Genomic DNA, 53,175 nt, shown 5'->3' with positions numbered 1-53,175 from the left:
GCGCCCGCGGTCCGCTCCAGGTACGCGGCGAGCAGGGGCGCATAGGGGCCGTCGTCGGCGGTGGGGCGACCGACGTTGGCGACGAACTCGCTGGCCACGGCCCCCGGCTCCACGATCACGACCCGCACGCCCAGCGCCGCGGCGACGGGCGCGAGGCTCTCGAGGAACCCCTCGACGGCGAACTTGGCGGCGCAGTACGCGTCGTTGAACGGCTGGCCGACGACGCCCCCGACGCTCGAGATCGTCAGCAGCCGCCCGCCCGACGCGCGCAGGTGCGGCAGCGCGGCCCGGGTCACGGCGACGACCCCGAAGAAGTTGAGCTCCATGCTCGCCCGGAACGCGTCCATCCCGAGGGTCTCGGCGGTGCCGACCTGCCCGGCGCCGGCGTTGTTGACCACCGCGTCCAGGGAGCCGTGGTCGGCGACGACGGACGCGACCACGGCGTCGACGGCGGCGTGGTCGGTCACGTCCAGCGCACGGAGGTCGAGCGGGAAGCCGGCGCCGCGCTCGCGGAGGACCGCCGCCTTGGAGAGGTCCCGCATCGTCGCGACGGTGGTCCAGCCGGCGTCCGCGGCGGCCAGCGCGGTCTCCAGCCCGATACCGGTGGAGGTGCCGGTGATGAGGACGGTGGGCATGAGGACCTCCGGGGGCGGCTCGGGTGGGCGCATCCATCCTCCGCCCGCCAGGAGCGGCGTGCCCGGGGGCCGTCGGCGACCGGAGGACGACGACGATCTCCGTCGCGTGGCTGAGGCGGCCGGATCGGGCGGCACGCGACGATGGCGCCGTGACGACGACAACCGGCGTACCGCCAGCCGAGACGACAGCCCGGACGCCGGGCGGTCCGACGCCGGCCCACTCGTGGCGCTGGTGGATCCCGTCGGGCGTGGTCGCACTGGTCGTCGCGGTGTTCCTGCTGGCCACCCCGGAGATGGGCAGGTTCCTGCTGTTCGACACCGGGCTGCTCCCGTCGGAGGGGTTGGTGTCCTTCGACCGGCTCGCCTTCCTCGGCGGAGTCGCCGTCGTCGTCGGGGTCGCGCTCGGTCGGCGCTGGCCGGTGTGGGCGACGCTGCTCACGCTGCTCCCGTTCCTGACCGTCCCGGCGTTCGGCGCGATCGTCTGGGGGTGGTGGCTGGGCATCGCGGCCGTCGCCGCACTGGCTGCGCTCGACGGGATCCGGCGGGCTGTGGTCCCGACCGTCGCCGCGCTGGTGGTCGCTGCGTGGTACTGCGGGACCTCGCTGCCGGCTTACCTGCCCGTCGGGGCGGTCACCGTCGGCGGGCGCGGGGGGTATGCGCGCGGGATCTTGACCCTGCACGTGGTGATCGTCCTCGCGGTGGTGACCATCGGGTCCGCCGTCGGGTCGCTGCGCCGGTCGCAGGGTCGCGTCGCCGATGCCCGCGCCACGGAGCGGCACGCCCTGCGGGTCGAGTCGCTCGCCGAGGAGCGTGCGCGCCTCGCGCGGGACCTGCACGACGTCGTCGCGCACCACGTGTCCCTGGTCGCGGTCCGCGCGGAGTCGGCGCCCTTCATCCATCCGGGCCTCAACGACGACGCCCGCGCCGTGCTGGCGGACATCGCCGCCGACGCCCGGGAGGCGCTCACCGAGCTGCGCCAGGTGCTGGTCGTGCTGCAGCGCACGTCGGACGAGGGTGAGCGCGCCCCGCAGCCGACGGCGTGCGACGTCGACGACCTGGTGGTGAGCGCGGTCGCGGCCGGTCAGCAGGTCGACGTGCACGGCGTGTGGCACGACGTCCCGCCCGCCACCGGGTACGTGCTCTACCGCGCGGTGCAGGAGGGCCTGACGAACGCCCGCCGGCACGCCGCGGGGACCATCACGATCCTGACGAGGACGCAGACGGACGACAAGGTCGGCTTCCGGATGAGCAACATCGCCCGTGCCGACGTGGAACCGGGGCGTGGTCTGGTCGGCATGCGCGAACGCGTCGAGGCGCTCGGTGGGACGATGACCGCCGTGGTCGTCGACGGGGTGTTCGTTCTCGAGATCGAGGTGCCCGCGTGACCCGGGTCGTCGTCGCCGACGACCAGCCGGTCGTGCTGCAGGGGTTCGCCGCGATCATCGGCGCGGCGCCGGACCTCGACGTGGTCGGAGCAGCCGCCGACGGGCGTGCCCTCCTCGATCTCGTGGCGCAGCACCAGCCCGACGTCGCGGTGGTCGACGTGCGGATGCCGGTCCTCGACGGAATCGCGGCGACGGCCCGGATCAGCGCGGAGCACCCGTCGACCCGCGTGCTGATCCTCACCACGTTCGACCTGGACGAGTACGTCTACGACGCCCTGCGCGCGGGGGCCAGCGGCTTCCTGCTCAAGGACGTGACGGCGGACCGGCTGGTCGAGGCGGTCCGGATGGTCGCGGAGGGCTCGATGCTGCTGGGCCCGACGGTGACCCGGCGGCTGGTCGAGGACTTCACGACGCGGTCGCCTGCACCCGTGCGGGCGAAGGGCCTCGACGACCTGACGCCACGGGAGCTGGAGATCCTGCGGGCGGTGGCTCGGGGGCTGTCGAACGCGGAGATCGGCGCCGAGCTCTGGATCGCCGAGCCGACCGTGAAGTCCCACGTCTCGGAGGCGCTGCGCAAGACGGGCTGCCGCGACCGGGTGCAGCTGGTGATCGCGGCCTACGAGTCGGGGCTCGTCGGCTCCTGACGACGCCGCCCGACGTACAGCAGGTGTCCGGCGGTGGCGAGCACACCCGGGTCCGACGCCGTCGCGACGAGCCGGTCGAGCAGCCGGGTGTACGCGGCCGGGTGCTCCACCCGGAGCGCCTCGAACCCGTGCTCGACGCCCGTGAGGAACCCGTGCGTGGAGGCCAGCGTGACCGTCGAGAAGCCGTGCGACTCGAAGAACGGCGCGACGCCCGCCGGCTCGACGCCGTAGACGTGCGTGAACCGGTCGGGGACGGCGTTCTCGAAGACCCCGTCGTCGAGCAGGCGGTCGAGGAACGCGGGATCGGCCAGCTGCCACCGCTCGTCGGGCAGCGAGAGGAGCCGGCGCACGGAGACGTACCGCGGCATGAGCGCGACGGCCACCAGCCCTCCGGGTCGCGTCACCCGCGCGAGCTCCCGGGCAGCGAGCGCGCGGTCGGGGGCCGTCGTCAGGTGGTACATCGGCCCGAGGCTCAGGACCGAGTCGAAGGTGGCGTCGCCCCAGCGTGAGAGGTCCCGGGCGTCGATCTGGACGACCTCGCGGACCGTGCCCGCGGGCAGCGAGGACTGGGCGATGGCGAGCAGCTCGGGGGAGAGGTCCGCGAGGGTCACGTCCCAGCCGAGCTCCGCGAGCCACACGGAGTACGGGCCGGTGCCGCCGCCCAGGTCGAGCGCGCGACCGGGTGCGCCCAGGTGGGGTTCCAGGAGCCGGGTGGTCAGCACGCGCTCGAGCAGGCCCTCCGCGGAGAGCAGCCGGTCGCGCTCGTGCTGGCTCTTCGCGGCGTAGTACGCCTGCACGGCCGTCGGGTCCATCAGGGTCGCCGCACCAGAGCGGGGACAGGGGACGGGTGGTGACGCGGGAGGTCCATGGGCCGGACGTTACGACCGGCACGGCACACGGGCGAGCAGATATGACCCGCGTCCGCGGTATCTCCTCCCGCAGAAGCCCCCTCGTTCCCGGTGACAGGACCGACGGCGAAGGGGGACGACGATGTCGTACGGCATCGGCACCGAGTGGATCAACGCGTACAACAACCTCAACGCGCTGACCCACGAGCACGAGGACGCAGGCGGGTTCTACGACGAGCTGCGCGTGCACGACGGGGCGACCGGCACGTTCAACTGGGGCGACGGCAACGCGTTCGAGGACGACTTCAAGGCGAACGCCCGCGGCGGGCACGCCGACCAGTGGGTGGAGCAGGCCGACCTGGTCTACTTCACCGGCCACGGCAGCCCCAGCGGCTTCTACTTCCGCAGCGACGTGCCCGACGACTCGCAGGTCCGGGGTGACTTCACCTCGACGTCCGCGGGCAACGACGGCGACCTGCGCCTGGGCCACGGCGACCTGGAGTGGCTGGGCCTGGAGGTGTGCAACACCCTGCAGATGGACGCGTTCCAGCAGGGGGCCAACCGCGACGTGTTCGACCGGTGGGCCGACGCGTTCGAGGGCCTGCACGCCCTGCTCAGCTTCACGACGACGAGCCTCGACCTGGCCAACCCGGGGCGGGCGTTCGCGTCCGCGCTCGACGGCCGGTGGATGACGGCGATGTACGGCATCCCCGAGTGGATCGTCGGACGCCACCCGATGCGCGTGATCGACGCGTGGTTCTGGATGGCGGAGTTCACGCAGCCCAGCTGGGTGGAGTCGGCGGTGCTGTACGCCAACAGCGCGGGCACCAACACCGGCGCGGACTTCCTGCACGACCACGGCTTCGTCAGCACCGACCCGCAGCGCGGCGGCTCCTGGTTCTCCTGGACCTGGATCCCGCACGCCTGCTGAGCGCCCGCACACTCCCGGAAGGAACAGTCATGACCACGATCTCGGTCGCCCGTGTGCGACCTGCTGCTCTCGACGACGACCGCCTGCGAGCGCTCGCGGAGTCGTTCCGCATCGACGGTGACGTCGTCCGCACCGAGGAGGCGTTCGCCCTCGTCGGCAAGGAGGCCACCCTCGTGCACGGCGGACCGGGCAACCGGCTCGCCGGCGTCACCACCCTGGTGGACACGGTCCGCGGCGTCGCCGCCGCCGACCCCGAGAAGGACCACCCCGAGCCGCTCCCCGTCGAGAAGGCGCTGGGCATCACCGCCGAGCTCACCGAACGCTTCGGGCTCGGCCCGACGGTCGCCCGGTTCGACGGCGTGCGCCTGGAGTCGAGCATCGACGCGAACGTGGTCCATGCCGTGCGGTTCGACGGCAAGGAGCGGACGCGATTCGCCGTGAAGACGGACGTGCGCAGCCGCGTGACGCTCGACGGCATCCCGGTGACGGGTCCGCGGGCGGGCGTGAACGCCACGTTCCTCGACGACGGCCGGCCGCTGCGTCTGATGGCGACCACCTGGGACGCGGTCGAGCTGCACCACGAGGCGGAGCTCGTCGAGGAGGGCGAGGCGCTGGAGCGCGTGCTCGAGGCGGCGCGCCACCGCAAGGTGCGCCGGGGCACCGACCTCACGGTCGTCTCGTCGGTGCTGGCCTACTGGGCCGCGCCGTACGCGGGCGGTGCCGACCTGCTGGAGCCCAGCTGGTTCATCGAGCTGGCGCACCCGGCCGACGAGTTCGGGAACGACGGCCCGAAGCAGCTGGTCCGGGTCGGCGCGACCCGCTGAAAACGACCGGCCGGCCTGCGCCCGGAGGGGAGCGCAGGCCGGCCGGTGCATGTCACATGTCGCGGTAGCGCACAGCCTTCGCCAGCGCGGCGCGCAGCCCGTCGGCGTCGAACCGCTGCACGTACGCCGCGGTGTCGCGCTGGTAGCGCCAGCCCTCCGCGAGCGGGCCGACGTCGACGGTGTCGAAGCCCAGCTCGTCGATGAGCTCCGCCACCGCGGCGCGGGCCTCGTCCGAGTCACCCGCGACGGCGAGCGCGCGCCGGTCCGGCGTGCCCGCGGGGGCGCCCTGCGTGGTGAGGTCGCCCGACGCGATGTGGTTGAACGCCTTGACCACGTGCGACTCGGGCAGGTGCGTCTGGAGGAGCTCCGAGACGGTGGTCGCCTCGTCGTCCAGGGCGGGGATCTGGCCGTCGCGCTGCGGGTAGTAGTTGTTGGTGTCGATGACGACCTTGCCGGCCAGGGGCTCGACGGGGACGTCCTTCACGTTCTTCGTCGGGATGGTCACGACGACCACGTCGCCCGCCGCGGCGGCCTCCGCGGACGTCGCGGCGCGCGCCCGGTCGCCCAGCTGGTCCACCAGGTCGGTCAGGGTCTCCGGACCGCGGGAGTTGCTGACGACGACGTCGTAGCCCTGGGCGATCGCGAGCTGCGCGAGGGCGCCACCGATGTGGCCGGCGCCGATGAATCCGATAGTGGTCATGGTGGTGGGCAACCTCCGCGTCGCGGCTGGTGTTCCCGCGTAGCCTCGACAGGTGACCCGCTCTGCCCCGCACCCGTGGCACGGCGCCGTCGAGCCCGGCACCCCGACCCTCGTCGTCGGGGTGCTGCCGAACCAGTCGCCGGCGGTCGTGCGTGGTGCCGCGTCGCTGGCACACGCGATGCGCGCGTCGTTGGTCTGCGTCTGGGCGGACCCGGCGCGGAGCTTCGTCACCGAGGAGCCCGACGGCACCCTCGTCACCACCCCGCTGGACCCTGACCACGCCGACAGCCAGGCGGGGGACGGCGTCGCCGAGACGGCGCTGAGCGAGCAGCTCGCGGTGGACCTCGCAGGCGTGGACGTCCCGTGGAGGTTCGTCTACACCGTCGGCGAGGCGTCACGGGCCCTGGCTCGGGTGGCGCGGGAGTCGGGCGCCCTGCTGATCGTCATCGGCAGTCGGCGCCCGGGGATCGGCGGCTGGATGAACCATCTGATCGGCGGCTCCACGGCAGGTCACCTAGCGCACACCCAGACCGTGCCCGTCACCATCGTCCCGCTCTCCGTGGAGGAGCACCCGTGACGCGGTCGCCGCACCCCGACCCGCGCCTGGTCGCGGTCGTCGCGGTCGGCGGTGCCGTGGGCACGGCCGCGCGCTGGTCCCTGACGCAGACGGTCGGCGCCTCGTCGAGCGGATGGCCGACGGCGACGTTCGTCGAGAACCTGCTGGGGTCCTTCCTTCTCGGGGCACTGCTGGAGGTCCTGCTGCGCCGAGGCGAGGAGTCCCGCCGTGGCCGCGTGATCCGACTGGGTGCGGGCACCGGCGTCCTCGGGGGGTTCACGACGTTCAGCAGCCTGGCCATCGAGATGGAGCGGCTGCTCGCGGGTGGTCAGGTGACCCTGGCGCTCGCGTACGGGGTGTCGAGCGTGGTGCTGGGGCTTCTCGCGTGCGTGGCCGGTGTCGCGCTCGCGGCCCGGCACCACCGGTGGCGCCACGAGCGTCTGCCGCTGCCGGACGAGGCGCCGTGACCCTGCTGCTGGTGGCCCTGCTCGGCGGGGTCGGTGCGGCGACGCGGTTCATGGTCGACGGTGCGGTGCGCTCCCGCTGGACGCGGGTCTTCCCGCTCGCCACCCTGGTGGTCAACGTCAGCGGCTCGCTCCTGATCGGCCTGCTGACCGGCGCGCACCTGTACCACGGCCTTGGTCCGCGCATGCTGCTGGTGGCCGCCACGGGCTTCTGCGGCGGGTACACCACGTTCTCGACCGCGATGGTGGAGACCGTGCGGCTGATCCAGGCGGGCGAGGCCCGGCGGGCGACCGCGAATGCGCTGGGGTCCTTGCTGTTGTGCCTCGCCGCAGCGGCACTCGGCGTCGGCGTCATGGCGATTTAACGCACGATCGTACTTTTCGTGATAGTCATGTCCCATGAGCAAAGGTGACGCCACCCGTCAGGCGGTGATCGACCAGGCGGTCGAGATCGCCGGGCGCCTCGGTGTCGCCGGTCTGACCATCGGCACCCTGGCCAGCGCGAGCGGCCTGTCGAAGAGCGGTCTCTACGCCCACTTCCGCTCCAAGGAGGCGCTCCAGCTCGCGGTGCTGGGCAGCGCGCGCGAGCACTTCGTCGACCAGGTGATCCGGCCGGCGCTCGCGGCTCCTCGCGGGGAGCCGCGCGTCCGCACCCTGTTCGAGCGGTGGCTGGTCACGTCGTTCTCGGGCTCGTCAGGCTGCCTGTTCGTCTCGGCGGCGACCGAGTTCGACGACCAGCCGGGGCCGGTCCGGGACCTGGTGGTCAAGGACCACTGGGACCTGCTCGACTCGCTCGCGCAGGTGTACCGCTCCGGGGCCAAGGACGGGGCGTTCCGCGACGACCTGGCACCTGAGCAGTTCGCGCACGACCTGCACGGGCTGATGCTCGCGCACTTCCACGCGTGCAGGCTCCTGCACGACCCGGCCGCCGAGGCCCACACCCGCTACACCTTCGAGCGGCTCCTGCAGTCGCTCCTGCGCTGACCCCATCTGGAGGAACCCGCCATGACCGCAGCATCGACCGAAAAAAGCACGACCGTTCGTACGCAACTGCCGCCGATCCCGCCCGTCGTCCGCTCCGTCGTCGGCGCCCTGGACCGCGTCGCCCCCGAGCTTGTCGCCCGCGGAGCGCTCCGGCTCTGGTGCACCCCCACCCGCACCAAGGACCGCACGACGATCCCCGGCGGTACCGCCTTCCGCACCGGACCGATCAGCGGCCAGACCTGGGGCGACGGCCCGACGGTCTACCTCGTGCACGGCTGGGGCGGGCACCGCGGGCAGCTGCGCTCGCTCGTCGAGCCCCTGGTCGCGGCCGGACTGCGGGTCGTCGCCTACGACGCCCCCGCGCACGGCGACTCCGGACCGGGTGCGCTCGGGGGCCGACGGACGACGCTGCCGGAGATGTCCACCGCGCTCGACACGATGATCGCCGCGCACGGCCCCGCCCGTGCCGTCGTCGGACACTCGATGGGTGCCGCCGCGAGCGCGCTCGCCGTGCTCGACGGCACCCCCACGGAACGCCTCGTCCTGGTCACCCCGCTGGCGGACCCGACCACCTACATCGAGGGCTTCGCGCACACCCTCGGGTTCAGCGAGCGGACCCGGCACCGGTTCGAGATCCGCATGCAGGTCCTCGCGGACCGCCGCCTGGCAGACCTCGACATCCCGCTGCGCGCCGCCAACACGCGACAGCCGCTGCCGGCCACGCTCGTGCTCAGCGACCGCGACGACAAGGAGGCCGACCACGCCGACGGCGCCCGCATCGCCCGCGCCTGGCCCGGGGCCGAGCTGGTGCTGAGCGACGGTCTCGGGCACCGCCGCATCCTTCGCGACGAGGAGACGATCAAGCGGATCGTCGCGCACGTGAGCTAGCTGTCGCAGGAGCAGACGAGGTTGCGTTCCAGCACCTGGTCACCGAGCTCCGGCCTCGCCCACGCCTCGGCGGCCGCGCGGTCTGCGAACGACCTCGGCGCGAGGCGACCGTTCGCCATCATCACGACGGCCTCGATCTGCTCGCGCGGGTCGGTCCAGGGGGTCTCGGTGGTCACCCCCTGCTCAACCACGGCGCGCGGCGAGTTGTTTCGTCCGGCGTGGTCAGCCGTGACCGCGCCGTCGGCGGACGGCCCAGACGACGGCGCCCGCGAGGCCGACGGCGAGCCCGCCCACGACCGAGGCCAGCGGCAGCGTCACCGCCAGGGCCACGCAGCCGACCAGCCCGAGCGCCGCGACCCACCGCGGCGGTCGCCCCTCGTGCGGTGCGAGGCGCAGCGCGGACGCGTTGGTGAGGGCGTAGTAGGTGAGCACGCCGAAGGACGAGAACCCGATCGCCCCGCGCACGTCGAGGGTCGCGACGAGGACGATCACGACGGCCGCGACGGCCAGCTCCGCCCGGTAGGGCACGCCGTGCCGCGGGTCGACGGCGGCGAGGGACGAGGGCAGCTCGCGCCGCCGGGCCATCGCGAGGGTCGTGCGGGACACGCCGAGCACCAGTGCGAGGAGCGCGCCGAGGGACGCGACGGCCGCACCGACCTGCACGACCGGGCTCAGGGACGACCACGACCCGGCCTCGACCACCGCGCGCAGCGGGGCGGCGGTGGCGGCCAGCCCGTCGGCGCCGACCGCGAGGAGGGCGCTGACCCCCACCACGAGGTACACGACGAGGACGATCCCGAGCGCGAGGGGGATCGCTCGCGGGATCGTGCGGCGCGGGTCGACGACCTCCTCGCCCAGGGTCGCGATCCGGGCGTACCCCGCGAACGCGAAGAAGAGCAGGCCCGCGGACTGCAGCACGCCACCGGGGTCGACGCCGGTCAGGTTCGCGGTCGACGCCGTGCCGCCCGTCAGCGCGGCCACCACGACCACCGCGAGCGACACCAGCGTGAGGACGACGATCACAAGGCTCACCCGCGCGGACCGCTGGACGCCGCGGTAGCTGAGCGCGGTGACGGCGACGACAGCGAGCATCCCGACGAGTCGGGTGTGGCCCGGCGCGGCGTAGCCGGCGAACGTGAGTGCCATCGCCGCGCAGCTCGCGGTCTTGCCGACGACGAACGACCACCCGGCCTGGAACCCCCAGAAGGTCCCGAGCCGTTCCCGCGCGTACACGTAGGTGCCGCCCGACTCCGGGTAGAGCGCCGCCAGCCGGGCCGACGAGGTCGCGTTGCAGAACGCGACGACGGCGGCGATGCCCAGACCGATCAGCAGCCCTGTCCCGGCGGCCTGCGCGGCGGGCGCGAACGCCGCGAACACGCCCGCGCCCAGCATCGCGCCGAGCCCGACGACGACCGCGTCGCCGACCCCCAGCCGACGGACGAGAGCGGTCACGCGCCGACGGGCTCCACACCCAGCTCGTGCAGGAGCGTGAGGATCCGCCCGCGGATCTCGTCGCGGATCGGCCGGACCGACGCGATGCCCTGGCCCGCCGGGTCCTCGAGCACCCAGTCCTCGTAGCGCTTGCCGGGGAAGTAGGGGCACACGTCGCCGCAGCCCATGGTCACCACGACGTCGGAGGTCTGGACGGCCTCGGTGGTCAGGACCTTGGGCTGCTCGGCGCGGATGTCGATGCCGACCTCGGCCATGGCGTCGACCGCGACGGGGTTGACCTGGTCCGCGGGCATCGACCCCGCGGAGCGGACCTCGACGGCGCCACCGGACAGCGCGGTGAGGAACCCCGCTGCCATCTGGGAGCGGCCGGCGTTGTGGACGCAGACGAACAGGACGCTGGGCGTGGTCATGATGCTCCGGGTGTGTCGAGGGAGGTGAGCAGGGTGCGGACGCGGGTGTCGATGTCGGCGCGGATGGCCGCGACGCCGTCGGGAGAGGCGAGCGCGGGGTCGCCGACCGCCCAGTCCTCGTAGCGGGTGCCGGGGTAGGCCGGGACGACGTCGCCGCAGCCCATTGTCACGACGACGTCGGCCGCGCGGACGGCGTCGTCGGTGAGCGGCTTGGGGAACCCGTCGGCGCCGAGCGCGTCGAGCTCCGGCCGGACGTGGGTGTGGATCGCGGGGGCCGGCGCCGACCCGGCGGACCGCGCCAGGACGGCGTCGCCCGCGTAGCGCTGGAGCAGGGCGGCAGCCAGCTGGGAGCGGCCGGCGTTGGCGACGCAGACGAACAGCACGCGCGGGACGGTCGGGCCGCCCTCGATCCGCACCAGGTCGTCCAGGCGCTGACGCGCGAACCGCTCGGTCAGGTCGACCAGGCGCGCGCCGACGCCGGACGTGCGGGCGAGCGCTGTCGCGGAGTCGCGGACCACGTCGCGGACGCGGGCGGGGTCGATCGTCGGGTACCGCGGTGCCAGGCCGGCGGCGACGCGGTCGAGGTGGCCGTCGAGGTCCGCGACCGCCTCGGTCGGCCGAGCGTCGACGGTGGCGAAGGCCCCCAGAACCGCGCGCACGGCCTCGCGGTGCTCGGCTGCGAGCCGGTACCAGACCCAGGTGCCACGGCGCTCGGCGCTGACCAGCCCCGCGTCCTTGAGGACCTTGAGGTGGTGCGAGACCGTCGGCTGCGACACAGCCGTGAGCGCACTCACGTCCTCGACGCAGACCTCGCCCCGCGGGCTGGCGGCGATGAGGGAGAGCGCGCGCAGGCGCAGGGGGTCGGCCAGGGCCCTGAGCGCCCGGGCGACCTGCTCGGCCGCGGGGGCGCTCATCGCGGTCGAGGCGGTAGGCACGTGCCTATATTGAAGAACTTCGATACAGAGGTCAAGCCCTGACTCAGGCCTCGGCGGGCGCGTCCTGCTCGTCGGTGTGCGCGACGTGCCGCAGCTGGTGCCAGATGAGCACCACGAAGATCGCCGACCCGACGAACGCGAACCAGAACGGAGCCGTCACGCCGTAGCGCTGCGCGAGCACCCCACCGATTCCCGCGCCGACCACCAGCCCGCCGAACACGCCCACCAGGTTCACGCTCCCGACCCGCCCCTGCAGCTGCGTCGGCACCGCCCGCTGCCGGATCGTCACCGACGTCGTCCCCCACACGAACGCGTGCGCACCGAACACGAAGAACACGACCAGCGCGAACCACGCGGTCGTCGTCAGCGCGAGGGCCAGGTGCGTGAGGGTCTCGATGATCAGGCCGATCCGCATGAGGTTCGCCAGGCTGACCCGCTGCGTGATCCAGCCGTAGGTGACCGTGCCGACGAGCCCACCGAGGGCACCGACCGTCGTGATGAGCCCGAACCCGATCGCCCCCAGCCCCAGCTGCTCCCGCGCGTACAGGACCAGCACCGACCAGGCGGCCCCGAACGTCACGTTGAAGATGAGGATCGTCAGCACCAGCGTCCGCACCGCCGCGTGGTGCCGCACCCACCGGACGCCCTCGGCGATGTCGTGGCGGATGTGCGTCACGTGCTTCTCGGCACGGTGCGGCGGCAGGACCACGCGCGAGATCAGGACCGCGCCCGCGGCCACGAGCACCGCCTCGGCCGCGAACGGCCACGCCTGCCCGACGGCGAACAGGAACGCCCCCAGCGGCGGGCCGACGAGCTGGTTGACGGTGACGAACCCGGCCATGATCCGGCTGTTCGCCAGGGCCAGGTCGTCGCGCTGCACCAGCATCGGCACCAGCGTGCTCGACGCGTTGTCCGCGAACGTCTCTGCCGTGCCCAGCAGGAACATGGCCACGAGCACGAGCCAGATGGCCGCGACGTCCACCGCGACCGCCGTCGCCAGCAGCAGCAGGACCAGGGTCCGCAGCGAGTCGACGAGGATGACCAGGCGCCGGCGGTCCAGCCGGTCCGTCACCGCCCCGGCCCACAGCCCGAACAGCAGCGGCGGCAGCCACTGCAGCAGCGCCGCCAGCGCGACGAGGAACGCGTCGTCCGTCCGCGACGCCACCAGCAGCGGGCCGGCCGCGAGGACGATCCCGTCGCCGAGGTTCGAGCTCCACGACGAGGCCAGCAGCCACCGGAACCCGGTGCCCAGCCGGCGTGGGACGACGGTGTCGAGGAACCGGCTCACGAGGGCGAGACGGTACGCCGCCGGCTGGTGCGGATCACACTCGATTCTCTGCCGCGTCGCGGTACCAGTCGACGAACGCCTCGCCCGGGGTCCCGGTGCGCCGACGGAACGCCGACCGCGGCAGGCTCGTCGGCCGCAGGTTCAGCCAGCTGGCCTTCGGCAGACCGGGGACGCCGTACGGCACCACGACGTGGTCGCGACGGCCGCTCTTGTTCTGCGACGTGAACCGCGCCACCTCGCACGAGCGGCCCGTGGCCGACAGCACCAGCACCGGCCGGTCCTTGCTCCCGGGGCGGTCCTCGAACGGCACCTCGGCGAACCAGACCTCGCCCGCCCGGGGCCGGGGGCCACGCGGGCGGAGCAGCCACGCGAGCCCGACGAGCACGAGGGCCAGGAAGGCGACGGCGACCCACGGCTGGTCGGCGAGCACGGTCATCCGTGGAGCGTAGGTGCTCAGAGCGAGGAGAAGCCGCCGTCCGACGCGATCGTCTGGCCGGTCACCCAGTCGGCCTCGTCGCTGAGCAGCCAGGCGATCAGCCGCGCCGTGTCGGCCGGCGTGCTCCACCGGCCCCCCGGGCTGTGCGCGCTGAGCGCGGCACGCGCCGCGTCGTCGGCGTAGCCCGTGTCGTTGGGGCCGGGGTTCACGCAGTTGACCGTGATGCCGCGGGGCATCAGGTGCACCGCGAGGCTCGCCGTGAGCTCGTGCAGGGCGGCCTTCGAGGCGATGTAGGGCAGCTCGTCGGGCATCGCGCCGCGGTACTGGCCGGACGTGAAGACGACGACGCGACCGCCCGGTGCGTCGTCGTGCCGTGCCGCGAACGCCTGCACGAGCAGCAGCGTGGCCCGGGTGTTCACCGCGTAGGACAGGTCGATCTCCGCCGCCGTGAGCTGCTCCAGGTTCTGCCCGGAGCTGCGCGCGTGGTTGGCCACGACGGCGTCGAGCCGGCCGAACGCCGTGTGGGCGGCGTCGACGAGCGCGTGCGGCGCCGCCGGGTCGGCGAGGTCCATCGACACGTGCTCGGCGGTGCCGCCGGCCGCGCGCAGCTCGTCGACCAGCGCCTCGACCCCGCCCTCGTCGGCACCCCACGGCTGCTCGGCGTCGTGCGGCGACCAGGAGTGCAGCAGCACCGTGGCGCCGTCGGCGACCAGACGGCGGGCCACCCCGGCGCCGATCGCGATCCGCCGGCTGGCGCCGGTGACCAGGACGACGCGTCCGTCGAGAGCGGGCATGGCAGACCTCCGGTGGCCGCGACGACGCAGGAGGCCGACGTCGCGGGACCGTCGGCCGCCCGACCGGCCGGGAACGTCGCTCGGGCGGCGTCACCCTGCCAGGTGGCGGGCGAGCCGGCCAACGCTATTCGGCGGAACCCGGCGGAACCCGGCGGAACCCGGCAGAGCGTCGCGGCGTTGGACCAGGAACCGACACGAGAGGTGAGACGCATGGGATTCCTCGACCGGCTCCTGGGTCGCGACGAGCAGCCGAGCGATCGGGCTGCCGCGCCGTACGGCAGCCGTCCGCCGACCTCCGACGAGGCCGCGATCGACCGCTACCGCTACCTGCTGCGCACCGCCCCGCCCGACGCGATCGAGCAGGCGCACGCCGAGGCCTTCGCGCAGCTCACGCCCGAGCAGCGTCGGCAGGTCCTCGACGGGCTCTCCCAGGACGTGCCCGAGGCCGAGCGTGCCCCGTCGGACGACCCGCGCGCGCTCGCCCGCATGGCCACCCGTGCCGAGCTGCGTGCACCCGGCACCCTGGAGAACCGCTTCGGCGGAGGTGGCGTCGGCATGGGCGGGATCATCGCCGGCAGCCTGCTGGCCAGCGTGGCCGGCGCGTTCGTCGGGACCGCCATCGCGGACAGCTTCTTCGACCTGTCCGACGGCGGCAGCCCGGACCCCGCGGCCGACGGCGGCGGCGACGTCGCGGCCGACTCCGGTGGGGACGCCGGGTTCGACGGAGGCTTTGACGGCGGGTTCGACGGCGGCTTCGGGGGCGACTTCGGCGGCGGCGACTTCTGACCGGCGCAGGACGCGGGGTCGGCCTGCGTGAGCGGAGGTCACGGCAGCGCCGCCGCCGGTCACCCCGTCCGGGACGGGGCCGCTCCGACGATCGGGATCAGCTCGATCGTCGGCGTCGGGTCGGCGGACAGGCGGGCGTGCGTCTCGACGTCGTACCGGTCGCTGCCATAGCGCAGCTTGGCCCGCTCGATGCCCTCGGCGGCGAACCCCGCGGTGGTGGCAACCCGGCACGACGCCGGGTTGTTCACGCGGTGGCCGAGCTCGAGCCGGAACAGGCCGAGGGTGTCGAACGCGTGGGCGGCGATCGTCGCGAGCGCGCGGGACGCGAGCTTGTGGCGGCGCCTGCTCGCGGTCACCCAGTACGACGCCCAGGCGGAGTCGTTCCGGTGCTCGATGTGGCTGAGCGCGACGTGGCCGACCGCGACGCCGTCGACGCGGATCGCGAACGCGACGGTGCCCTCGTCGTCGGTCAGGTACTGCTCGATGTAGTCCCGCGCGGCCGACGGTGACTCGACAGCTTCGCCGAGCTGGACTCCGAGCTCAGGGCTCTCCGCCACGGCGGCGGCGAGCGCGTCGGCGTCGGCGGTCGACCACGGGCTGAGAGTGACCTTCACGTGAGGGATGGTGGCACGAGCCCGTCAGCCGGTCGGACCGAAGCGCCCCGACACCGCGCGCCAGCCCTCGGGCGGGTCCTCGCCGACGCGCCCGTCGACCGCCTCGCGCAGCAGGTCCGCGTGCCCGGTGTGCCGCCCGTACTCCTCGACGAGGTCGAACAGCAGCCGCCGCAGGTTCGCGTGGGTGCCGTCCGGGTGGGCGAGGTCGACCTGCTGGTCGAGGCCGCCGCGGGTCAGCGCCGCCCCGAGCCGGTCCCGGGACCTGCGGACGGCGTCGTCCCAGTACGCGTAGAGCTGCTCCGGGCTGTCGTCGGCGGCCGTGCTGAACAGCCAGTCGTTGCCGCCGCGCCACTCGGTGGACTCCCACGGCTCGCCGATGCGGCTGCCGGTCAGCCGGACCGTGAACTGGAGGTCCTCCACGGCAGCCAGGTGCTTGAGCAGGCCCCCGAGGGTCAGGTCGGACGGCGGGATGCGGGTGCTCAGCCCGGCGGCGTCGAGGTCGTCGACCTTCCAACGGAACGTGGTGCGCAGGCGGTCGAGGGCGCCGACCAGGTGCTCGAGCTCCGTACCCGCGATGGGGGGCTCCCACCAGTAGTCGTCCACGTCTGCACCCTAGGACCGCGGGCCCAGGAGAGCGTCGAACGGCGCCGTCGGCACGACGCCCTGGACGGCGCGTGCGAGGTCGTCGTCGAGCGTCACCAGGTAGTCCGCCTGCAGCCGCGTGAGCGCGACGTACTCGGCGGCGTACGTCGACTCCCAGCCGAGCTCGTCGGCGATGGTCCACGCGACCTTGCGCAGGACGCCGTCGCCCAGCAGCCGGATCTTCATCCGGTTCAGCCGCGCCAGCCGTTCGCGCGCGTCGGCGGCGGTGAGCTCCTGGCGGTGGACGGCCTCGTGCATCGCGGACAGCGCCTGGGAGCGCAGGAGCGTCGGTGCCAGGAGCTCGTGGGCGTCGGGCAGCGGAGAGCCGGTCGCGGCGAGCCGGAGCGCGGCGCCCGCGTCGACGACGAACTTGGTCATCCCGGCATCGTCGCACCGAGGTCCGACACGCCCGTGGGCGGAGGTCCGCTCGATCCTGCGGACCTCTCGTGTTCTCATCGACGCATGACCAGCACCGTCGTGATGAGAACGCTCAGCTGGCTCCATCGCGCGGGCGTGAAGATGAGCGGCGGGCGGTTCGGCGGGACGCTCGTCGGCCTGCCGTCCCTGGAGCTGGTGACCGTCGGGCGCCGGTCCGGCAAGCCGCGGTCGTCGATGCTCACCGCCCCGCTCACGCTCGGGCGGACGCTCGTGGTCGTCGCGTCCGCCGGGGGCAACGACGAGCACCCGTCCTGGTTCCTCAACCTCCGCGACCACCCGGCGGTGCGCGTCTCGGTGGCCGGCGGGCCGACGGTCGACATGGTGGCGCGGGTGGCGACGGCCGACGAACGGCGGGAACTCTGGCCGCGGATCGTCGAGGCGCTGCCCAACTACGCGCAGTACCAGGAGCGGACGTCGCGCGTGATCCCCGTCGTGCTCCTCGACCCCGTCTGAGCGTCGGAGCCCCCGGCTAGGGTCGCGCCATGATCCGGACTCTGGCCGTCGAGGGGTACCGCAGCCTGCGCTCCCTGACCCTCGGACTCGGCAACCTCACGGTCGTCGCGGGGGCGAACGGGAGCGGAAAGACGAGCGTCTACCGCGCGCTGCGCCTGCTCGCCGAGGTCGCGCGGGACGGCGCCGTGTCGTCGCTCGCGCGCGAGGGCGGGATGCGCTCCGCGATGCACGCCGGGCGCCGGACCGACGGGCCCGCCGCGGTCCGGCTGGGGGTCGCGACGGAGGACCTGTCCTACGCGATCGACCTGGGGCTGCCGCAGATGGGCCCGTTCAAGCTCGACCCGGAGATCAAGTCCGAGGTCGTGTGGGCCGGTCCGGTGCTGCGCCCGTCGACCGTCCTGACGGAGCGCACCGGGTCCCGCGTCCGCACGCGCGACGACAGCGGCGGGTGGACGACCGTGCCCCTCACGGTGAACGCGCACGAGTCGGTGATGGCGCTCCTGGCGGACCCGGACGCCACTCCCGACCTGTTCGCCCTGCGGGAGCAGGCTCGCCGCTGGCGGTTCTACGACCACCTGCGCACCGACGCGGACAGCCCGGCGCGGCGCCCGGGCGTCGCGACGTACACCCCGGTCCTGTCCCCGTCCGGCGACGACCTCGCTGCGGCGCTGATGACGATCGAGCTCATGGGCGACGCGGACGCGCTGCAGGCGTCGGTCGACGTCGCCTTCCCCGGCTCGCGCGTGCTGATCAGCGAGGACGACGACGGTGGCTGCCGGGTCGCGATGACGCAGCCCGGCCTGCGCCGCCCTCTGTCGGCGGCCGAGCTGTCCGACGGCACGCTCACGTTCCTGCTGCTCGTCGCCGCGGCCCACGCGACCCGCCCGCCGGACCTCCTGGTCCTCAACGAGCCGGAGTCGAGCCTGCACCCGAGCCTCATGCCCGCGGTCGGCGCCCTCGTCGCGTCCGCCGCCGAACGGTCGCAGGTGCTCGTCGTGACCCACGCCGGCGACCTCGTCCGCGCGCTGCGTCACGCCGACGCCACGACGATCGAGCTCACCAAGGGAGCAGGCGCGACCTCGGTGGAGGGTGCCGGCGTGCTCGACGGGCCTGCCTGGACGTGGCCGAAGCGCTGATCGCACCGAACGGCCGGACCGCCGGGCGTGAGTGTGGATCGCGCTTACCGCTATAACGTTTCGTCGGGTAGTCGGACGACTGTCCGGCATGCCAGGGTCGCGCAGTCCCGGATGCCCGACCAGGGAGTCGTCATGCCGCTCGTCCGTCACGCACGACTCCGCGCGGTGCTTCTCGCGCTCGTCCTCGTCCCACTGCTCGCGGCCCCCGCGCAGGCCGCCGACAAGACCGTCTGGATCCCCGAGCGCTGGCGCACCACCAACGAGGTCGCCTGGGCGGACGACCGCAAGGCGGAGTCGGAGAACTTCGTCGTCCTGTGGGGCGAGCTCTCCGGGACGTCGCCGACGACGGCGCCGAGCGCCTACCGGTTCGACCCCGCGAACGTCCTGCGCGAGCTCGAGAGCGCCTACTCGTTCTACATCGACGACATGAAGTTCACGCCCGAGACCGGCCTGCTCGCCCAGCACAAGATCATCGTGATCATCACGAACACGTGGTCCAGCAACCCGAACCTCAACGCCTGGGCGACGGGTGGCTCCACCGACGGGCGCGTCGGCGTCATCAACCTCGCGCCCGGCGCCGCGCAGCCCGGGTCGTGGGGGCTCGTGCACGAGCTCGCGCACGTGCTGCAGAACTACACGTTCCTCGGCCGGTCGGGCGTCGGGTTCACGCACGCGTCGGCCGGCACGTTCTGGGAGAGCAGCGCCGAGTTCATGGCGATGCAGGCCCTGCCGGGCAAGGGGGCCGGTGACCTCACGCGGTTCATCCGCACCGAGAACCTGCCGTACTCCTCCAGCCGGCACCACTACGGCGCGTGGATGCTGCTCCAGGCCATCACCGAGAAGCGCGGCCTCGCGTTCTTCAACCGCATCTGGAACGAGGCCCGCAGCACCGAGCACCCGCTGGAGACGTACAGGCGGATCGCCGGCCTCACCCAGGACCAGCTCGGTGCCGAGGTCGCGCAGTACGCCATGCGGAACGTCACCTGGGACTACGCCAACGCCGCCGACGTCAAGCCGTTCATCAGCACCCTCTACCCGTTCGTGGTGCCACAGAGCCTCGTGCAGGTCGAGGCGGTCAACGCCGCGCAGCAGCACTTCGCCGTGCCCGACGGGATCGCGCCCGGGGCGTTCGGCTACACCAAGATCAAGCTCGTCCCGTCGGCATCGGGTGCGCTCGTCCGGCTGCACCTCAAGGGGCACGTCGACCCGAACGGCGGCTCCGGCTGGTCGTACGGGTTCGTCGGCGTGACCAACGGTGTCGCCCGCTACAGCCCCGTCACCCAGGGCACGGACACCGAGGCCACGTTCCAGACGCGCGCCGGGGAGCAGGTGTACCTCGTCGTGGCGGGCACCCCGACCGCCGTCCCGAAGCACGGGTTCCTCGACGGCTACCCCGAGAACTACCGCTACCCGTTCGAGTTCCGCATCGACGGCGCCCTCCCGTCGGGCCACGAGCCCGGCTTCACGCGCGGCACCGCGCCCGGCGGCGGCCGCTGGCACACCAACGGCGGCGGGTGGGTCGACTCGCGCGCCACCGTGGCGTCGACCGCGTACGTCGGCCCGAACGCCGCCGTGTACGGCCGCTCGACCGTCAGCGGGACCGCCCGGATCGAGGGCCTGGCCTGGGTCAACGACGGTGGCACGGTCAGCGGCAGCGCCGTCGTGCGTGACTCCGCGCTCATCCAGGGCGGGGTCAGCATCGGCGGGACGGCCGTCGTCGGCGGCGACGCGGAGCCCTCGGGCACCTGCACGTCCGGCACGTACCTCATGTTCGACCCCGACCGGCGGTGCGACGGCGGCGCGGGCGAGACCGACGTGAACCGGTCGCACGGCCGGTTCACCAGCGCCGAGCTGGCGATCACGGGCACGGTGACGCCCACTCCGACGCCGACGCCCACGCCGACCCCGACCCGCACCCCCACGCCCACCCCGACACCGACGCCCACCCCGACACCGACGCCGACGCGGACGCCCACGCCCACGCCCACCCCGACTCCGACTCCGACGACACCCGCGAGCCGGTCCTGCACAGCCGCCTACACGGTGACGAGCACCTGGCCGGGCGGCTTCGTCGCCACCGTGCGCGTGACGGCCGGGCCGCAGGCGATCGACGGCTGGACGGTCGCGCTCGACCTCCCGTCCGGCGCGCTCGTGCACCACTGGAGCAGCGAGGTGCTGGGCACGGCTCCGCTGACGCTGGGGCCGGCGGCGTGGAACTCCCGGCTCGCCGCGAGCGGCAGCGTCGAGATCGGGTTCCAGGGCACGGGCTCGTCGCAGGCGACGTCGGTGAGCTGCACGGCCCGCTGACGGGTGCCGCGGCGGTCGGCACGGCGGCCCGTCGAGGAACGGCCGGCCGCGCCCTCAGGGTCCGGGTTGCGGCCGGTCCTGCGGGGGATGGGCGACGTAGGCGGTCTTCTCGTCGCCGGACAGCCCGCAGGACCGGTAGAAGGCGTGGGTCCCCGCGCTGCGCGAGCCGGTCAGGAGCATGACCTTGTAGCAGCCGGCCGCCCCCGCCGCCGCGAGCGTGCCCGCCATCGTCGCCTTGCCGAGCCCGGTGCCGCGCCTGCTCTGCTCGACCACGACGTTCTCGACGACCGCGTACGGCGAGGCTCCCCGGGTGAGGTTGGGGATGACGTTGAGGTAGGCGGTCGCGACCACGTCCCCCTCGACCTCGAGCACGAAGAGGTGGAGCCCGGCGGTCGCCAGGATCTGGTCGAGCACCGCGGGCGCGTCGTCCGGGGCGGAGTCGGCGGGGTGCAGCTGGCTGTACAGCCGCAGGAGGGCGGGCAGGTCGTCCGGTCGTGCCTCGCGGAACATGCCCGCACGGTATCCGCGCTGCGCCGGACGGGGCAGCGGTGGCAGCCTGGAGCACCATGAGCGTGACGCGGGCGGAGTACTGGGACGGGCAGGCCGCGGGCTACGACCGCACCACGGCGTTCCTGGAGCCTCGGCTGTTCGCGCCGGCTCGGCGCTGGATCGCCGATCGCGTCTCGGGCAGGACGCTGGAGGTCGGCGTCGGTACCGGCGCGACCCTGCCGTACTACGCCGACCGCGCCACGGACCTGACGCTCGCCGACGTGAGCCCTGCGATGCTCCGGGCGGCCTCGGCCCGCGCGAAGGCTGTCGGCGTGCCGGTCCGCCTCGTCGAGGCCGACTCCGCCCACCTGGACCTGCCGGACGGTTCCTTCGACACCGTGATCTCGACGTTCGCGATGTGCTGCGTGGCCGACGAGCTCGCGGTGCTGCGCGAGCTGGCGCGCGTGCTGCGACCGGGTGGCCGGCTGCTGATGGCGGACCACGTCGAGTCGTCGGCGCGTCTCGGCCGCGGGGTGCAACGGGTGCTCGACCGCGTGACGCCCGAGCGTGCGGGGGAGCACCACCGCCGGCGCCCCCTGCTGCTCCTGGAGACCGCGGGCCTGGTGCTCGTCGAGTCGACGGCGTCGCGCTGGCGGCTCGTGGAACAGCTCGCTGCGACGCCGCGCGGAGCTGCGGGCGTCTGACGCGTTGCCGCACGGTTGCGCCCTGGGAGAGAGTGACTGTACAGTCACTCACATGTCCTCCCTCTCCACCGCCGAGCTGCGCATCCCCGTCGTCACCGCCAGCGCGGTGCGCGAGTTTGCACGCGGCGGGTACCACGGCACGACGATCGCGGACGTGGCCCGTGCCGCGCGCATCTCGCCCGCGTACGTGTTCAAGCTGTTCCCCAGCAAGGAGCGGCTGTTCGTCGCCGCCCTCGAGGACTGCTTCCAGCAGATCGTCGAGGCGCTGACCATCGGCGCGCAGGAGTCGGGGGAGCAGACCCCGGACGGCATCCTCGACGCGATGGGTGGTGCGTACGCGGAGCTGATCGGCGACCGTTCGCTGCTCATGCTCCAGGTGCACGCCCAGTCCGTCGCCGACATCCCGGAGATCGGGCAGGCCCTGCGCGCCGGCATGGCGTCGGTCGTCCGGCTGGCCAAGAGCCGGTCGGGCGCGAGCGACCAGGCCGTCCAGCGGTTCATCGCGTACGGGCAGCTGTGCCACCTGATCGTCACCACCGGCATCGACGACGTCGCCGACGAGTGGGCATCCATCGTCTCGGCCGGCATCCGTCACCCGCTCTGACCGCACCCGTCCAGCTCAGCGCGCTGCGGTTCCATCTCAGTGAGTGACTAGTCACTCTCTTTTCCCGAAGGAGAAGTCCCATGTCCGTCCAGACCGCCCGCACCACCCGTCGCACACCGCGCTCCGTCCTGATCTCCGCGTGGGCCGTCCCCGTGCTCGTCCTCGGCCAGTTCTCGATGGTCGCCGTCGTACCGGTCCTGCTCGTCCTCGTCGGAACCCTGCGTCACCCAGAGCTCCGCTCGCTGCGGCCGTACAGCGCCGCGCTCGCCGCGGTCTACGCGACGCCGCTCGCGATCTGGATCCTGCGCCCCGACGGCGCCCCGAGCCTGTCCAAGGACATGCACCCGGTCTTCCTCGTCCTCATCGTCGCGGCTGCCGCGGCGCTGCTCGTGAAGCTCCACACCCGCTCGACCACCTCTGAGGAGATCCGATGACCACCCCCGACACCCGCTCGACCACGAGCGTCACCGCTACCGAGATCGTCCTGCCCGGCCTGGTCGAGCCCGACGGCCTGCTCGTCCAGGAACGCGACGTCCCCGTCCCCGGGAAGGGCCAGGTGCTGGTCCGGGTCGAGGCGACGGGAGTGTCGTTCGCAGAGCAGCAGATGCGTCGCGGCAAGTACTACGACCAGCCGCCGTTCCCCTTCGTGCCGGGCTACGACCTCGTCGGCACGATCCAGGAGACCGGCGACGGCTTGGACCGGACAAGGGTGGGCGAGCGTGTTGCGGCCGTCGTGAAGACCGGCGCCTGGGCCACGCACGTGCTGGTCGACGCCGGCCACACCACCCCGGTCCCGGACGGGGTCGATCCCGCCGAAGCCGAGACGGTGGTGGTCAACGGGATCACCGCGTGGCAGATGCTGCACCGCATCGCGAGGGTGCGGCGCGGTCAGACGATCGTGGTGCTCGGCGCGAACGGCGGCGTCGGCTCCACGCTCGTCCAGCTGGCGGCCGACGCCGGCGTCACGGTCATCGGCACCGCCTCCTCCCGCCACCACGACCACGTCCGGAGCCTCGGTGCGACGCCCGTCGACTACCGCGCCCCGGACCTGGCCGACCGGCTGCGCGTACTGGCACCCGACGGTGTCGACGCGGTGTTCGACCACGTCGGCGGTCCCGGCATCGTGGACTCCTGGCGACTGCTGCGTCGCGGCGGCACGCTCGTCTCCTACGGCACCGCGTCGACGAAGGACGACGCCGGCAGGTCGCAGCTCCCCGTCCTCGGGCTCGTCGGACGCCTGCTGCTCTGGAACGTCCTGCCGAACGGCCGACGCGCGCACTTCTACAACTTCTGGGCCGGACGCCGACGCCCCGCGCGGTTCCACCGGCGTCTGCGCGAGGACCTGACGCAGGTGCTCGACCGCCTCGCCGCCGGCACGCTCACCGCACAGGTCGCCGCACGGCTCCCGCTCACCGAGGCCGGCCGTGCGCTGGCTCTCGCGGAGTCCCACACGGTCGCGGGGAAGGTGGTGCTGCTCCCCTGACGCACGTGACATGGGTGGAACGAGCACGCGACCCGGACGTGAGCCGGTACGGTGCACGCGATCGGGCGCTCGGCTCGTTCCGCTCGCCCGCTCGTCGAAGGGACACAACGACGTGTCGACGGACCTGGCCATCTCGACCCGCGGTCTGCGCAAGACGTACCGCAACCGGCGCGGGCAGCGGGCGGTGGCCGTCGGCGGGCTCGACCTCGACGTCCCCGTCGGTGGCGTGCACGGGTTCCTCGGCCCCAACGGCGCGGGCAAGACGACGACGATCCGGATGCTGCTGGGCCTGATCCGCGCGGACTCCGGGACGATGACGGTGTTCGGCCAGACGGTGCCGGAGCGGCTGCCGGTGGTCATCGGGCGCGTCGGTGCGATCGTCGAGCAGCCGAAGTTCTTCCCCAGCTTCTCCGGCCGCAAGAACCTCACGATGCTCGCGCGGGCGATCGACGCACCCACCTCACTGGTCGACGTGGTGCTGTCCGACGTCGGGCTCCTGGACCGGGCAGGCGACCGCTACAAGGGCTACTCACTCGGCATGAAGCAGCGGCTCGCCATCGCCGCGACCCTGCTCAAGGACCCGGACCTGCTCATCTTCGACGAGCCGACGAACGGCCTGGACCCCGCGGGCATCCGCGAGATCCGCGGCACCATGCGCGGGCTCGCCGACCGCGGCAAGACGGTCCTGGTGTCCAGCCACATCCTGGCCGAGGTCGAGCAGGTGGCGGACACCGTCTCGATCATCGCCCGCGGCGAGCTCATCGCGAGCGGCAGCGTCGCCGACCTCATCGGTGCGGGCGCGGCCGGCACCGTGCGGGTGGGGATCGCCGACGTGCCGCGCGCGCAGCAGGTGCTCGGTGCACAGGGCTGGACCGTGCGGACCGAGGGGCGGTACCTCCTGGTCGACGGTGGGGTGGCCCCGGCGAGCATCACCGAGGCGCTCGCGGCGCAGCGGCTGTTCGTCGACGAGCTGGTGCCCGTCCGCGTCGACCTCGAGTCGGTCTTCCTCGAGCTCACCGCCGGTCGAGGACCCGGGACGCACGCGCCACCACCCGCCGGCGAGCACCGGCCCGCCCACCACGCCGAGGACGCGTCATGAGCCGGCTTCTGCGGGTCGAGCTCGACCGGTTCGCGTCGCGCACGCTGATCCGGCTCGGGGTCGCGGGCGTCCTGGCGATCTGCTGCATCGCGGCGTTCGCGTCGTGGGAGGCCGCCGCTCCGCCGTCGCAGGCGGAGGTCGACCAGGCGCAGGCCTACTACGAGCAGGCGGTCGACGACTTCGAGGAGGACGGCGAGCAGTGGATCGCCGACTGCGAGGAGGGCGAGGCGGCCGAGAAGGAGGTCGCCGAGGACCCCGCGGCCGTCGACTGGGCCTGCGACCAGATGGAGCCGAAGCTGGAGAACTGGCTGGGTGGGGCGCCGTCCTTCGACCGGGACACCTCCAGCCTGCTCACGTCGATCTCGGTCGTGTTCGTGCTGGCGTCCCTCCTGCTCGCCGGGAGCTTCGTGTCCGCCGAGTTCTCCACCGGCTCGATCGGTAACTGGCTGACGTTCGCGCCCCGCAGGGTGCGCGTCTACCTGAGCAAGGTGCTCGCCGCCGGGCTGTGGCTGATCCCGGTGACCGCCGTCGGCGTGGGGATCGTGCTCGGCGTCTCGTGGCTCTCCTACCGGTACTTCGACACGATGGACGCCGGGGCGCCGTCCGAGCTGAGCTCGCCCGTCGACGTCGCGCTGCGCATCGTCGCCCTTGCCCCGGTGGTCGCCGTGATCGGTGCGGCGCTCGGCTTCCTGGCACGGCACACCGCCGCCGTGCTCGGGGTCGTCCTGGGCTGGCTCGTGCTCGTGGAGGTGATCCTCTCCCACCAGGTGGAGGAGCTGCAGCCGTGGACGCTGGTCACCAACGTGACCGCCTGGGTCCAGGGCTCGGCCACGTACTACCTCACCGAGTGCTCGACGACGGCGGCCGGGTCGTCGTGCGTCGGGGCCTCCCACGTCGTCTCGCAGACGCACGGCGGGATCTACCTGGGCGTCCTGGCGGCGGTCGTCGCAGGCGTCGCCCTGCTCGTGTTCCGCCGCCGCGACGTGAGCTGACCGGCGCCTAGCGTGGGATCCCGTGCCGGCGCGCCAGGTGCTCGCCGGTGAGGGAGTCCTGCACGCCCACCAGGTCGGCCGGGGGGCCGGCGAAGACCACGCGCCCGCCGTCGGCACCCGCGCCGGGTCCGAGGTCGAGCACGTGGTCGGCGCGGGAGATCACGTCGAGGTTGTGCTCGATGACGATGACCGTGGAGCCGGCGTCCACGAACCGGTCGATGAGCCCGATCAGCCGGTCGACGTCGGACATGTGCAGGCCGGTCGTCGGCTCGTCCAGGACGTAGACGTCGGCGGGGGAGGCCAGCTCGATGGCCAGCTTGAGCCGCTGGCGCTCGCCGCCGGACAGGGTGGACAGCGGCTGGCCGAGGGTCAGGTAGCCGATGCCGACGTCGTCCATGGCGGCGAGGGTCGAGGCGAGCGCCTTCTCCGTGCGGTCGACGAAGAACTCCCGAGCCTCCACCACGGACATCTCCAGCACGTCCGCGATCGACTGCCCGCGCAGGGTGTAACCGAGCACCTGGTCGGTGTACCGGCGCCCGCCGCACAGCTCGCACGTGGACTTCATCGGCTCGAAGTTGCCCAGGTCGGTGTAGATGATGCCGAGCCCGCCGCACTCGGGGCAGGCGCCCTCGGAGTTGGCGCTGAACAGGGCGGGCTTGACGCCGTTGGCCTTGGCGAACAGCTTGCGGATGGTGTCGAGCATGCCCGTGTAGGTGGCCGAGTTGGACCGGCGCGAGCCGCGCGTGGTGGCCTGGTCGACCACGACGACGTCCGGGAACCGCTTGGGCAGCACCCCGCGGATCAGCGAGCTCTTCCCGGAGCCCGCCACGCCGGTGACGACGGTGAGCACGCCGCGGGGGATGTCGACGGACACGTCCTGCAGGTTGTGCAGGGTCGCTCCCGTCACGGACAGCGCGCCGTCGGCCGACCGGACGTCGGTCTTCAGCGGCTGGTGGCTGGTCAGGTGGTTGCCGGTGAGCGTGCCGGAGGTCCGCAGCCCCGCCAGGTCCCCCGCGTACACCACGGAGCCGCCGGCACCGCCCGCACCTGGACCCATGTCGATGATGTGGTCGGCGATCTCGATGACCTCGGGCTTGTGCTCGACCACCAGGACCGTGTTGCCCTTGGCCCGCAGCGCGACCAGGAGCTCGTTCATGCGGTGCACGTCGTGCGGGTGCAGCCCGACGGACGGCTCGTCGAACACGTAGGTGACGTCGGTCAGCGCCGAGCCCAGGTGCCGGACCATCTTGACCCGCTGCGACTCCCCGCCCGACAGACTCGTGGACTCGCGGCTGAGCGAGAGGTAGCCGAGACCGATGTGCACCAGGGCGTCGAGCCGGTCCGCCAGGTCGTCGAGCATGGGCCGGTGCTCGGGGGAGTCGAGCCCGCGGATGAAGGGCGCGAGGTCGCTGACCTGCAGGTCCGCGCACTCGGCGATGGACCGGCCGCCCACCAGGGAGGTGCGCGCGGCCTCGTTGAGCCGAGTGCCGCCGCACGCCGGGCACGGGCCGCGGGTCGAGATCCGCTCGACCGCGGCCCGCGCGTGCGGCTGCAGCTGCTCCGGGTTCTTGGTCAGGACGAGCCGCTTCAGCTTGGGGACGAGCGCCTCGTACGTGAGCGACATCCCGGAGACCGCGATCTTGGTGCCCTTCTTCGGCGCCTCGTCGGGACCGTAGAGCAGCATCCGGCGCTGCTCGGGCGTGAACGACCCCACCGGCTGGTCGGCCGGGTAGAACCCGCTCTCGGCGTAGACCTTCCAGTACCAGGAGTCGACCTGGAAGTTCGGGAAGTCGATCGCGCCCTCCAGCAGTGACTTCGAGGGGTCGACGAGGGCGTCCTCGTCGATGGCCGCGACGTTCCCGATGCCCTCGCAGTCGGGACACATGCCCCGGGGGTCGTTGAACGAGAACGCGATGGGGGTGCCCAGGTTGGGCACGCCCATCCGCGACCACACCCGCCGCATCCCGGCGTAGGTGTCGGTCGCGGTGCCGACGGTCGAGCGCGACGACCCGCCCATCGGCTGCTGGTCCACGACGATCGATGCGGTCAGCCCGGTGAGCTCGTCGGCCTCCGGCTGCGGCGACTGCGGCAGGAAGTTCTGGATGAACGCGGAGTGCGTCTCGTTCAGCAGGCGCTGGCTCTCGGCCGCGATCGTGTCGAACGCCAACGACGACTTGCCCGAGCCGGACACCCCCGTGAACACGGTGATCTGGCGCTTGGGCACGTCGACGTCGACGCCCTTGAGGTTGTTCTCCCGACCACCACGGATCCGGATCGCGTCGTGCACAGAGGTCTCCTTGGAAGTCGTCATCGGCCCAGCCGCGCCCAGCGCCGAACCGCAAGTGTCGCAAAGACCACCGACAGCACGACCGGCCACACGACCGCCAGCAGCACCACGTTCTCCGACGCCCAGCCGCTGCCCGCCACGGTCGGGTTGCCGAACAGCTCGCGCGTCGCGGCAACGGTCGCGGTGACCGGGTTCCAGGCGGAGAGCGTCTGCAGCCAGCCCGGCATGGTCGAGATCGGCACGAACGCGTTCGACAGGAAGACGAACGGCCACACCAGGATCTGGACGGCCATCACGCCGCCCTGCCCGCGGAACAGCAGCCCGAGGTAGATGCCGACCCACAGGAACGCGAACCGCAGGAGCAGCAGCAGCGCCACCCCGGCCAGCGCGTTCCCGAGGCCCTCGTGGACCCGCCACCCGATCACCAGCCCGGCGACGAGCAGCACCGCGAGGCCGACGACGCTGGCGAGCATGTCCGCGGTCGCCCGGCCCAGCAGCACGGCGATGCGGGACATCGGCAGCGACCGGAACCGGTCGGTCACGCCGCGCTGCACGTCCTGCGACACGTAGGTCATGGTGCTCTCCAGCCCGAACGCCATGGTCACGGCGAGCATGCCGGGGAACAGGAACTCGATGTAGCCGCCGGGGACGTCGATCGCGCCGCCGAGCAGGAAGCCGAACATGAGGAGCAGCAGGATCGGGAACGCGAGGCCGATGAGCAGGTCCCACGGCTGGCGCCGCCAGTGCCCGAGGTCGCGCAGGGTCACGGTCCAGGAGTCACGCAGGGCCCAGGTCATGAGGCCTCCTTCGTCGAGCCGGTCAGGTGCAGGAACACTTCGTCGAGCGTCGGCCGGCGCAGGATGACGTCGTCGACGACGATCCCGGCGTCGTCGAGCGTCCGGACGACGTAGGTGAGTGCCGCGACGCGGTCGGTGACGGTGGCGGTCACGCGGCGGCCGTCGAGGTCGATCTCCGCGTCCCCGGCGACGGCCTGCAGGGCTGACTGCGCAGCCGCCAGGGAGGCCTCGTCGCGGACGACGACGTCGAGCCGGTCCTGCCCGATGGACGCCTTGAGCGCGTCGGGCGTGCCCTCGGCGACGACCCGCCCGTGGTTCAGCACCGTCACCTGCGAGGCCAGCTGGTCCACCTCCTCCAGGTACTGCGTGGTCAGCAGCACCGCGGTGCCGCCCGCAACGAGCGCACGGACCGCCTGCCACACCTCGCGCCGGCCGCCGGGGTCCAGGCCGGTGGTCGGCTCGTCGAGCAGCAGCACGGTGGGGTCCAGCACCAGGCCGGCAGCGAGGTCGAGGCGCCGCCGCATGCCGCCGGAGTAGGTGGACACCGGTCGCTCGGCCGCGTCGACGAGGTCGAACCGCTCGAGCAGCTCGTCGGCCCGCCGTCGTGCCTGCCGGGTGCCCAGGTGGGACAGCCGGCCGAACATCACGAGGTTGTCCCGGCCGCCCAGGATCTCGTCGACGGCCGCGTGCTGCCCGACGAGCCCGACGTGCCGACGGACCTGCGCGGCCTCGCGGACGACGTCGAACCCGGCGACGGTCGCGGTGCCCCCGTGCGGGTCCAGCAGCGTGGAGAGGATCCGGACGGTCGTCGTCTTGCCGGCGCCGTTGGGGCCGAGCAGCCCGTGCACCGTGCCGGCCTCCACGGTGAGGTCCAGGCCGTCGAGCACCGTGGTCTCGCCGTACCTGCGGGTGAGTCCTGTCGTCCTGATCGCCATGCGTCCTCCCGAGGGCTAGTCGTACAGTGTACGACAAGAACGCAGAGGGTCACCCGGTTGTTCCCGACGGGGGGAGGATGAGCGTCATGACGGAGATCACCGGCACCGGCGACCCGGCCCGCAGCCTGTCCCTGCTGTGGCGGCTGGTGGAGCCGGCCCCCCGCGGCCGCGGTGCCGAGGCGGGGCTCTCCGTCGACCGCGTGGTGGACGCCGCGATCGCGCTCGCGGACGCCGAGGGCCTCGCCGCGCTCTCCATGCGACGCCTCGCCACCGACCTCGGCGTCGGCGCGATGACCCTCTACACGTACGTCCCGGCCAAGGCCGAGCTGCTGGACCTCATGGTCGACAGCGCGCTCGGCGAGTTCGCGTCCCTGTACACCCCCGGCACCGACGGGTGGCGGGCTCGGCTCGAGGCTGTGGCGCGAGCGAACTGGTCCCTCTACGAGCGGCACCCGTGGCTCCTGCAGGTCGCCGCGTCCGGCCGTCCACCCCTGGGCCCGGGGGTGCTCACCAAGTACGAGCTCGGGCTCCAGGCGATCGACGGCACGGGTCTCGACGAGGTCGCGATGGACGCCGTGTTCACGCTCATCGAGGGGTTCGTCGCGGGGACCGCACGGGGGGTCGTCGACCAGGTCGCCGCCGAGGACGCCACCGGGATCACCGAGACCGAGTGGTGGGAGGCCACCGCTCCGATCCTCGACCAGGTGTACGACCCGGAGCGGTTCCCCACGGTCACCCGCGTCGGACCCGTCGCCGGTGAGGCGCAGCAGGCGGCCTACGACCCCCGCCGGGCGTTCGAGTTCGGGCTCGCCCGCCTGCTCGACGGGATCGCGGTGCTGGTCGAGGCCGCGTCGTAGGTCGAACTCGCCGATCCGGAAGGACTGCCCGAAAGGTCCCCGTGGCCCTAGTCTCGGCCCATGCTCATCCTCGGACTGATCCTGTTCGGCATGCTCATCGGTGCGCTCGCCCAGCTGATCCTCGGTCGCAAGCGCGGCCGGATCGACTGGACCATGGCGATCATCGCGGGGCTCGTCGGCTCCTTCGTCGGCGGTCTGCTGGCCAGCCTCCTGTCCGGTGACGGCCTCGAGCTGCGCCCCAGCGGCATCATCGGCTCCATCGTGGGCGCGATCGTCGTGACGGCGATCTGGCGCTTCGCCGGGGACCGCTCCAAGGCCTGACGACGAGAACGGCAGCCCCCCTCGCGGGAGGCTGCCGTTCCCTCAGCGGTCCGGACCGGCCCTGTCCGTCCGGACCGCCGCCGTCAGCGAGGCGCGCAGGTGGCGCTCGGCGTGGTGTTGTTGCCGTTCTTCAGGATGGTGACCCCGAACGTGTTCGACCCGGTCGAGGTGACCGTCCGGCCGCTGACGCTCGCGTTCCAGCTGTTCTGCACGCTCTGGCTCCCGTTGAGCCCGAGCGTGACCGTCCAGCTGCTGGCACCGCTGACCGTGTAGCTCACGTTGAACCGGTCGGACCACTCTTCCGCCCGGGTCGCGGTCACGCTGCACGAGCCGCTCGAGGGCGGCGGGGTGGTCGACCCGCCCCCACCGGAGCTGGACGGTGCGACGGCGCGACCCGTGCTGGTCGAGATGTGCCCCGTGCACAGGTTGCGCGACTTCAGGTCGTTCAGGATGTTCGGCAGCGCCTGCTGGGTCGCCGCCGGCCAGTCGTGCATGAGGATGATCTGGCCGTTGGTCAGCCGCGCGGCCGCCTGCCGGATCGCGTCGGCACTGGCGTTGTTCCAGTCGTTCGAGTCGACGTCCCAGATGATCTCGCGCAGGCCGAGCGAGGACTCGACGGTCTTGAGGGTCTGGTTGGTCTCGCCGTACGGCGGCCGGAAGAGCGTCGGGGTGACCCCGGCGGTCTGCTGGATCGCGGTCTGCGTCCGGGACAGCTGCGACTGGATGTCCGACTGGCTCATGTTCACCAGGTGCGGGTGGTCCCAGCTGTGGTTGCCGATCTGCAGGCCGGCGTTCTTGTACGCCTGCATGAGCGATGCGTTCGACTGGGCGTTGGAGCCGGTCGGGAAGACGGTCGCCGTGGCGCCCGCGTTGCGCAGCGTGGAGATGAGCTGGTTGGTGGTGCCGGTGTTCGGGCCGTCGTCGAACGTGAGCCCGACGTAGCCGGCGGAGCAGCTCGACGAGGGCGGCGGTGTGGAGGTCGTCGGGGTCGGCGTGGGCGTCGAGCCTCCGCCTCCTGACGTCCCGCACGTGGCTGACGGGGTCGTGTTGTTGCCGTTCTTCATGATGGTGACGCCGAACGTGTTGGAGCCGGTCGAGGTGACCGTGCGGCCGCTGACGCTCGCGTTCCAGCTGTTCTGGATGGTCTGGCTGCCGTTGAGGTTGAGGGTCGCGGTCCAGGAGCTGGCGCCGCTGACGGTGTAGTTCACGTTGAACCGGTCGGACCACTCGTCGGCGCGGGTGGCGGTGATGGAGCAGCCACCGGTGTTGCCGCCGCCGCCCGTGGGGGGAGGCGTGGTGGTCTGGCCGCCGCCGCCGTTGCTGGAGCCCTCGCTCACAGTGATGTTCGAGTTGCCGGAGCTCTGGTAGCCCTCGGTCGCCATGATCATGTAGTTGTGGTTGCCGAGGTTCATGCCCTTGCTGGCCCACGCGTCGAAGTGGTTGCCGGAGGTGATGGTGCCGCCGGTCTTCTTCGACTGCCGCACGCTCCAGTACTGGTAGAACGTGGAGTTGTCGCCCTCGATGGAGGGCTTGTTCACGCGCTGGGTGCGGTAGATGTCGTACGTGCCGCCGTCGCTGTTCACGGTGCCCATGAAGGTTCCGGTGGGCCGGTAGGTGCCCCAGTTGTCGACGATGTAGTACTCGACGAGCGGGCTGGTGGTCCACCCGTAGAGCGTCAGGTACGCGTTGCCGGACGGGTTGAAGCTGCCGGAGTAGTTGACGGTCTTGCGCCCGCCGGTCTGCCACCCCTTGCCGGCCACGAAGTTGCCGGTGTTGCTCCACTGCGTGGAGTACTGGCCGCCGGAGCCCATGTCCATGGAGACGGTTCCCTGGCTGTCGGTCCAGAACGAGTAGAAGTACCCGTTGTTGGTGCCGGTCCCGTTGGTCGAGATGGCACTGGCGGAGGTGGCGACAGCGAGGCTGACGGCGACCATCGCGCCGGCGGCGACGAAGGCCACCAGCGCGCGGAACGGGCGCCGCTTGCCGGGCGCACCGCGCGTGAGAGCGATACTTTCGAACATCCTGCACTCCTTTGTGCGTGGGGAGCTGCGTGGGCAGCCCTCGGGGGGCACCGACGCCGTATCGACGCACAGGCGGAAGCGCGGCGTCGATAACGTTATCGACGCCAGTGTGCAGCGCTATGTGCGCGCGGGGAACACCCTGACGAGGGAGCGAAGCGTTTAGGCTTTCTGCCCGAAAGTATCGGAAACGTCAGCGGGTGTCCGGTCGGACCTCGACGACGACGTTCCCGCGCTTGCGCCCGCTCTCCACGTACTCGTGGGCCGCCACGATGTCGGCCAGCGGGACCGCGCGGTCGATGACGACCTCCAGGGCGTCGTCGGCGAGCAGCCCGGCCACGAACGTCAGCGACGCGTTCTTCTCCACCGACATGCCCGACAGCACCCGCCGTCCGCGCCCGAGGCGGGTGGCCAGCGCGAGGACCGTGCTGAGCGGCCCGGTCGCCGTCGACATGTAGCAGCCGTGCTCGGTGAGCGACCCCCGCGACCGCGCGAACGAGCTGCGGCCCACGGTGTCGAAGACGACGTCGTACCGCTCGCCGGTCGTCGTGAAGTCCGTCTGCGTGTAGTCGATGACGCGGTCCGCGCCGAGCGTCCGCACGAGGTCGGCGTTCCGACCGCTGCACACCCCGGTGACGTCCGCGCCGAACCGGTGGGCGAGCTGCACGGCGAACGAGCCGACGCTGCCGGAGGCGCCGAGGACGAGGACCCGCTGGCCCGCGCGCACCCGGGCCTTGCCCTCCAGGAAGAAGAGCGCCGTCGTGGACCCGTCGACAGCGGCGGCGGCCCGCGCGAACGGGACCCCGGCAGGCTTGGGCGCGAACGAGGCCGACTGCGGCAGGCACAGGTATTCGGCAGCGGCGCCCAGCCGGAAGCCGGTGAACCCGAAGATCTCGTCACCGGGCGCGCACCGCGTGACGTCCGACCCGACCTCCACCACCTCGCCCGCGAACTCCAGCCCGAGCCGGCGCATCCGGCGTCGGGGCCGGCGGAAGCCGAGGATCACGCGGCCCCAGAGCGGTCGCCCGCGCCGCATGTGGCACTCGGCGGTGGTCACGGTGGTCGCGTGGACCCGGACCAGCACCTCGCCGGCGCGCGGCGTCGGCCGGGGCCGCTCGACGACCTCCAGGACGTCGGGTGGGCCGAACCGGGCGTACTCGGCGGCGCGCACGGTCAGACGGGGACGGGCTCGGGATCGGGCGCCGGTGCGGCGAGGTGTGCGGCGCGGCGCTGGGCGAGGGTCAGGATGCCGACGACGAGCAGGGCGGGGACCCAGCCGTACAGCGCACCGGACGCACCGCCGTCGCTGACCCCGTACAGCTGCGTCTGACCGATCACCCACCAGCCGTCGCCGTCGGGGTCCAGCCCGGTCGAGGCCAGGACCGTCGGCAGGCCGCCGACGACGGCGCCGACGATCGCGGCCGCCCACACCCCGAGGAACAGGACGAGCCGTCCGCCCTGCAGCAGCGTGCTGCGGGCGGCGAGCCAGGTCAGCGTCCCGACGACGACGCCGACGAGGACGCCGCCGAGCAGCACCACCGCGGAGGGGGCGCCGCGGGCCGTGGTCACGGGGAGCACCCAGTCGGCGGCCTCCCGCACGGCCAGCGCGAACTGCGAGCGCGCGGTGGTCACGTACCGGTCCACCGTCTCGTCGACGCTCACGTGCGCGGCGGCGACCACCAGCCAGCCGATCGCCGCGACGACCCCGGCGGTGGCCGCGGCGACGACCGTGCCGGACGGGCGACGCAGGGTCGGCGGCTCGGTGCCGCGCCGGGCGACCGCGATGGTGACCAGGCCGACGACCCACCCGTACGACACGCCCCACGCGCACCCGGCCCGCGCGGCCTCGCCGTACCCGAACGCGAGCAGGTCCAGCAGGCCGTACCGGACCATCGGTGCGGCGACGGCGAGCGTCCACACGACCGCGGCGGTCCAGCCCGCGACGATCACGGCGAACCACACCGCGAGCACGCGCGGAGCGGCGCCGGTCCGGGTCGCACGCAGCGCGGGCAGGACGAGCCCGGCGAGGGCCGCGAGGAGCGCGATCACGGCCAGGACGCCCGCACCCCCGGCGCTCCCGGCGCCGCGGACCAGCGACACCGCGGGCGTCATGGGGACGACCAGCCCGACCAGTCCGGGTGCTGCTCCGGCGCGGGTCCACGCCGCGTGCACGACGGCGGTGCCGAACCACAGGACGAGAGCCAGGCCGAGGGCCGTCAGGAATGCGCGGTTCGTCCGGAGGGGCATCGGCGGAACCTAGCAGCCCGGTGCGTACCCGCGGAAGCAGGGACGCACCGGGCTGCCGGGTGGTCAGCCGACCGTGCCGGAGACGGCCGTCCCGGTCCGCACCACGGTGTACGCGGCCGTCCGTCCGCTCCAGAAGTGGAACGTGAGCACCACGGGGGAGCCGTCGGTGACCTCCGCGAAGAACGCGGGCCGCAGGACGATCGTGCCCGCAGAGGCGTCGGGCGCGAACGTCACGTCGAACTCCTTGAACGACGTCCACCCGTGCGGGCCGGCGTTCGAGCCGTCGAGGTAGCGAGCCTCCATGGTGGCCAGCCGGTCACCGCGGAAGTCCGTCGGGACGGCGAACGCGTCGGTGGTGCCCGTCGCGTCGCTGAGCACCGGGGTGTCGGCGTTGACGATCTCGATGGTCCACGGGACACCCTGCGAGAACCGCGCCACCAGCTCGGCGCTCGTCCCGTAGGCCCCCGTGCCGGACAGCCGCTGCAGCAGGGCCGCGGGCAGGGTGAGCGTGCTGCCCGAGAGCTGGTAGTCCTTGCCCTTCTTCAGCTTCTTGGTGCCCAGCGAGAGGTCCCGGAACGTCGTCCCGTTGAGGTCGAGGGTCACGGTCTGGTCGGTGACCGCGCCCGGCTGGACGAAGACCTGGTCGGTCGACGCCGTGCCGGAACGCTTCTTCCAGCTCGACGAGATCTGTGCGAAGAGCTCCGGGTCCCGCCATGTGAACGCGGTGCGGTCGAGGTGCTGGCCGTTGTCCCAGAGCATCGTCGTGACGCCCGTGGTGCGGGCCTGGTGGCCCAGGTGCTCGAAGAACTTGAGCTTCTCGCCCTGCTCGATGGTGCCGGTGTGCCGGTCGAACCCGAGCAGCCCGTACTCCCCGAGGATCACCGGGATGCCCTGGCTGACCAGGGTGGCGTGCACGCGCGCGAAGGCGTCCGTGGCGTCCTGCTGGGCGGTCGCGTCGAAGCGCGTGCCGCCCGCGACGTTCACGCTGAACGGCCAGTAGCCGTAGTAGTGGAAGGTCGCGGCGAGGTTGGCGTCGTCGAGCGCGGTGAAGGTCGAGACGAGCTCGTCGAGCCGGGCCTGGCCCGAGTCGGTGTGCAGCGTGGGCAGCACCAGGACCCGGTCGAGGTTCCGTCCGCCCGACGCGCGCACGACCTGGTGGAACGCGGCGTTGAGCTCGTCGAGCAGCGCGTACTCCTGTGCCTCGCCGGTCGACCCGGCGAACTGCGGCTCGTTGATGCTCTCGAACAGCAGGGTGCGCGGGTGGTCGCGGAACCGCTCCGCCAGCTGCTCCCAGGTCGCCGTGAACTGGGCGAGCACCTCGTCGTGCCGGGTGGGCATCGCGTTGGTCCACATCCACGAGTCGTGGTGCAGGTCGAGCAGGACGGACAGGTCCTCGTCGAGCGCCCAGTCGACGACCTCCTCGACGCGGTCGAGCACCGCCGGGTCGATCGTGTACTCCGGGGCGGGCCCCTCGTGCTGGCCGAGCGTGACGGGGATGCGCACGCTGCGGAACCCGTTCTCCCGCACCTCGTCTAGTAGCTGCCGGGTGACGCGCGGGTTGCCCCACGCGGTCTCGTCGGCCCCGACGGCGTCGAAGGTGTTGCCCAGGTTCCAGCCGGGCTGCATCGCGGCGACGACCCGGGCGGCCGACCTCGGGGTGCGGTCGCCTGCCTGCGCGGGCCCGGCGAGCCCGGCCGAGAGCGCGGCGGCCGCCGCGAGTGCCGTCAGCGTGGTCCAGAGGGGTCGTTTCACGTGGGGTGCCCTTCGTCGCATGGTCACGCTCGACACGACGGCCGGCTCTCCGTCGAGCGTCGCGCCCCCATCGAAGCGCTTCGACCGGAGTGTAGGGATGCGACGCCCGTGGAGGAAGGGGGCGAAACGGATAGGCGGGCGCTACACCTCTCGGCGCAGGAGGTCGCCCGGCTGGCACTCCAGCACCTCGCACAGTGCCTCGAGCGTGGTGAAGCGGACCGCCTTGGCGCGCCCGTTCTTCAGCACCGCGAGGTTGGCGGGGGTGATGCCGACGCGGTCGGCGAGCTCTCCGACGGACATCTTGCGGCGGGCGAGCATGACGTCGACGTCGACGACGATCGGCATCAGATCACCTCGTCGAGCTCGGCACGCAGGGTGGTCGCCGTGGAGTCGAGGGTGACCGCCTTGGCCAGCAGCACCCGCAGCACGAGCACCAGCAGCGCGATGCCGGCGGTGCCCATGCCGCCGATCACGATGAGCAGGACGATGCCGGGTGCGACCGCCTCGCCCGGTGCCAGCACGAACGACAGGACCATCGCGAGCAGGGTCGCCCCCACGGCCGCACCGATGACGACGTCGACGTACCGGAACGCGGCGGCGCTGAAGACGGTGTCCCGACGCACCATCGTGAGCAGCTGCCAGATGCACACGAGCGCGACCTGCACGGCCAGCACGCCCAGGAGCAGGATGACCACGACGGGCCAGCGCAGGTGAGCGACCTCGGTGCCACCGTCGTCGATGTCGCGTCCGATCGCGGGGATGACCATGCCCTGCACCACCAGCAGGCTGGCGAACATCAGCGCGATCACCGCCCGCAGGGCGAGGATGGCCAGTCGGCCCATGGTGGTGCTCCTTCGTCGCGATCTATTGATTAACGATAGAAAACTATCGTTTCACGACGAAGAAGGCAACCACCCGGTCAGGCATCCCGTCGGCGCAGGACCACGACGGCGGCGACGAGCAGGACGACGGCCCACCCGCCGAACACGGCGGCACGCTCGAACGCCTCGACGGCCGGGACGCCCACGGAGGTCGCCTCGGACGCGTTGATGAACGGCAGCAGGGACGCGAGCGTGTCCGACGGGAAGATCGACAGGAGCCCGATCTCGACGATGTACGCCACGGCCACCGGCACCAGGAACCCCGCGACCTGGCTGCGGGTGAGCGCGGCGACCGAGAAGCCGATGACCCCCCAGCACACGAGCACGAGGGCGGAGCGCGTGCCGAGCCCGAACCACTCGCCGCCGAAGCCCGTGCCGCCGGCCGCCACGCTGGTCACGACGGTGTCCACGACGGTGCAGACGATGCTCAGCGCGACGAGGAGCCCGACGACGACGCCGACCTTGGCCAGCACGATGTCCGTGCGGCGGGGGAAGGCCGTGTAGAGCGCGCGCAGGGTGTTCCAGCGCAGCTCCGCCCCGATCGCGGACGCCCCGACGGCCGCCGCGAGCACGCCCCCGGCGGTGAGGTGGTTCACGGCACCGAGCGGGAAGTCGGCGGCGGAGGTCTCGCCCCGCAGCAGGTTCAGGCTCGTCGCGAGCCCGACCACGAAGATCAGACCCAGCAGGATCCAGGTGGACCACACGGACGTCACCCGTCGGACCTCGAAGAGCAGCGCCCGGCGCATGGCCTCCATCAGGCGACCTCCCCGCCGGTGTACTCCTGCGCGTCACGGGTCAGGTCGATGAACGCCTGCTCGAGGGAGGCGTTCCGGGCGACCAGCTCGCGGACCGGCTGCCCGGTCTCGTGCACCAGCAGCCCGACCTGCTCGGTCGACGCCCCCGTCACCACCACCCCGTCCGGTCCCTCGGACACCGCCGCGAGGCCGGCCCGGGTGGCGGCGCCCAGCACGGCCGCGGTGTCCGCCACCCGCACGAAGACCTGGCCCGACGTGCTGCGGTCGACGAAGTCGGCCACGGACTGGTCGGCCAGGACGGTGCCCCGGCCGATGACCACCACGTGGTCGGCCATGAGCTGCATCTCCGGCAGCAGGTGGCTGGACACGAAGACCGTGTGGCCGGCGTGGGCGTACGCGCGCAGGAACTCGCGCAGCCACTGGATCGACTGCGGGTCCAGACCGTTCGACGGCTCGTCGAGCATCAGGACGTCCGGCTCGGCGAGGATCGCCGTCGCCAGACCCACCCGCTGGGCCATCCCGAGCGAGAACCCGCCGGGGGAGTCGTCGGCCACGGACCCGAGGCCGACGAGGTCGAGGACCTCCGTGACCCGACGGGCACCGACGCCGCTCGCCGCCGCGTGCATCATCAGGTGCCGGCGGACGGTCCGCTTCGGGTGGAACGCCTTGGCGTCCAGGTGTGCCCCGACCGCGCGGGCGGGCACCGGCAGGTCGCGCAGCTGCTGCCCGTCCCACTCCGTGCGGCCGTCGCCGCGGTCGAGCCCGAGCATCAGGCGCATCGTCGTGGACTTGCCCGACCCGTTCGGACCCAGGAAGCCGGTGAGCCGACCGGGTCGCAGGGTGAAGCTGACGTCGTCGACCGCCCTCTTGCGCCCGTACGTCCGACCCAGGCCTGCCGTGGTGACGATCATGCGACGACGCCCTCGTGGGCCGGCTTCACACGGCCGCGCACGAAGATCAGCCCGACGACCGCGATGACGATGAACACCATGTTCGCCGGCTGGGCCAGCGTGAGGAGCTCGCTCTGCGGGCCCGAGTGGACCTCGTCGATCCCGCCCGTCGCGAGGAAGAGCGTCGGGTCGTACAGCCCGTGGATGAGCATCGGCCAGATCAGGTTCCCCGTCACCCGCAGCGTCAGGTACATGCAGATGCCGAACCCGAAGGCGAACACGACGGTCAGCGCGACGGTGAGGATCTCCTGGCCGCCCAGGATGTTCGAGGCGTGCAGCAGGCCGAAGATCAGCGACGAGACCACCATCACCACCCACTCGGACTTCCCTGCGTCACGCAGCATCTTCACCGCGATGCCGCGCGTGAGGATCTCCTCGACGAAGCCCACGAGCAGGCCGGAGACGAACGTGACCGCCACGACCCCCGCGGCGTACGACGCGTAGTCGATCCCGAGCAGCCGCAGCACGATCGCGGCGACCACCGCGACCGGCGCGAGCCACATCCACCACCTGCCGCCGATCGGCTGACGGGCGAAGAGCGCCGGGAACCAGTGCAGGGACGCGACGAACGCGATGAGCACCACGGCGCCGATGGCGAGCGGCAGGAACAGCCCGAAGAACACGCTCTGGGGCGTCGCGAAGAGGTCGTCGGAGTCGACCTGGTCACCGAACAGGGCGCCGACGAGCTGACCGCCGGCCAGGTAGAGGGCCAGGTACACGACGGCGACGAGCACCGCCCGCCACCACCCGCCCCGGTTCCAGAAGGTCGTCCAGCCGGACGTCGAGGGAGAAGTCGTGGACACGGATGCGGCTCCTGTCGTGGGGCGGCGTGGCGTGGAGCCACTGAAAGTCACGATGGCGGACTGGTCGCCGGACCGCACCCCGGACGCGATGCCGTGCGCGGAGCGCGACGTCGGGTCCGCGTCCAGGGTAGGCGAGGCCGTTTTGTTAGGACCCCTTCCATTCACCCGCTCTCGGGCAATACGGTCATCCGCAGGTCGTCCGCCCTCCCGGACGACCCAGCACCGCGACAACGACGTCGCTGTGCTCGCCCGCGGCACCCTTCCTCGTGACGGTCGGGTGCCGGCCTCGTCCGTCCGTTCGCTCCCGGAGGGTTCGCCATGCCTCGATACGTCCATCCACGCCGCCTCGCCACCGCTGTGCTCTCAGCGGTGGTCGCCACCGGCCTCGTCGCCACCGTCGGCCTGACGGTCAACGCGTCCGCGGCCAGCGCCGCCGACACCTGTGCCCAGAAGTCCCGCCCGACCGGCAAGGTCCTGCAGGGCTACTGGGAGAGCTGGGACAACTCCAGCGTCCATCCCGGCCTCGGCTACATCCCGATCGACGACGCCCGCCAGGCGCAGCACGGCTACAACGTGCTGATGGCCGCGTTCCCCGTGATCCTCCCCGACGGCACCGTGAAGTGGTCGGACGGCATGGACACCGGCGTCGACGTCCCGACGCCCGCCCAGGTCTGTGCCGCGAAGGCCCAGGGGCACACGATCCTCATGTCCATCGGCGGGGCCAACGCCAGCATCGACCTGTCGTCGGCGGCCGTCGCCGACAGGTTCGTCGCGACCATCGTGCCCATCCTCAAGGCCAACAACTTCGACGGCATCGACATCGACATCGAGGCCGGGCTCACGGGCTCCGGCAGCATCGGCACGCTGTCGACGTCGCAGGCCAACCTCGTGCGGATCATCGACGGGGTCCTCGCGGCGATGCCCGCCGGGTTCGGCCTGACCATGGCGCCCGAGACCGCCTATGTGACCGGCGGCTCGGTGGTCTACGGGTCGATCTGGGGCTCCTACCTGCCGATCATCAAGAAGTACGCCGACAACGGCCGCCTCTGGTGGCTGAACATGCAGTACTACAACGGCTCCATGTACGACTGCGCGGGCAACTCCTACGCCGCCGGCACGGTCGCGGGCTTCGTCGCGCAGACCCGGTGCCTCGACGCGGGCCTGACCGTGCAGGGCACGACGATCCGGGTGCCGTTCGACAAGCAGGTCCCGGGCCTTCCCGCCCAGGTCGGTGCGGGCGGCGGGTACATGAGCCCGGCGCTCGTCTCCCAGGCGTGGTCGCAGCTCGGCGGGGCGCCCAAGGGGCTCATGACGTGGTCGATCAACTGGGACGGGTCGAAGGGCTGGACGTTCGGCGACAGCGTGCGGTCGCTGATCGGGGGGAGCTTCCCGACGCCAACCCCGACGCCGACGAGCACTCCGACCCCGACGGTCACCCCGACGCTGACCCCCACGCCAACCCCGACGACACCGAGCGGGACGTGGGCGCCGAACAAGGCGTACAAGGGTGGTGACGTCGTGACGTACGCCGGCAAGCAGTACACGTGCCGCCAGTCGCACACGTCGCTCACGGGCTGGGAGCCGCCGAACGTCCTGGCGCTCTGGCTGCCGAAGTGACCGACTGACGTAGCGAGCCCCCCTGGGGTCGAGAACACCATGAGTCGCGGAATGGACGCCCATTCCGCGACTCATGGTGTTCTCGCGGCAGTACCTTCGTCGCAGCAGATCGGCAGGGGGCGCCGGCGATGAAGGTGACAGGCACGACCGTCGTCGTGACGGGTGCTGGCGACGGCATCGGTCGCGAGCTGGTGCTCGGGCTGCTCGCGCGCGGGGCCCGGGTCGCGGCGGTCAGCCGGACGGCGGAGCACCTGGAGGAGACGGTGGCGCGTGCGGGCGGCGCTGGCGATCGGGTGTCCGTCCACGTCGTCGACGTCACCGACCGACCGGCCGTCGAGGCGCTGCCCGCGGTCGTCATCCGTGAGCACGGCCAGGTCGACGGCCTGATCAACTGCGCCGGCATCATCCAGCCGTTCGTCCCGCTGCTCGACCTGGCCTACGCGGACATCGAGCGCGTGCTGGACGTCAACTTCTGGGGCCCGGTGCACACGACGAAGGCGTTCCTGCCCCACCTCGTTGCCCGGCCGCGGGCGCACCTGGTCAACGTGTCCAGCATGGGCGCGTTCCTGCCGGTGCCCGGGCAGACCGCCTACGGCGCGTCGAAGGCCGCGGTGCGGCTCCTCACCGAAGGGCTGCACGCCGAGCTGGCCGGCACGTCCGTGTCGGTCACGGTCGTCTTCCCCGGAGCGACCCGCACCGGCATCGTCGAGAACTCCGGGGTGCGCCCGCCCGAGATTGCCGGTGCGACGGCGCGGCGGCTGGAGAAGCTGATGACGCCGGCGCCGGTGGCCGCGCGCCGCATCCTCGACGCGGTCGAGCGGGACGCCTACCGGGTGACCGTCGGGAAGGACGCGGCCGTCATGGACGTCCTCGCGCGGCTGGCGCCAGAGCGTGCGGCCCGGCTGGTCCGCACGCGGATGAAGGCGCTGCTGGGCTGACCCTCAGCCGGTCGCCCGGAGGATCCGCATCGCGACGGGCGACAGCGGGCGTCGCCGGCCTCAGCCGACGCGGTCGAAGGTCTCCTCGTGCACGCGGTAGACCTCCTGGCCCGTCTCCGGAGCGATGTGGACGACGAAGTCGGGCAGTGCGTCCTTCGTCGGCTCACCGTCGGGACCGACGGACTCCGGATCGCGATCCCAGTCCAGCACCGTGACGCGCACCGCGTACCGGCCGGCGGGCAGCGGTACCCGTACCGCTGCGTCGGCCGGGTAGCCGATGTGCTCGATCCCGCTGAGAGCGGCCTCCTCGCCGGTCACGACCAGCAGGTAGGGCTCGCTGCTCACGAACGTGTAGCGGGACTCCCGTTCGGTGAGCGTGTCGGGCGAGACGGCCACGCGGACCCCGTAGGCGCCGTCCGAGCGGATGTTGACCGGGACCAGCTCCCCGCCGGAGATCGCAGCGCCGACGCGGTCCTCGACCCTCGACGCCCACGCGTCGTAGCCGTCGATGCCGTCGAACGTCGCGACGCACCACAGGGCCAGCATCCCCGCGTCGGTGTGCGCGGTCACCACGGCGTGCTCGGTCATGCCGGGAACCTATCGCCGGACTCCGCGGCGAGCCGCGCGACCTGTGCGTCGAGGTACCGGCGCTCGGCGACGTTCGTCGCGCGGCCCGCGGCCCGTCGGTAGTGCGCCAGGGCGCGGTCTCGGTCGCCCTCCTGCTCGTGCAGGTGGGCGCGCAGCTGGTCGACGCGGGGGAGCGTGCCGTCGACGCCGTCCAGGACCGCGAGCCCTGCTGCCGGCCCGTGCACCATCGCCGTGGCGACCGCCCGGTTGAGCGCCACCACCGGGCTGCCCGTCATCCGCTCCAGCAGCTCGTACAGCGCCAGGATCTGCGGCCAGTCCGTCGCGTCCGCGGTGGGCGCACGGTCGTGGATCGCCGCGATCGCTGCCTGGAGCTGGTACTCGCCGACGGCTCCGCGCCCGATCGCACCGTCGAGCAGCGCGGTCCCCTCGGCGATCAGGGCGTGGTCCCACCGGCTCCGGTCCTGGTCGGCCAGGGTCACCGGCGTGCCGGACGCGTCCGTGCGGGCGGGTCGGCGGGCGTCCGTCAGGAGCAGGAGGGCGAGCAGCCCGGCGACCTCGGCGTCGTCGTCGGCCGCGTGGACGTGCCGCGCGAGACGGATCGCCTCGTCGGACAGGTCTGCCCGCGTGAGGTCGGTGTACCCCTCGTTGAACATCAGGTAGAGGACGCGCAGCACGCTGCGCAGCCGGTCCGGGTGCTCGTCGGGCGACGGCATCGAGAAGCGCTCGCCCGCGACCTTCTGCTTGGCGCGGCTGATCCGCTGCGCCATCGTCGCCTCGGGCACGAGGAACGCGCGGGCGATCTCCGCGGTGGTCAGCCCGCCGACCGCCCGCAGGGTCAGTGCGATGGCCGACGTGGGCGTCAGCACGGGGTGGCAGCACAGGAACAGGATCGTCAGCGTGTCGTCGTCCTGCGCCGCGACCCCGGCCGGCGGCTCCGACGAGACCCGCGCCTCCCGGTCGCGGCGGGCCGTCTCGCTGCGCCACTGGTCGACCATCCGTCGCGACGCCGTCTGCAGCAGCCACCCGCGCGGCTGCGCCGGGACGCCCTCGGCCGGCCAGTGTCGTGCCGCCGCGATCAGCGACTCCTGCACCGCGTCCTCGGCGGCGTCGAAGTCGCCCCACCGGCGCGCGAGCGTGCCGAGGACCTGCGGCGCCAGCTCGCGCAACAGGTCCTCGACCTCGCTCGAGACGTTCAGCGTGGGTTGCTCGCCGTCTCGAGGTACGCGTTCATCTCCTCGACGCCCGACGGCCCGTCGTCCATGATCCGGCGCACCTGGATGGGCTGCTGCGTCGGGACGCCGCCACGGCCGGGCACCGCCGAGACGAGCCCGGCGATCTCCAGCGCGCGCTCCTCGGACTCCACGTCGACGATCTGGTAGCCCGCGATCCACTCCTTGAACTCCTGGAACGGGCCGTCCGTGATGACCGGCGTGACGCCGTCCGACCGCACGACCTTGGCCAGGTCGGGGCCGGTGAGGACCTCGCCGCCGACGAGCTCACCGTTGGCGGTCAGCTCCGCGTTCAGCCGGCCGTAGTAGTCGAGGTGAGCGGCGACCTCGTCGTCCGTCCACTGCGACATCGGCGACTCGTCGGGACCGCTCTGGAAGTCCACGATCAGCAGGTACTTGGCCATGACTGCTCCTCCTTCGTCGTGCCCAGACTGGCACTGTCACTCGAAGAACGGAGCCGCCCCGCGTTCCTCTACATGCCCGGCCGGAGTAAGTTCCGCGCATGGACCCGTCGTCCTCGACCCGGATGCCCGGCCGGCTGGTACCCGCCGGCGGCGGTCATGTGCCCGTGCGCGTGCGGGGGTTCGTCGAGGACGCCGCGCCGCGGCGCGCGCACCGGTCCGAGCGCGGGTTCGCCGTCGTGCTGGCACGCACCGAGCACGACGTGGTCAAGGTCGTCGACGGGACGACCGTCCTCGGCTACCTGCCCGAGGGCTGGTCGCAGGTGGTCGACTTCGAGCTGTGGTCCGCGGAGCAGGCGGGCGAGCCGGCCGTGGCCCGGGCGGTCCTCGAGGGCCCCCGCGGCGAGCGCGACCTCTTCGTCATGCTCAGCTGGCCGCGACGCCGCGCCTGACTCGTCAGGAGTCGAGCGCCTCGTACTGCTCGTAGACGTCGAGGGGCAGGCCGTCCTCGGTGCCGCGGCTAGACCTCGACGACCTGCGGTGCACCCGGCTCGGCCCACACCGTGCGACCCCCGTCCGGCGCCAGCTCGGGCCGCTCCAGCGCCGCGGCGCTGTCCAGGAAGTGCGACCACCCCTCGTGGTGCACGGGCAGCACCGTGTGCGCCGCAGCGCCCGGCACAGCTCGCGGCCGTCGGCGACGGTCATCGTGTAGCGCAGCGGGCCCGTCGTGGGGAACCGGACGCCGCCGAGGTGCACGACCACGGTGCCCACGTCGATCCGCTCCCCGATGCGCCGCACCTCGGACGTCAGCACCGTGTCCCCGGTCACCCACGCCGCGCCGTGCTCCTGGCCCTCCCAGGTGAGGCTGAACCCGGTGACCGCCCCGACGAGCGCCCCGGCGCCGACAGGCCCGTGCCGCCCGGGCGTCGCCGTGACGGTCACGGTCGGGCGGTCGGGGTGGGTCAGCGTCGTCACCTCCCACGGGCTCAGGCCCCGGGCGGGGGCGCCGAGCCGATGCGCGCCGGGCACCGTGGTGAGCACCGTGGGGACGCCGGCGAGCATCGCGCGGCCGGCGTCGTCGAGGTTGTCCGCGTGGTGGTCGTGGCTGAGCAGGACCGCGTCGACCGCACCGACCTCCTCCACCGACAGCGCCGGACCGGTCGTCTTGCGCGACGACGTCCCCCAGCCGAACTTGTAGGTCCGGCCGGGGGCGTCGAACGTCGGGTCCGTCAGGATGCGCCAGCCCTCGAACTCGAGCAGCGCCGTCGGGCCTCCGACGTGCGTGAACGTGAGCGTCGACACCGTCAGGGTGCGCTCACGCTGGAGGCCGGCGACCACGCGGCGTGGGCGAGCGCCCACTCCAGGGCGCGGTCGGCGATCTCCTCCCAGCCGGGACCGGCGACCATGAGGTGCGGACGGCCGTCGTAGGTCTCGTGCTCGGTGACGGTGCCCTCGCCCTTGTAGTGCTTGGCGTTCGAGGTCTGCACCGACGGCGGCATGATGTGGTCCTCCGAGCCGGACAGGAACAGCAGCGGCGCCCGGTTCGGGTTCGTGAAGTCGACCCAGGCGTCCTGGTGGCCGGGCTGCACGTTCGCCAGCACGGAGTCGATGAGGACCCGGCCCGACGCGGGGATGTGGTACCGGTCGTAGAAGTACTGCGACTCCTCCGGCGTGTACGTGTTGGTGAACGCGTACGTCCACTCCTCGAACGACAGGCCGACCGCGCGGTGGTGGTTCGCCGGGTTCTTCACGACGGGGAACACCGACTTGAGCTGCGACCACGGGGTGACGAGCACACCCTCGACCGGCGCCGAGTTCAGCGCAACCGCCGCGCTTCCGTGCCCGCGGTCGAGCATGAGCTGCAGGAACGTCCCGCCCGCCGAGTGGCCCATGAGGATCGGCTTCGTGGGGGTGTCCAGCGAGCCGATGAACTCGTCGAGGTGGGACGCGATGGCCTCCACCGTCAGGTTCGCGATCGGTGTCGGGTCGGCCCGCAGCGCCTCGACCTCCACCTCGAAGCCCGGGTAGCCGGGCGTGTGGACGGTGTACCCCTTGGCCTCGTAGTGCGCCTTCCAGCCCTCCCACGAGCGGGGGGTGACCCAGAAGCCGTGGATGAGCACGATCGTGTCGGGAGCAGTCATGACGCCACCTCGTTCCTCGTCGCCTGTCCGGTTCGTCCGGCCGGTTGGGGAGACTGTGGCACCCACAGGCCACGCGCGATGGTCTGTGGGTGCACAGATCTGGTGCGGATGTGCAGGTCAGCGGGTCTAGGACGCGGCGTGCTCCGCGACGACGTCGAGCACCCAGACCACACCGAACCGGTCCCGGAGCATCCCGTAGAGCGGCGACCACCCGGCGGGGGCCAGGTCCTGCACGACCGTGGCGCCCGCGGACAGGCCCGTCCAGTACGCGGTGATCTCGTCGGCGTCGGTGCCGCGCACGGACACGAACACCGGGTTGACGCCCGGCTCGTACGGGAGGCGGACGGGGACGTCGTAGGCCATGACCTGGAAGCCGTCGTCGGACCGGACCTGGCCCCACATGATCTGCGCGGCCTCCGCGGGGTCCTGCGCGGCGTGCGCGTCCTCGTAGGTGACGAGGGCGATCTCGCCGCCGAACACGGACCGGTAGAGCTCCAGGGCCGCTCGGGCGTCGCCCCGGAAGTTCAGGTGGGTGGTGGTCGTGATGGTCACGGGAAGTCCTCTCGGTTGATGACAGGACCACGCTAGGAAGCATTGCGGCCACTTCCTGACCGCGATGAGAGGAGGCTGGGTGCATGGCGAACACGAGCTCTCGCACCCTGCGGCTCCTGTCGTTGCTGCAGGCCCGTCGGTACTGGCCAGGACCCCGGCTGGCCGACGAGCTGGGCGTCTCGGCACGGACCCTGCGGCGTGACGTCGACCGGCTGCGCGAGCTCGGGTACCCCGTCGACGCCCAGCCGGGGGTCGACGGCGGCTACGCGCTCGCGGCCGGTGCGTCGTTGCCGCCGCTGGTCGTGGACGACGACGAGGCCATGGCCCTGGCGGTGGCGATCCAGTCCCACCTGGCGACGGGCGACGGCGGTGACGCGGCACTGCGCGCACTGACCAAGATCGTCCAGGTGATGCCGCAGCGGCTGCGCGCACGTCTCGACGCGGTCCGCTCGTCCACGACGCCGGCCCCGTGGAGCGCCGACGTCGCCGCGCCGCTCGACCACGCCGTCCTGTCGACGCTCGCCCTCGGGTGCCGCGACCGGGAACGCGTCCGGTTCGAGTACGTCGCAGCGGCCGGCTCGCCGTCCTCCCGGCTGGTCGAGCCGGACCGGCTCGTCGCGCTCGGGCGGCGGTGGTACCTCGTCGGCTACGACCTCGACCGGCACGACTGGCGGACGTTCCGCGTCGACCGCGTCGCCACCGCCGCGAGCACCGGGACCGCGTTCGCGGCGCGCACCCCGCCGTTCGACGACGTCGCCACGTTCGTCCGGAGCCGCGTCCTGGGCGACGCGCAGAGTGGTCGGCACCGGGTCGAGGTGGTGGTCGAGGCGTCCGCCGACGCGGTGCACGCCCTCGTCGGCCGCTGGGCGCACGTGCGCGCGGACGCGCCGACGCGGTGCACGATGACGATGGAGACCGACTCGCTGGAGGGGCCGCTGTTCGCGCTGGGCGCCCTCGGCGCGGAGTTCTCGGTGGTCTCGCCGCCGGAGCTGGCCGCGCTGGTCCGGGACTGGGGTGCCCGCTTCGCGCGGGCCGCGCAGACCTAGACGGGGTCGAGGCTCGGGTCGGGGTCGACCAGGGCGGCGAGCGTGGGTGCCGTGACGTTGGCGCCGAACGCGGGCGTCCCCGGTTGCAGGTGGGCACCGGCGCGGAGCGGTCCGACGACGACGGGGTCGAAGCCGAGCCGGTCGACGAGGTCGGCGGCCGCCGCGGTGTCGTCCCCGTCGTCCCCGGCGACGGCGATCGCCTTGCGCCCGGGCGTCCCGGCGGTCCGGGCCTCGCCGTCGAGGTCGTGGTAGCCCATGTGGTTGAAGGCCTTCACGACGCGGGACCCGCCCAGGTGCTCCTGGACGAGCTCGCTGGTGGTGGTCCGCGGGTCGGTGAGGTCGTCGCGGATGCCGTCGATCTCCCACCAGTAGTTCATCGCGTCGACGACGAGCTTCCCGGCGAGGGCGTCGACGGGGAGGGAGCGGTACTTGCCGAGGGGGAGCGCGAGGATCACGACGTCCGCGTCGGTGGCGGCGTCGAGCGCGCGGACGGCTGTCGCGCCGGGGGCGAGGACCTCGACGGTCAGCGCGATCGTCGCCGGGTCGCCGGAGCCGGCCACGAGGACGCGGTACCCGGCGGCGACGGCCAGGCGGGCCAGGACGGTGCCGACCTTGCCGGCGCCGAGGATGCCGAGGGTCGTCACGCGTCGGCCACCAGGTCGCGGACCATCGGGATGACCTTGGTGCCGTACAGCTCGACGTTGCGCAGGCGCGCGTCGGCCGGCTGGGCACCCGTGGTGTAGATCAGGTCGAACCGGCCGACCCCGAGCGCGGTGACGGCCCGGGCGATCTTCTGCGCCACGGTCTGCGGCGACCCGACGTACAGGGAGCCGTGCGCGACCTCGGCGTCGAACTCCTCGCGACGGACCGGCGGCCAGCCGCGCAGCGCGCCGATCCGGTCCCGCTGGACGCGGTAGTGCGGCCAGAAGACCTCGACGGCCTCCTCGTCGGTGTCCGCGACGAACCCGGGGGAGTGCATGCCGACGGGGTGGGCGGTGGTGCCGAACTGCTCGGCCGCGCGCCGGTACAGGTCGAGGTAGGGCGCGAAGCGCTGCGGGTCCCCGCCGATGATCGCGAGCATGAGCGGCATGCCGTACCGGGCGGTGCGGACGACGGACTGCGGGGAGCCGCCGACGCCGACCCAGGTGGTCAGGTGGCCGGACTCGGTCTTGGGGAAGACGTCGGCATGGTCCAGGGCGGGGCGCGTGGTGCCGGACCAGGTGACCGGCTGCTCGGTGAGGAGCCGGGAGAACAGCTCGATCTTCTCCTCGAAGAGGACGTCGTAGTCGGCCAGGTCGTAGCCGAACAGCGGGAACGACTCGGTGAAGGAGCCGCGGCCGAGGATGACCTCCGCGCGTCCCTCGGAGAGCGCGTCGAGCGTGGCGAAGCGCTGGAACACGCGCACCGGGTCGTCGGAGCTGAGCACGGTGACCCCGGAGCCGAGGCGCAGGCGCGAGGTCCGGGCGGCGATGGCGGCCAGGACGGTCTCGGGCGACGAGACGGAGTACTCGGGGCGGTGGTGCTCGCCCAGCGCGATGACGTCGACACCCACCTGGTCGGCCAGGACCGCCTCCTCGACGACCTGGCGGATCGCAGCGGCGTGCGAGACGAGCTCGCCGTCGGCACCCTGCGGGCGGTCGCCGAACGAGTCCAGGCCGAGCTGGAGGGTGGTCATGAAGGTCTCCTCGATGCGTCAGTAGTTGACAGTTCAACCATACCCCGAGGCGATCGATTCCGGATGACGCGGGGTCTAGCGTCGCAGCGTGACCCTCTTTCTCGTCGTCGGTCTGCCCGGAGCGGGGAAGACGACGCGGGCGAAGCAGCTGGAAGCCAGTGAGCCCGCGCTCCGGCTGACCCCGGACGACTGGCAGATGACGATCTTCAGCGCCGACGGCCCCACCCGGTGGCGGTCGACCGAGCGCGCCCACCATCGCGACCGCATCGAGGCCAAGCTGATCGAGGTCGGGCTGCGTGCGTGCGAGCTCGGCATCGACGTCGTCCTCGACTTCGGCCTCTGGAGCAGGGACGAGCGCTCGGCGCTCCGGTGGATCGCGCACGCACGCGGCATCCCCGTGCGCGTGGTCTACCTGCCGATCGACTACGAGGAGCAACGCCGGCGCGTGTCCGACCGCGCGCGCAACGAGCCGGGTCAGTTCCACCTCAGCGACGCCGAGCTGGCGCAGTGGCACGGCCAGCTCGAGGTGCCGGACGAGGAGGAGCTGCGCGGTGACCACATCCCGCCGGCCCCGGCGGGGTACGCGACCTGGGCGCAGTGGGCGTCCGAGCGCTGGCCGTCGTTGCCGGACCGCTGACAGAGCGGAACGCCCTGCCGACGCTCAGTCGCGCGGACCCTCCCACGGGTACCCGAGCTCGACGAACGCGCTGCGCACCGCGGCCCGGTCGCCCTCGACGTCGCGCTCGAACAGCTTCCGTCCGCTCGCGGTCTCGATGACGATCGTCGATCGGCGGGGATGGACGGCGGCGACCGTAGCGCGTTCGATGACCCGCTCGACCTGCCCGCGTCGGCGAACCTGGATCTGCTCGCGCCCGATGTCCAGGACGGGCGAGTCGTAGATGACCCACGCGGCGAACGCGAGGCCGGCGACGAGGCCGAGTCCCGGGCGACCCCACGTCAACCACGGCTCGTCGAACGACCCGACCAGCCGCAGCGGCCCCTGGAACGGCACCCACGGCAGCTCCGCGGCCCATCGCGTGAGCACCGGCAGGAGCGCGCCGACGACGGCACCACCGAGACCGAACAGGGTGAGCACCCAGCGGCGTCCGCTGCGGTCGAACCCGCCGACCGTGCGGTTCTGCTGGTCGCTGGGCGGGTCGGCGTCAGTCACGGGACGCACCCTAGGGAACGCGCTCGGGTGCTGTCACGACGGGGTCAGACCAGGCGCAGGAGCCCGGCCTCGCTGTGCCGCAGCCCGCACGCGCCCTCGTAGAAGCCGACCAGGTGCGGCTCGTAGTCGGCGTGCAGCCAGTGGCAGCCCGACCGCCGCGCCTCGTCGGCTGCCGCCGCGACCAGCGCTCGTCCCACGCCGCGTCCCTGCGCGTCGGGGGCGACGCAGGTGTCCAGGAGGATCGCGTGCACGCCGCCGTCGCCGACCACGTTGACGAACCCCACCAGCCGGCCGTCCAGGCGGGCGGTGACCCACGTCAGGCTGTGGTCCGCCAGCCGCTGCCGCCAGGGGGTGCTCGTGACCGGATGGCCGAACGCCGCCGCGTGCAGCGCGTCCAGCTCGTCGTCGGTCAGCTCACCACGGGCCTGCACGGCGATGTCCACGCAAGCATCCTGCCGTGAGTCGGCGTTGCCGGGGCGTGACCCGAGCGTTGTGCAGTCGTTGTGGAGAACTAGCCCGACCGAGGGGCGTCCGACGACATGCTTGCGGAGGACCGTCCCGGACCCGCACCATCAGGGCCGCGGCTGGCACGGTTGCCGCCACCTCGACCTTCGGAGCAACGCCATGTCGCAGAACCCCGTCCCAGCCCGACCGACCGCCGCGTTCGTCGGCGCGTCCTGGGTGGCCCTCCTGATCGCCCTGCTCGCCTACGGCGTCGGACTGTGGAACGCGGAGCTGGACCCGTCGGAGAAGGGCTTCCTCGGCACGCTGATCCTGCTCGGCCTGTTCTCCGCGATCGCCGTGCAGAAGTCGGTCCGGGACCGCGCCGAGGGGATCCCGGTGACGGGGATCTTCCTGGGCCTGTCGTGGGCGATGGTCCTGACGTCGCTGGTGCTGGTGTCGACGGCGCTGGTCAACGCGCCGCTGGAGCTGTCGGAGAAGGGCTTCTTCGGGCTGAGCTTCACGATGGCGCTGTTCTCGGTGGTCGCCGTCCAGAAGAACGTGCGCGACCTCGCCGCCGCCGGCCCGGCACCCGTCGTCCCGAAGCCGGCCGCCGATCCCGAGGTCAAGGCGACCGTCTGGCAGTGAGCGTGGAGCGGCCCACCGCCCTCCCGCAGCGGGAGGGCGGTGGGCCGGTTCCTCACTTGTAGGTGATCGACGAGGTCGAGTACCCGCACGCGGAGGAGGGTCCGGAGCCGATCTTCGACGGTTCGCCGGAGGTCACGCCCTTGTACTCCTCGCAGATCACGATCTTCTTGGACGAGTCGTTGTAGATCGTCACGTTCGTGATCG

General features: G+C 72.6%; 63 protein-coding genes (1 of these 63 only partly in view). 27 read left to right on the top strand and 36 right to left on the bottom strand.

What is annotated here, in order from left to right:
• Positions 1-635, bottom strand: the 5' portion of a protein-coding gene (locus ACXJKF_RS10550; protein ID WP_456787667.1) for an SDR family NAD(P)-dependent oxidoreductase. It extends 187 nt beyond the left edge of the window; only the first 635 of its 822 coding nucleotides appear in the window; its start codon is at positions 633-635; the stop codon falls past the left edge of the window.
• 149 nt (positions 636-784) lie between these two features.
• Here ACXJKF_RS10550 and ACXJKF_RS10545 point away from each other — a divergent pair, with 149 nt between their 5' ends.
• Together ACXJKF_RS10545 and ACXJKF_RS10540 are read left to right on the top strand one after the other, a co-directional pair.
• The gene (locus ACXJKF_RS10545) at positions 785-2,020 is read left to right on the top strand and encodes a sensor histidine kinase (protein ID WP_456787666.1); all 1,236 of its coding nucleotides are present in this window, start codon (positions 785-787) and stop codon (positions 2,018-2,020) included.
• The gene (locus ACXJKF_RS10540; protein ID WP_456787665.1) at positions 2,017-2,664 is read left to right on the top strand and encodes a response regulator; all 648 of its coding nucleotides are present in this window, start codon (positions 2,017-2,019) and stop codon (positions 2,662-2,664) included. Before ACXJKF_RS10545 ends, ACXJKF_RS10540 begins: the two co-directional genes overlap by 4 nt.
• On the opposite strand, the gene ACXJKF_RS10535 is transcribed toward ACXJKF_RS10540, so the two are convergent.
• Positions 2,637-3,476 carry a class I SAM-dependent methyltransferase gene (locus ACXJKF_RS10535; protein WP_456787664.1) on the bottom strand — a complete coding sequence of 280 codons (840 nt, stop codon included), beginning with the start codon at positions 3,474-3,476 and terminating at the stop codon, positions 2,637-2,639. The two genes, ACXJKF_RS10540 and ACXJKF_RS10535, sit on opposite strands and share 28 nt — an antisense overlap.
• A 178-nt stretch (positions 3,477-3,654) precedes the next feature.
• On the opposite strand from ACXJKF_RS10535, the gene ACXJKF_RS10530 reads away from it, so the two are divergent.
• Both ACXJKF_RS10530 and ACXJKF_RS10525 read left to right on the top strand, forming a co-directional pair.
• Complete coding sequence (locus ACXJKF_RS10530) at positions 3,655-4,443, top strand: DUF6345 domain-containing protein (RefSeq protein ID WP_456787663.1); 789 nt, start codon at positions 3,655-3,657, stop codon at positions 4,441-4,443.
• Positions 4,444-4,472: 29 nt separating this feature from the next.
• A complete protein-coding gene (locus ACXJKF_RS10525) occupies positions 4,473-5,267 on the top strand; it encodes a hypothetical protein (protein WP_456787662.1) in 795 nt (264 codons plus the stop codon).
• 52 nt (positions 5,268-5,319) lie between these two features.
• Here ACXJKF_RS10525 and ACXJKF_RS10520 read toward each other — a convergent pair whose 3' ends face one another.
• Complete coding sequence (locus ACXJKF_RS10520) at positions 5,320-5,967, bottom strand: NADPH-dependent F420 reductase (protein WP_456787661.1); 648 nt, start codon at positions 5,965-5,967, stop codon at positions 5,320-5,322.
• 52 nt (positions 5,968-6,019) lie between these two features.
• Here ACXJKF_RS10520 and ACXJKF_RS10515 point away from each other — a divergent pair, with 52 nt between their 5' ends.
• Genes ACXJKF_RS10515 through ACXJKF_RS10495 form a run of 5 tightly spaced genes read left to right on the top strand, consistent with a single transcriptional unit; the run spans position 6,020 to position 8,859 of the window.
• Positions 6,020-6,544, top strand: a complete 525-nt coding sequence (locus tag ACXJKF_RS10515; RefSeq protein WP_456787660.1) for a universal stress protein — start codon at positions 6,020-6,022, stop codon at positions 6,542-6,544.
• Complete coding sequence (locus tag ACXJKF_RS10510) at positions 6,541-6,990, top strand: fluoride efflux transporter FluC (RefSeq protein WP_456787659.1); 450 nt, start codon at positions 6,541-6,543, stop codon at positions 6,988-6,990. The genes ACXJKF_RS10515 and ACXJKF_RS10510 overlap by 4 nt, the downstream gene beginning before the upstream one ends.
• Entirely contained in the window at positions 6,987-7,352 is a 366-nt protein-coding gene (gene crcB / locus ACXJKF_RS10505) for a fluoride efflux transporter CrcB (RefSeq protein ID WP_456787658.1), read from the top strand. Before ACXJKF_RS10510 ends, crcB begins: the two co-directional genes overlap by 4 nt.
• 34 nt (positions 7,353-7,386) lie before the next feature.
• Positions 7,387-7,971, top strand: a complete 585-nt coding sequence (locus ACXJKF_RS10500) for a TetR/AcrR family transcriptional regulator (protein WP_456787657.1) — start codon at positions 7,387-7,389, stop codon at positions 7,969-7,971.
• A gap of 21 nt (positions 7,972-7,992) precedes the next feature.
• Complete coding sequence (locus ACXJKF_RS10495) at positions 7,993-8,859, top strand: alpha/beta fold hydrolase (RefSeq protein ID WP_456787656.1); 867 nt, start codon at positions 7,993-7,995, stop codon at positions 8,857-8,859.
• Here ACXJKF_RS10495 and ACXJKF_RS10490 read toward each other — a convergent pair.
• From ACXJKF_RS10490 to ACXJKF_RS10460, 7 genes are all read right to left on the bottom strand, one after another.
• Entirely contained in the window at positions 8,856-9,035 is a 180-nt protein-coding gene (locus ACXJKF_RS10490; protein WP_456787655.1) for a hypothetical protein, read from the bottom strand. The two genes, ACXJKF_RS10495 and ACXJKF_RS10490, sit on opposite strands and share 4 nt — an antisense overlap.
• 46 nt (positions 9,036-9,081) lie before the next feature.
• Positions 9,082-10,311 carry an APC family permease gene (locus ACXJKF_RS10485; RefSeq protein WP_456787654.1) on the bottom strand — a complete coding sequence of 410 codons (1,230 nt, stop codon included), beginning with the start codon at positions 10,309-10,311 and terminating at the stop codon, positions 9,082-9,084.
• Positions 10,308-10,721 carry an arsenate reductase ArsC gene (locus ACXJKF_RS10480; protein ID WP_456787653.1) on the bottom strand — a complete coding sequence of 138 codons (414 nt, stop codon included), beginning with the start codon at positions 10,719-10,721 and terminating at the stop codon, positions 10,308-10,310. The genes ACXJKF_RS10485 and ACXJKF_RS10480 overlap by 4 nt, the downstream gene beginning before the upstream one ends.
• Positions 10,718-11,635, bottom strand: a complete 918-nt coding sequence (locus ACXJKF_RS10475; protein WP_456787736.1) for a metalloregulator ArsR/SmtB family transcription factor — start codon at positions 11,633-11,635, stop codon at positions 10,718-10,720. The genes ACXJKF_RS10480 and ACXJKF_RS10475 overlap by 4 nt, the downstream gene beginning before the upstream one ends.
• Positions 11,636-11,699: 64 nt before the next feature.
• Positions 11,700-12,944, bottom strand: a complete 1,245-nt coding sequence (locus ACXJKF_RS10470) for an MFS transporter (protein WP_456787652.1) — start codon at positions 12,942-12,944, stop codon at positions 11,700-11,702.
• 34 nt (positions 12,945-12,978) lie between these two features.
• Positions 12,979-13,380: a type II toxin-antitoxin system PemK/MazF family toxin gene (locus ACXJKF_RS10465; protein ID WP_456787651.1), complete on the bottom strand. Its 402-nt coding sequence runs from the start codon at positions 13,378-13,380 to the stop codon at positions 12,979-12,981.
• A 17-nt stretch (positions 13,381-13,397) separates the two neighbouring features.
• Positions 13,398-14,174, bottom strand: a complete 777-nt coding sequence (locus ACXJKF_RS10460; RefSeq protein ID WP_456787650.1) for an SDR family oxidoreductase — start codon at positions 14,172-14,174, stop codon at positions 13,398-13,400.
• Between the two features lie 210 nt (positions 14,175-14,384).
• Here ACXJKF_RS10460 and ACXJKF_RS10455 point away from each other — a divergent pair, with 210 nt between their 5' ends.
• On the top strand, positions 14,385-14,960 hold the full coding sequence (locus tag ACXJKF_RS10455) for a hypothetical protein (RefSeq protein WP_456787649.1): 576 nt from the start codon (positions 14,385-14,387) through the stop codon (positions 14,958-14,960).
• A 59-nt stretch (positions 14,961-15,019) separates the two neighbouring features.
• Here ACXJKF_RS10455 and ACXJKF_RS10450 read toward each other — a convergent pair whose 3' ends face one another.
• Genes ACXJKF_RS10450 through ACXJKF_RS10440 form a run of 3 tightly spaced genes read right to left on the bottom strand, consistent with a single transcriptional unit; the run spans position 15,020 to position 16,594 of the window.
• Positions 15,020-15,574 (bottom strand): GNAT family N-acetyltransferase, encoded by a 555-nt coding sequence (locus ACXJKF_RS10450; protein ID WP_456787648.1) that lies wholly within the window; start codon positions 15,572-15,574, stop codon positions 15,020-15,022.
• Positions 15,575-15,598: 24 nt separating this feature from the next.
• Entirely contained in the window at positions 15,599-16,177 is a 579-nt protein-coding gene (locus ACXJKF_RS10445; RefSeq protein WP_456787647.1) for a mycothiol transferase, read from the bottom strand.
• A 9-nt stretch (positions 16,178-16,186) separates the two neighbouring features.
• Positions 16,187-16,594, bottom strand: a complete 408-nt coding sequence (locus ACXJKF_RS10440; RefSeq protein WP_456787646.1) for a type II toxin-antitoxin system VapC family toxin — start codon at positions 16,592-16,594, stop codon at positions 16,187-16,189.
• Between the two features lie 84 nt (positions 16,595-16,678).
• Here ACXJKF_RS10440 and ACXJKF_RS10435 point away from each other — a divergent pair, with 84 nt between their 5' ends.
• From ACXJKF_RS10435 to ACXJKF_RS10425, 3 genes are all read left to right on the top strand, one after another.
• Positions 16,679-17,107, top strand: a complete 429-nt coding sequence (locus ACXJKF_RS10435) for a nitroreductase/quinone reductase family protein (RefSeq protein ID WP_456787645.1) — start codon at positions 16,679-16,681, stop codon at positions 17,105-17,107.
• 29 nt (positions 17,108-17,136) lie between these two features.
• Positions 17,137-18,243 (top strand): AAA family ATPase, encoded by a 1,107-nt coding sequence (locus ACXJKF_RS10430; RefSeq protein WP_456787644.1) that lies wholly within the window; start codon positions 17,137-17,139, stop codon positions 18,241-18,243.
• Positions 18,244-18,375: 132 nt separating this feature from the next.
• Entirely contained in the window at positions 18,376-20,550 is a 2,175-nt protein-coding gene (locus ACXJKF_RS10425; RefSeq protein WP_456787643.1) for a DUF6055 domain-containing protein, read from the top strand.
• Between the two features lie 54 nt (positions 20,551-20,604).
• Here ACXJKF_RS10425 and ACXJKF_RS10420 read toward each other — a convergent pair whose 3' ends face one another.
• On the bottom strand, positions 20,605-21,060 hold the full coding sequence (locus ACXJKF_RS10420) for an N-acetyltransferase family protein (RefSeq protein WP_456787642.1): 456 nt from the start codon (positions 21,058-21,060) through the stop codon (positions 20,605-20,607).
• Between the two features lie 56 nt (positions 21,061-21,116).
• Here ACXJKF_RS10420 and ACXJKF_RS10415 point away from each other — a divergent pair, with 56 nt between their 5' ends.
• From ACXJKF_RS10415 to ACXJKF_RS10390, 6 genes are all read left to right on the top strand, one after another.
• The gene (locus ACXJKF_RS10415) at positions 21,117-21,743 is read left to right on the top strand and encodes a class I SAM-dependent methyltransferase (protein ID WP_456787641.1); all 627 of its coding nucleotides are present in this window, start codon (positions 21,117-21,119) and stop codon (positions 21,741-21,743) included.
• Between the two features lie 52 nt (positions 21,744-21,795).
• The gene (locus ACXJKF_RS10410) at positions 21,796-22,347 is read left to right on the top strand and encodes a TetR/AcrR family transcriptional regulator (RefSeq protein ID WP_456787640.1); all 552 of its coding nucleotides are present in this window, start codon (positions 21,796-21,798) and stop codon (positions 22,345-22,347) included.
• Positions 22,348-22,427: 80 nt separating this feature from the next.
• Positions 22,428-22,781, top strand: a complete 354-nt coding sequence (locus tag ACXJKF_RS10405; protein WP_456787639.1) for a hypothetical protein — start codon at positions 22,428-22,430, stop codon at positions 22,779-22,781.
• Positions 22,778-23,830: a medium chain dehydrogenase/reductase family protein gene (locus tag ACXJKF_RS10400; RefSeq protein ID WP_456787638.1), complete on the top strand. Its 1,053-nt coding sequence runs from the start codon at positions 22,778-22,780 to the stop codon at positions 23,828-23,830. The genes ACXJKF_RS10405 and ACXJKF_RS10400 overlap by 4 nt, the downstream gene beginning before the upstream one ends.
• Positions 23,831-23,942: 112 nt before the next feature.
• A complete protein-coding gene (locus tag ACXJKF_RS10395) occupies positions 23,943-24,929 on the top strand; it encodes an ABC transporter ATP-binding protein (RefSeq protein WP_456787637.1) in 987 nt (328 codons plus the stop codon).
• Entirely contained in the window at positions 24,926-25,921 is a 996-nt protein-coding gene (locus tag ACXJKF_RS10390) for an ABC transporter permease (RefSeq protein WP_456787636.1), read from the top strand. Before ACXJKF_RS10395 ends, ACXJKF_RS10390 begins: the two co-directional genes overlap by 4 nt.
• Positions 25,922-25,928: 7 nt before the next feature.
• Here ACXJKF_RS10390 and ACXJKF_RS10385 read toward each other — a convergent pair whose 3' ends face one another.
• Genes ACXJKF_RS10385 through ACXJKF_RS10375 form a run of 3 tightly spaced genes read right to left on the bottom strand, consistent with a single transcriptional unit; the run spans position 25,929 to position 29,940 of the window.
• On the bottom strand, positions 25,929-28,232 hold the full coding sequence (locus ACXJKF_RS10385) for an ATP-binding cassette domain-containing protein (RefSeq protein WP_456787635.1): 2,304 nt from the start codon (positions 28,230-28,232) through the stop codon (positions 25,929-25,931).
• Positions 28,229-29,005, bottom strand: a complete 777-nt coding sequence (locus ACXJKF_RS10380) for an ABC transporter permease (protein WP_456787634.1) — start codon at positions 29,003-29,005, stop codon at positions 28,229-28,231. Before ACXJKF_RS10380 ends, ACXJKF_RS10385 begins: the two co-directional genes overlap by 4 nt.
• Positions 29,002-29,940 (bottom strand): ATP-binding cassette domain-containing protein, encoded by a 939-nt coding sequence (locus ACXJKF_RS10375; RefSeq protein ID WP_456787633.1) that lies wholly within the window; start codon positions 29,938-29,940, stop codon positions 29,002-29,004. The genes ACXJKF_RS10380 and ACXJKF_RS10375 overlap by 4 nt, the downstream gene beginning before the upstream one ends.
• Positions 29,941-30,026: 86 nt before the next feature.
• Here ACXJKF_RS10375 and ACXJKF_RS10370 point away from each other — a divergent pair, with 86 nt between their 5' ends.
• Positions 30,027-30,797 carry a TetR/AcrR family transcriptional regulator gene (locus ACXJKF_RS10370; RefSeq protein WP_456787632.1) on the top strand — a complete coding sequence of 257 codons (771 nt, stop codon included), beginning with the start codon at positions 30,027-30,029 and terminating at the stop codon, positions 30,795-30,797.
• A gap of 60 nt (positions 30,798-30,857) precedes the next feature.
• Positions 30,858-31,118, top strand: a complete 261-nt coding sequence (locus ACXJKF_RS10365; RefSeq protein WP_456787631.1) for a GlsB/YeaQ/YmgE family stress response membrane protein — start codon at positions 30,858-30,860, stop codon at positions 31,116-31,118.
• A gap of 83 nt (positions 31,119-31,201) precedes the next feature.
• Here the strand turns inward: ACXJKF_RS10365 and ACXJKF_RS10360 are convergent, their stop codons facing one another.
• The 9 genes from ACXJKF_RS10360 to ACXJKF_RS10320 form a co-directional block, all read right to left on the bottom strand.
• Entirely contained in the window at positions 31,202-33,139 is a 1,938-nt protein-coding gene (locus ACXJKF_RS10360; RefSeq protein ID WP_456787630.1) for a glycoside hydrolase family 11 protein, read from the bottom strand.
• A 190-nt stretch (positions 33,140-33,329) separates the two neighbouring features.
• The gene (locus tag ACXJKF_RS10355) at positions 33,330-34,307 is read right to left on the bottom strand and encodes an NAD(P)-dependent alcohol dehydrogenase (protein ID WP_456787629.1); all 978 of its coding nucleotides are present in this window, start codon (positions 34,305-34,307) and stop codon (positions 33,330-33,332) included.
• A gap of 2 nt (positions 34,308-34,309) precedes the next feature.
• Positions 34,310-35,383 carry a hypothetical protein gene (locus ACXJKF_RS10350; RefSeq protein WP_456787628.1) on the bottom strand — a complete coding sequence of 358 codons (1,074 nt, stop codon included), beginning with the start codon at positions 35,381-35,383 and terminating at the stop codon, positions 34,310-34,312.
• Between the two features lie 63 nt (positions 35,384-35,446).
• Positions 35,447-37,135, bottom strand: a complete 1,689-nt coding sequence (locus ACXJKF_RS10345) for a cellulase family glycosylhydrolase (protein ID WP_456787627.1) — start codon at positions 37,133-37,135, stop codon at positions 35,447-35,449.
• Positions 37,136-37,276: 141 nt separating this feature from the next.
• Positions 37,277-37,480: a helix-turn-helix domain-containing protein gene (locus ACXJKF_RS10340; RefSeq protein ID WP_055919313.1), complete on the bottom strand. Its 204-nt coding sequence runs from the start codon at positions 37,478-37,480 to the stop codon at positions 37,277-37,279.
• Positions 37,480-37,977: a DUF2975 domain-containing protein gene (locus ACXJKF_RS10335; protein WP_456787626.1), complete on the bottom strand. Its 498-nt coding sequence runs from the start codon at positions 37,975-37,977 to the stop codon at positions 37,480-37,482. The genes ACXJKF_RS10340 and ACXJKF_RS10335 overlap by 1 nt, the downstream gene beginning before the upstream one ends.
• 77 nt (positions 37,978-38,054) lie before the next feature.
• Positions 38,055-38,771: a hypothetical protein gene (locus tag ACXJKF_RS10330; RefSeq protein ID WP_456787625.1), complete on the bottom strand. Its 717-nt coding sequence runs from the start codon at positions 38,769-38,771 to the stop codon at positions 38,055-38,057.
• Positions 38,771-39,682, bottom strand: a complete 912-nt coding sequence (locus tag ACXJKF_RS10325; protein ID WP_456787624.1) for an ATP-binding cassette domain-containing protein — start codon at positions 39,680-39,682, stop codon at positions 38,771-38,773. Before ACXJKF_RS10325 ends, ACXJKF_RS10330 begins: the two co-directional genes overlap by 1 nt.
• Complete coding sequence (locus ACXJKF_RS10320; RefSeq protein ID WP_456787623.1) at positions 39,679-40,524, bottom strand: CPBP family intramembrane glutamic endopeptidase; 846 nt, start codon at positions 40,522-40,524, stop codon at positions 39,679-39,681. The genes ACXJKF_RS10325 and ACXJKF_RS10320 overlap by 4 nt, the downstream gene beginning before the upstream one ends.
• A gap of 318 nt (positions 40,525-40,842) precedes the next feature.
• Here ACXJKF_RS10320 and ACXJKF_RS10315 point away from each other — a divergent pair, with 318 nt between their 5' ends.
• Positions 40,843-42,141: a carbohydrate-binding protein gene (locus ACXJKF_RS10315; RefSeq protein WP_456787622.1), complete on the top strand. Its 1,299-nt coding sequence runs from the start codon at positions 40,843-40,845 to the stop codon at positions 42,139-42,141.
• A gap of 128 nt (positions 42,142-42,269) precedes the next feature.
• Positions 42,270-43,079 (top strand): SDR family NAD(P)-dependent oxidoreductase, encoded by an 810-nt coding sequence (locus ACXJKF_RS10310; RefSeq protein ID WP_456787621.1) that lies wholly within the window; start codon positions 42,270-42,272, stop codon positions 43,077-43,079.
• Between the two features lie 60 nt (positions 43,080-43,139).
• Here the strand turns inward: ACXJKF_RS10310 and ACXJKF_RS10305 are convergent, their stop codons facing one another.
• The 3 genes from ACXJKF_RS10305 to ACXJKF_RS10295 are packed head-to-tail and all read right to left on the bottom strand — an operon-like array spanning position 43,140 to position 45,300.
• Positions 43,140-43,667: a hypothetical protein gene (locus tag ACXJKF_RS10305; RefSeq protein ID WP_456787620.1), complete on the bottom strand. Its 528-nt coding sequence runs from the start codon at positions 43,665-43,667 to the stop codon at positions 43,140-43,142.
• Positions 43,664-44,833 carry an RNA polymerase sigma factor gene (locus tag ACXJKF_RS10300; protein ID WP_456787619.1) on the bottom strand — a complete coding sequence of 390 codons (1,170 nt, stop codon included), beginning with the start codon at positions 44,831-44,833 and terminating at the stop codon, positions 43,664-43,666. Before ACXJKF_RS10300 ends, ACXJKF_RS10305 begins: the two co-directional genes overlap by 4 nt.
• Before the next feature lie 26 nt (positions 44,834-44,859).
• Positions 44,860-45,300: a YciI family protein gene (locus ACXJKF_RS10295; protein ID WP_456787618.1), complete on the bottom strand. Its 441-nt coding sequence runs from the start codon at positions 45,298-45,300 to the stop codon at positions 44,860-44,862.
• Positions 45,301-45,398: 98 nt separating this feature from the next.
• Between ACXJKF_RS10295 and ACXJKF_RS10290 the strand changes: the two genes are divergently transcribed.
• A complete protein-coding gene (locus ACXJKF_RS10290) occupies positions 45,399-45,749 on the top strand; it encodes a hypothetical protein (RefSeq protein ID WP_456787617.1) in 351 nt (116 codons plus the stop codon).
• Between the two features lie 4 nt (positions 45,750-45,753).
• On the opposite strand, the gene ACXJKF_RS10285 is transcribed toward ACXJKF_RS10290, so the two are convergent.
• The 3 genes from ACXJKF_RS10285 to ACXJKF_RS10275 form a co-directional block, all read right to left on the bottom strand.
• The gene (locus ACXJKF_RS10285; RefSeq protein ID WP_456787616.1) at positions 45,754-46,635 is read right to left on the bottom strand and encodes an MBL fold metallo-hydrolase; all 882 of its coding nucleotides are present in this window, start codon (positions 46,633-46,635) and stop codon (positions 45,754-45,756) included.
• Positions 46,602-47,438 (bottom strand): alpha/beta hydrolase, encoded by an 837-nt coding sequence (locus ACXJKF_RS10280; protein WP_456787615.1) that lies wholly within the window; start codon positions 47,436-47,438, stop codon positions 46,602-46,604. Before ACXJKF_RS10280 ends, ACXJKF_RS10285 begins: the two co-directional genes overlap by 34 nt.
• Positions 47,439-47,564: 126 nt before the next feature.
• On the bottom strand, positions 47,565-47,990 hold the full coding sequence (locus ACXJKF_RS10275) for a VOC family protein (protein ID WP_456787614.1): 426 nt from the start codon (positions 47,988-47,990) through the stop codon (positions 47,565-47,567).
• Positions 47,991-48,073: 83 nt separating this feature from the next.
• Between ACXJKF_RS10275 and ACXJKF_RS10270 the strand changes: the two genes are divergently transcribed.
• Entirely contained in the window at positions 48,074-49,036 is a 963-nt protein-coding gene (locus ACXJKF_RS10270) for a helix-turn-helix transcriptional regulator (protein ID WP_456787613.1), read from the top strand.
• On the opposite strand, the gene ACXJKF_RS10265 is transcribed toward ACXJKF_RS10270, so the two are convergent.
• The gene (locus tag ACXJKF_RS10265; protein ID WP_456787612.1) at positions 49,033-49,680 is read right to left on the bottom strand and encodes an NADPH-dependent F420 reductase; all 648 of its coding nucleotides are present in this window, start codon (positions 49,678-49,680) and stop codon (positions 49,033-49,035) included. The two genes, ACXJKF_RS10270 and ACXJKF_RS10265, sit on opposite strands and share 4 nt — an antisense overlap.
• The gene (locus tag ACXJKF_RS10260; protein WP_456787611.1) at positions 49,677-50,711 is read right to left on the bottom strand and encodes an LLM class flavin-dependent oxidoreductase; all 1,035 of its coding nucleotides are present in this window, start codon (positions 50,709-50,711) and stop codon (positions 49,677-49,679) included. The genes ACXJKF_RS10265 and ACXJKF_RS10260 overlap by 4 nt, the downstream gene beginning before the upstream one ends.
• Before the next feature lie 88 nt (positions 50,712-50,799).
• Here ACXJKF_RS10260 and ACXJKF_RS10255 point away from each other — a divergent pair, with 88 nt between their 5' ends.
• A complete protein-coding gene (locus tag ACXJKF_RS10255; RefSeq protein ID WP_456787610.1) occupies positions 50,800-51,348 on the top strand; it encodes an AAA family ATPase in 549 nt (182 codons plus the stop codon).
• 24 nt (positions 51,349-51,372) lie between these two features.
• On the opposite strand, the gene ACXJKF_RS10250 is transcribed toward ACXJKF_RS10255, so the two are convergent.
• Together ACXJKF_RS10250 and ACXJKF_RS10245 are read right to left on the bottom strand one after the other, a co-directional pair.
• The gene (locus ACXJKF_RS10250) at positions 51,373-51,882 is read right to left on the bottom strand and encodes a YqeB family protein (protein WP_456787609.1); all 510 of its coding nucleotides are present in this window, start codon (positions 51,880-51,882) and stop codon (positions 51,373-51,375) included.
• A gap of 44 nt (positions 51,883-51,926) precedes the next feature.
• Entirely contained in the window at positions 51,927-52,325 is a 399-nt protein-coding gene (locus ACXJKF_RS10245; RefSeq protein WP_456787608.1) for a GNAT family N-acetyltransferase, read from the bottom strand.
• Between the two features lie 181 nt (positions 52,326-52,506).
• Here ACXJKF_RS10245 and yiaA point away from each other — a divergent pair, with 181 nt between their 5' ends.
• Entirely contained in the window at positions 52,507-52,971 is a 465-nt protein-coding gene (gene yiaA, locus ACXJKF_RS10240) for an inner membrane protein YiaA (protein ID WP_456787607.1), read from the top strand.
• Positions 52,972-53,175: the final 204 nt, after the last annotated feature.

The sequence above is a fragment of the Cellulomonas sp. P5_C5 genome (genome assembly GCF_054049655.1).
The sequence above is the reverse complement of the archived record's forward strand: the minus strand, read 5'-3'. Positions and strand labels throughout refer to the sequence as shown.

Excerpts from the sequence above, each read along its gene's own strand:
- ACXJKF_RS10380 (WP_456787634.1), bottom strand. The coding sequence starts at position 29,005 with ATGACCTGGGCCCTGCGTGACTCCTGGACCGTGACCCTGCGCGACCTC.
- ACXJKF_RS10385 (WP_456787635.1), bottom strand. The coding sequence starts at position 28,232 with ATGACGACTTCCAAGGAGACCTCTGTGCACGACGCGATCCGGATCCGT.
- ACXJKF_RS10460 (WP_456787650.1), bottom strand. The coding sequence starts at position 14,174 with ATGCCCGCTCTCGACGGACGCGTCGTCCTGGTCACCGGCGCCAGCCGG.
- ACXJKF_RS10520 (WP_456787661.1), bottom strand. The coding sequence starts at position 5,967 with ATGACCACTATCGGATTCATCGGCGCCGGCCACATCGGTGGCGCCCTC.
- ACXJKF_RS10430 (WP_456787644.1), top strand. The coding sequence starts at position 17,137 with ATGATCCGGACTCTGGCCGTCGAGGGGTACCGCAGCCTGCGCTCCCTG.
- ACXJKF_RS10305 (WP_456787620.1), bottom strand. The coding sequence starts at position 43,667 with ATGACCGAGCACGCCGTGGTGACCGCGCACACCGACGCGGGGATGCTG.
- ACXJKF_RS10290 (WP_456787617.1), top strand. The coding sequence starts at position 45,399 with ATGGACCCGTCGTCCTCGACCCGGATGCCCGGCCGGCTGGTACCCGCC.
- ACXJKF_RS10325 (WP_456787624.1), bottom strand. The coding sequence starts at position 39,682 with ATGATCGTCACCACGGCAGGCCTGGGTCGGACGTACGGGCGCAAGAGG.
- ACXJKF_RS10440 (WP_456787646.1), bottom strand. The coding sequence starts at position 16,594 with ATGACCAAGTTCGTCGTCGACGCGGGCGCCGCGCTCCGGCTCGCCGCG.
- yiaA (WP_456787607.1), top strand. The coding sequence starts at position 52,507 with ATGTCGCAGAACCCCGTCCCAGCCCGACCGACCGCCGCGTTCGTCGGC.
- ACXJKF_RS10500 (WP_456787657.1), top strand. The coding sequence starts at position 7,387 with ATGAGCAAAGGTGACGCCACCCGTCAGGCGGTGATCGACCAGGCGGTC.
- ACXJKF_RS10435 (WP_456787645.1), top strand. The coding sequence starts at position 16,679 with ATGACCAGCACCGTCGTGATGAGAACGCTCAGCTGGCTCCATCGCGCG.
- ACXJKF_RS10370 (WP_456787632.1), top strand. The coding sequence starts at position 30,027 with ATGACGGAGATCACCGGCACCGGCGACCCGGCCCGCAGCCTGTCCCTG.
- ACXJKF_RS10315 (WP_456787622.1), top strand. The coding sequence starts at position 40,843 with ATGCCTCGATACGTCCATCCACGCCGCCTCGCCACCGCTGTGCTCTCA.
- ACXJKF_RS10260 (WP_456787611.1), bottom strand. The coding sequence starts at position 50,711 with ATGACCACCCTCCAGCTCGGCCTGGACTCGTTCGGCGACCGCCCGCAG.
- ACXJKF_RS10465 (WP_456787651.1), bottom strand. The coding sequence starts at position 13,380 with ATGACCGTGCTCGCCGACCAGCCGTGGGTCGCCGTCGCCTTCCTGGCC.
- ACXJKF_RS10330 (WP_456787625.1), bottom strand. The coding sequence starts at position 38,771 with ATGGAGGCCATGCGCCGGGCGCTGCTCTTCGAGGTCCGACGGGTGACG.
- ACXJKF_RS10280 (WP_456787615.1), bottom strand. The coding sequence starts at position 47,438 with ATGACTGCTCCCGACACGATCGTGCTCATCCACGGCTTCTGGGTCACC.
- ACXJKF_RS10410 (WP_456787640.1), top strand. The coding sequence starts at position 21,796 with ATGTCCTCCCTCTCCACCGCCGAGCTGCGCATCCCCGTCGTCACCGCC.
- ACXJKF_RS10530 (WP_456787663.1), top strand. The coding sequence starts at position 3,655 with ATGTCGTACGGCATCGGCACCGAGTGGATCAACGCGTACAACAACCTC.
- ACXJKF_RS10525 (WP_456787662.1), top strand. The coding sequence starts at position 4,473 with ATGACCACGATCTCGGTCGCCCGTGTGCGACCTGCTGCTCTCGACGAC.
- ACXJKF_RS10375 (WP_456787633.1), bottom strand. The coding sequence starts at position 29,940 with ATGGCGATCAGGACGACAGGACTCACCCGCAGGTACGGCGAGACCACG.
- ACXJKF_RS10310 (WP_456787621.1), top strand. The coding sequence starts at position 42,270 with ATGAAGGTGACAGGCACGACCGTCGTCGTGACGGGTGCTGGCGACGGC.
- ACXJKF_RS10295 (WP_456787618.1), bottom strand. The coding sequence starts at position 45,300 with ATGGCCAAGTACCTGCTGATCGTGGACTTCCAGAGCGGTCCCGACGAG.
- ACXJKF_RS10270 (WP_456787613.1), top strand. The coding sequence starts at position 48,074 with ATGGCGAACACGAGCTCTCGCACCCTGCGGCTCCTGTCGTTGCTGCAG.
- ACXJKF_RS10340 (WP_055919313.1), bottom strand. The coding sequence starts at position 37,480 with ATGCCGATCGTCGTCGACGTCGACGTCATGCTCGCCCGCCGCAAGATG.
- ACXJKF_RS10405 (WP_456787639.1), top strand. The coding sequence starts at position 22,428 with ATGTCCGTCCAGACCGCCCGCACCACCCGTCGCACACCGCGCTCCGTC.
- ACXJKF_RS10335 (WP_456787626.1), bottom strand. The coding sequence starts at position 37,977 with ATGGGCCGACTGGCCATCCTCGCCCTGCGGGCGGTGATCGCGCTGATG.
- ACXJKF_RS10425 (WP_456787643.1), top strand. The coding sequence starts at position 18,376 with ATGCCGCTCGTCCGTCACGCACGACTCCGCGCGGTGCTTCTCGCGCTC.
- ACXJKF_RS10495 (WP_456787656.1), top strand. The coding sequence starts at position 7,993 with ATGACCGCAGCATCGACCGAAAAAAGCACGACCGTTCGTACGCAACTG.
- ACXJKF_RS10365 (WP_456787631.1), top strand. The coding sequence starts at position 30,858 with ATGCTCATCCTCGGACTGATCCTGTTCGGCATGCTCATCGGTGCGCTC.
- ACXJKF_RS10350 (WP_456787628.1), bottom strand. The coding sequence starts at position 35,383 with ATGCCCCTCCGGACGAACCGCGCATTCCTGACGGCCCTCGGCCTGGCT.
- ACXJKF_RS10415 (WP_456787641.1), top strand. The coding sequence starts at position 21,117 with ATGAGCGTGACGCGGGCGGAGTACTGGGACGGGCAGGCCGCGGGCTAC.
- ACXJKF_RS10420 (WP_456787642.1), bottom strand. The coding sequence starts at position 21,060 with ATGTTCCGCGAGGCACGACCGGACGACCTGCCCGCCCTCCTGCGGCTG.
- ACXJKF_RS10475 (WP_456787736.1), bottom strand. The coding sequence starts at position 11,635 with ATGAGCGCCCCCGCGGCCGAGCAGGTCGCCCGGGCGCTCAGGGCCCTG.
- ACXJKF_RS10360 (WP_456787630.1), bottom strand. The coding sequence starts at position 33,139 with ATGTTCGAAAGTATCGCTCTCACGCGCGGTGCGCCCGGCAAGCGGCGC.
- ACXJKF_RS10400 (WP_456787638.1), top strand. The coding sequence starts at position 22,778 with ATGACCACCCCCGACACCCGCTCGACCACGAGCGTCACCGCTACCGAG.
- ACXJKF_RS10480 (WP_456787653.1), bottom strand. The coding sequence starts at position 10,721 with ATGACCACGCCCAGCGTCCTGTTCGTCTGCGTCCACAACGCCGGCCGC.
- ACXJKF_RS10535 (WP_456787664.1), bottom strand. The coding sequence starts at position 3,476 with ATGGACCCGACGGCCGTGCAGGCGTACTACGCCGCGAAGAGCCAGCAC.
- ACXJKF_RS10455 (WP_456787649.1), top strand. The coding sequence starts at position 14,385 with ATGGGATTCCTCGACCGGCTCCTGGGTCGCGACGAGCAGCCGAGCGAT.
- ACXJKF_RS10390 (WP_456787636.1), top strand. The coding sequence starts at position 24,926 with ATGAGCCGGCTTCTGCGGGTCGAGCTCGACCGGTTCGCGTCGCGCACG.